Source organism: Bradyrhizobium sp. Kon56 (assembly GCF_055807635.1).
Genome location: NZ_JBVVOU010000004.1, coordinates 114115 through 171785, shown reverse-complemented (window position 1 = coordinate 171785; position 57671 = coordinate 114115). Strand labels below are relative to the sequence as shown.

Here is a 57671-nt window from a genome sequence, read left to right as displayed (position 1 = left end):
GACGTCCCAGTTGCCGTTCGATGCCGCGTCAGTGATCTGCCCTGAATTCTGATACACGACATATTCAACGGGCACGCCGAGTTGCCCGGCCATCTCCCTGCCGAGATCGACCGGCACGCCGGCATAGCCGTCTCCGGTCTTGGTGGACCAGAACGCGCCGCCAGCCAGGCTGATCGCGATCGCGACCCGCAGCTTGCCGGTCGGTGCGATCTCGTCCTTAAGTCCATCGCCTAGCGCGGGCATGACGACCGCCGCGGCGAGAATGAGGCCGGCAAGGACCGACTTAAGGACCGACGTGGGCATGTCATGATCTCCCGACCTTTTCTTCTTGTATTCTTCTCTTGTTCGTCCCGACCGCTTCGCGCGCCGTCGCTCGGCCTGTGACATAATTCTGGTCGATCGGGTGCGCGATAAAAAGCGGTTTGTGATGGCAAAACTGCCAAAGGCCACAGCGCGGTCCGCAGCGCAAGGCCGACGACTGCCATGGCTATGGTGTTCCACGTCCGGGCATTTGTTGGTAGCCTCCCGCCTCGACAGACAGCAACCGGGGGCCACCGAATGACCTGCGCGAATCCCGCATCTCCCGCACGGCGCAACGAAGCGTGGAGACATGTCGGGCAGGCACTGGCCGCCGCGATGGCCGTGGCCGCGCTCGCCGGCTGCGAGGACAAGAACAGTTTCGTCGCTCCGCCGCCGCCCAAGGTGGACGTCGCCGCGCCCGTGCAGCGCCCGGTGACCCGTTATGTCGAGGCCACCGGCAACACCGCGCCGATCAAGAATGTCGATCTCGTCGCGCGCGTGCAGGGATTCCTGCAATCGATCGACTACCAGGACGGCGCCTTCGTCAAGCAGGGCACCCAGCTGTTCACGATCGAGCCCGAGACCTACAAGCTCAAGCTCGACCAGGCGCGGGCGGCCGAGGCCGGCGCGCAGGCCTCAGTCCGGCAGGCGGAAGCCGACTACAAACGGCAGGCTGAGCTGGTGCAGCGCCAGGCCGTCTCGCAGGCCACGCTCGACACCTCGACATCGACGCGCGATAACGCGCAGGCCAATCTCCAGCAGGCCGAGGCCAACACCAAGCTCGCCCAGGTCAACTACGGCTACACCAACGTGACCGCGCCTTTCGACGGCATCGTCAGCGCTCACATGGTCTCGGTCGGCGAACTCGTCGGCGTCTCCTCTCCAACTCAACTCGCGTCCATCGTCGCGATGGACCCGATCTATGTGAATTTCACCGTCAACGAGCAGGACGTGCTGCGCATCCGTGCCGAGGCCGTCCGCCGCGGGCTCACCGCCGCAGACATGAAGCAATTTCCGATTCAAGTCGGTTTGCAGACCGAGGCCGGTTATCCGCATGAGGGCAAGCTTGACTATGTCGCCCCGACCCTCACCCAGTCGACGGGCACGCTCGCAGTGCGGGGCCTTGTCCCCAACGACAAGCGGGTGCTGCTGCCCGGCTATTTCGTCCGCGTTCGCGTGCCCTTCACTCAGGAGAAGGACGCCCTGCTCGTGCCCGACACCGCGCTCGGCAGCGATCAGGGCGGCCGCTATCTCCTCGTCGTCAATGGCGACAACGTTGTCGAGCAGCGCAAGGTGCAGATCGGTCCCGTGGACAACGGCTTGCGCGTGATCGAAAGCGGCTTGAAGCCGGAGGACCGCGTGGTGACCGCGGGACTGCTGCGGGTGATTCCGGGCCAGAAGATCGACCCGCAGGTGACGAAGATCGAGCAGCCGCAGGCGTCTGCCAAGTAAGATCTGCAAGTAGGAGCGCCGGCCATGATCTCAAAATTCTTCATCGAGCGGCCGGTCCTCTCGAACGTCATCGCGCTGCTGATGATCCTGATCGGCGGCGTCGCGCTGTTCAACCTCGCGATCGCGCAATATCCCGACGTGGTGCCGCCGACGGTGCAGGTCACCACACGCTATCCCGGCGCCAGCGCCAAGACCGTGATCGACACAGTTGCCTTGCCGATCGAACAACAGGTCAACGGCGTCGAGGACATGCTCTACATGCAGTCCTACAGCGGCTCCGACGGCACCTACACGCTGACCGTGACCTTCAAGATCGGCACCGACCTGAACTTCGCGCAAGTGCTGGTGCAGAACCGCGTCTCCAGCGCGCTGTCGCAATTGCCCCAGTCGGTGCAGAACCAGGGCGTCACCGTACAGAAGCGGTCGACGTCGATCCTGCTGTTCGTGACGCTGACCTCGCCCGACAAGACGTTCGACAGCCTTTATTTGAGCAACTACGCCACCATCAACCTCCGCGACGAACTCTCGCGCCTGCCCGGCGTCGGCAACGTCACCGTGTTCGGCGCCGGCCAGTATTCGATGCGGGTGTGGCTCGATCCGAACAAGCTGCAGGTCCGGGGCCTGGTGCCGCAGGACGTGATCCAGGCGATCCAGCAGCAGAGCCAGCAGGTCTCCGCCGGCCAGGTCGGCGCACCGCCGACGCCGCCGGGTCAGGCGTTCCAGTACACCCTCAACGTCAACGGCAGGCTCGACGATACCACCGAGTTCGAGAACATCATTGTCAAATCAGGCACCAGCGGCGACGTCACGCGGGTGCGCGACGTCGGCTGGGTCGAATTGGGCGCGCAGACCTACAGCCAGATCTTCTCGCTTAACAAGCAGCCGGCCACCGGCATCGGCGTGTTCCAGTCGCCCGGCGCCAATGCACTCCAGGTCGAGCAGGCCGTTGAGAAGAAGATGGCGGAGCTTGCCAAGGCCTTCCCGCAGGGCATGAAGTACGACACGCCGTTCGACACCACCAAATTCGTGCAGGCCTCGGTGCACGAGGTCTACATGACGCTGATCGAGGCCGGCCTGCTGGTGCTGGTCGTGATCCTGGTGTTCCTGCAGGACTGGCGCGCGATGCTGGTGCCGGCGACCACTGTGCCGGTGACCATCATCGGCGCCTTCGCCGCCATGGCCGCGCTCGGCTTCACCATCAACATGTCGACGCTGTTCGCGATCGTGCTAGCGATCGGCATCGTCGTCGACGATGCCATCGTCGTGGTGGAAGGCGCGGCCCACAACATCGAGCAGGGCATGAACGGCCATGACGCCGCGATCAAGGCGATGGACCAGCTGTTCGCGCCGATCGTCGGCATCACGCTGGTGTTGATCTCGGTGTTTTTGCCAGCGTCGTTCCTCGCCGGGCTCACCGGCCGCATCTATTCGCAATTTGCGCTGGTGATCGCGGCGACCGCGCTTCTGTCCGCCATCAACGCGGCGACGCTGAAGCCGACGCAATGCGCTCTCTGGCTGCGGCCGACGGTGCCGCCGGAGCAGCGCAACTTCTTCTATCGCGGCTTCAACGCGGTCTACAACCGCGTCGAGCGCGGCTACATCCGACTGATCGGCGTGCTGTGCAGGAACAGCACGATCTCGGTCGCGATCGCGCTGGTGCTGATCGGGATCGGCGGCTACGGGCTGTCCCGGGTACCGACCGGCTTCCTGCCGATCGAGGACCAGGGCTACCTGATCGCCGCCGTGCAACTGCCTGACGGTGCCGCGCTGGAACGGACCCAGAAGGTGCTCGACAGAGCGAGCGAGCTGATCAAGGACACGCCCGGAGTCCAGCAAGTCATCACCATCGCCGGCATCTCCGCGCTGGACAACAGCGCCAGCCTTGCCAATGCCGGCGTCGCCTACATCATCCTGAAGGACTGGGACGCGCGCAAAGGCCCCGGCGAGGATTTGCGTTCGCTGGTGTACGGGCTGAACGACAAGCTCGCGGCCATCATGGAAGCGCGCACGCTGGTGCTGCCGCCGCCGCCGATCCAGGGCATCGGCAACGCCGCCGGCTTCTCGATGCAGGTCGAACTGCGTGACGGCAACAGCGATTTTGCCAAGCTCCAGGCCATCACCGGCGCCATGGTCTCCAACGGCCAGAGCCAGAGCGCCCTGCAGCGCGTCCAGTCCTCGTTCCGCTCCTCGGTTCCGCAATTCAACGTCGAGATCGACCGCATCAAGACCCAGACGCTGCACGTGACGACGGACCAGGTGTTCGCGGCGCTCTCGACCTATCTCGGCTCGTCCTATGTCAACCAGTTCAACAAGTTCGGCCGCGTGTTCCAGGTCTACACCCAAGCCGATCCCGCCTTCCGCGTCACCGAACGCGACATCGCCAACATGATGGTGCGCAACTCGAACGGCGACATGATCCCGATCGGCACGGTTGCCACGATCACCCCCGCCACCGGCCCGTCGCTGATCAGCCTCTACAATCTCTATCCATCGTCGACCGTGATCGGCCTGCCGGCGCAGGGCTACTCCTCTGGCCAGTCGCTGAAGCTGATGGAGGAGATCGCGGACAAGACGCTGCCGCCGGGCACCGGCTTCGAATGGACCGCGATGTCCTATCAGGAGAAGGCCGTCTCCAACCAGATCTACTGGGTGTTCGGGCTCGCCATGCTGCTGGTCTATCTCGTGCTCGCCGGCCAGTACGAAAGCTGGTACGCGCCGATCTCGGTAATCCTGGCGGTGCCGCTGTCGTTGCTCGGCCCCATGCTGATCCTCAACGCACTGAAGATCGACAACAACCTCTATTGCCAGATCGGCCTGATCCTGCTGATCGCGCTGTCGGCCAAGAACGCCATCCTGATCGTCGAGGTGGGGCTCGAGCTGCACGGCCGCGATGGCAAGCCGGTGCTGGAATCCGCGATCGAAGCTGCTCGCGCCCGCTTCCGCCCGATCCTGATGACGTCGTTCGCCTTCATCCTCGGCGTGGTGCCGCTGGTGATCGCGACCGGCGCCGGCGCCAGCGCGCGCAAGTCGATCGGCATCACAGTGTTCTCGGGCATGCTGGCCTCGACCTGCCTCGCGGTGCTGTTCGTGCCGGCGTTCTTCGTGGTGGTGCAGCGCTTCGAGAACTGGCGTGCGTCGAAGAAGACGCCGAAGGCGGTGGCAGTGGCCGAAGTGAAGTCCTAGGCTTTCTCCGTGGACGTCGGACGCGCCTCCCCGCTCGAGACCAGGAGCACCGAGACCTTCGCTTGCCTGAGCACGGCGTCGGCGACGCCGCCGAAGGAGAGGTGATCGGCCTGGATGCGATCGACCCCCATCACCACGAGATCGACGGCGGTGGTCTCGATCTCGCGCAGGATCGCCGCTTCAGGCGCCCGGTTCGCGCGCAAGGTCGTGGTGATGTCGACCTCGTAACGGGCGGCGAGATCGCTGGCGTCCTTCAGGATGCCGGCCTCATGGTTCAGACCACGCGAGGCGCCGCGCTGCGCGCCCTTGTCGCGCGTCGTCGCGACATAGATCACCCGGAGCGAGCCTGATCCCGCCTGCGCCAGCGCGACCGCGACCTCGGCGCCGCGCTTGGAGACGCCGCTGCCGGAGACCGGAACGAGGATGTTGAGCGCCTCGGGCGTCGGCTGCTTCAGGTGCTTGCCCTTGGCCGCCAGGATCGCGAGCGGTCCCTCGAACTTCGCTGCGATGTCCTCGATCCTCCGATCGAAGCGGTCCTTGGCGGCAGCAACCTTGTCGACGCCGATGACCAGAAGATCGAAGCCCTTGCGCGCTTCGTCGGCAATGGACTCGCCGAGCTCCGCACGCCTTGCCCGGGTGACGACGTCGACGCTGCCGACATCGCCTTCGCCATGGGCCGATACGATCTCGGCGGCCTTCTTCACCACGGTTTCGGGGCTTTCCTCTTCATCGCGGCCCTTCTCCTGATCCTTGGCGCGCTTGCCGATGTGCAGCACGGTGATTGGCAAGCCGCGCATGCCGGCGATCAGGCCGGCGATGTGGGCAGCGAAGGTGGCGTTGACGCTCTCGTCCACTGCGAGCAAGGGACGTTCGAGATTGGCGACGAAGCCGCGCTTCTCGAATTCTTCCCGCTCCAGGCGCTCTTGCTCGTCCTTGTTCATCGGCAGCTTTGCCAGCGCGGCGCGCAGCATCGGCGGCATCGCCATCGTGGTCACGATCGCCATGGTCACAATCATCGTGAACAGGTTCTGGCTGAGCACGCCGATCGAAAGACCGATGGTGGCGATGATCACCTCGGTCGAGCCGCGCGCGTTCATCCCGCTTGCGAGGGCCAGCGACTCCCTTGTGTTCAGCCCGCCCACGGTTCCGCCGACGAAGGCGCCGCCGAACTTGCCGACGCTGGCGATCACGACCAGCAGGCCGGTGAGCATCAGCAGATGGGGATCGCGCAGCACCGTGAGGTCGGCGCTCAGGCCGGCCAAACCGAAGAACACCGGCATGAAGAAGCTCGAGATCAGCCCGCGCAGCCGCTCGTCGATCTGCCGCGTCAGGATCGGGGACTCCCCGACCAGAATGCCGGCGACGAAGGCACCGAGCACGGTGTGCACGCCGATCAGATGCGTGACCAGCGCCATGGCGCACATCAGCAGCAGGATCACCGTGATGACCGGCGCGGTGCTGACGAGATTGTCGTTGGCCCATCGAATGAGCTGGAACACGATGCGGCGGCCGATGGTGAAGCTAATCGCGAGGAAGGCCAGCGTGCCCAGCACAGCTTTCGCCACCGAGGCGATATCCAGCGCGCCGTGCGAGGCGAGGCTGAAGATGACGGCGATGATGATCCAGCCGATGGTGTCGTCGATGACGGCGGTGGCGACGATGATCTGGCCGACATTGCGGCGCATGAAGTTCATCTCGCGCACAACCACCGCGACGATCTTCACCGAGGAGATTGACAGCGCCGTACCCATGAACAGCGACGCAACCAGGCGGGCTTGCGGATTCGGCAACAGCGCATCTGGCAGGAATTCGCCGAGCGCAAAACCGCAGGCAAAGGGCACGAGGATGCCGGCAATCGAGATCGCGATCGCGGCCTTGCCGACCTTCCTGACCAGCTTGAGGTCGGTCTCCATGCCGGTCAGCAGCAACAGCAGCAGGATGCCGAACTGCGCGATGCCGTCGATCATCGCTTTCTGCTCGGGCGTTTTGGGGAAGATTGCCTGCTGTGCGTCAGGCCAGACCCAACCGAACAGCGAGGGACCGAGCAGGATGCCGGCGAGCAATTCGCCGATCACCGAGGGCTGGCCGAGGCGCTGCATGATCTCGCCGAGACCGCGGCCGACCGCGATCAACAGCACGATCTGGGCCACCAGCAGGAATTCCGAGGGACCGGCCGATTTGCCGCCCTCGGCGCTGGCCGCAACGGTGGTGAGGACAAGCGCCGCGGGGACAAGGCCGACCGGTCGGAGCAGGCTCCACTGCATGCAGGAATTTTACCCCTTCATCTGCCCCGGCGAGGTGCCGGGATGACGGGGATAGAACCCGCGGCAGGCAACGGGAGTTCCTTGACTTCGCGGCGGGTAAGGGGCCTCAACAAAAAAAACGCGAAAACAACCCCATGCACAGTAGAGATGAGGTTGAAAAGACTGGAGAAAATTTCGTCTTTGCCGAAATCTGATTTCGCTTTGCCGAAAATGCTTGCCCCGTCGGGCAAAACACTGGCATGATGGCATCATCGGCAGACTACGCGAGCCGCCGCCACTCCCACGTCATTGCGGGCGCGGCGACTTGACAGCCGAACCTTTAGCGAAGGCGGAAGCAATCCAGAATCCTCCGCGGAAAGATTCTGGATTGCTTCGTCGCTACGCTCCTCGCAATGACGGGATTGAAACGGGCGCGCGCCTCACGCCGATCCCTCACGCCGCCTGCGGTGTCCTGATCTCGCGCGGCAGAATGATCGCGGCTGCGATCGCGAGCAGGCAGAGCGCGGCGAAAGCATGCAGCATGGTGACGAAGCCGCCCTGCTCGTAGAGCCAGGCGACCAGGCCGACCGAGGCGCCGGCGGCGGTGAAGCCGATGAAATAGCGCACGGCATAGGCGCGCGAGCGCCATTCCTCGCTGGTGTATTTGCCGACCATGGCGTCGTTGACCGTGACCTGCCCGAACGCGCCCATGACGATGCCGATCGAGACCAGGATCAGCGGCAGATTGGACAGGCTCGCGGCCAGATACAGGAACGGCGCCAGCATGAAGGACAGCGGCAGCGCCACCGTCTTCAGCGAATAGCGGTCGAGCAGCCGGCCGATCGTGTACTGCGTCATCGCGCCGAACACGTAGACGCAGGCTGCGATGACGCCGAGCAGCGCCGGGCTTTTGGTGAGATCGGCAAGCCGCTCCGCGAACAGCTTTGGCAGCGCCACGGTGACGGCATTGAACGTCGTGGAGATCGCGATCACCACGATCAACAGCGACAGGATCACGCGCCACATGTCCTGCTTGGCGACCCGCGCCTGAGCTGCCGCCTGCTTCGAGCCCTTGCGGTCCTCGTGCACGACCATCATCGCAAACGCGATGCCGATCAGGATGGTGACGATGCCGGGGACGATGAAGGCGAAGCGCCAGCCGAGATACTGGCCGATCACGCCGGTGACCAGCGCCGACGATGCGACGCCGAGATTGCCCCAGACGCCGTTGATGCCCATCTCGCGGCCGAGCCTGTCAGCGTAGGAGACGATCATGGCGGTGCCGACCGGGTGATAGATCGAGGCAAAAATGCCGATTGCGAACAGCGCCGCGCCGAGTTGCGCCGGGGTCTGCACGCAGCCGACCGAGATCATGGAAGCGCCGATGCCGACGAAGAAGATCAGCATCATGTGGCGGCGGCTCCAGCGGTCGCCGAGCCAGCCGGTAAGCAGCGAGCCCGCGCCGAAGGCGACGAAGCCCGGCGTCGCGTAAGGCAGGAGTTCCGAATAGGCCATGCCGAGCGCCGGTCCCATGATGATCACCGCGGCGGCGAAAATCAGCATCGCGTAATGGTCGATGAAATGGCCCGCGTTGACGAAACTGATCACCCGGCTGGGGCTGTTCATGGGAATCCTCTCCTGCTCCGAAATGAATTATATGTCTTGGGCATGACGGGATGCTGCCAATGACTGTCGTCGAGACGCCAATCCTCCGGGCGGTCCGGAGCAATCATCGCTCGCCTGCGGGCGTGCATCTGGTCGCACGCGACTACCCCAAGGGCATGCGGATCGATCCGCATATGCACCGCGAGGCACAGCTGATCTATGCCGCCAGGGGCACCATGCAGGTGACGACGCCCGGAGGGCGCTGGCTGGTGCCGCCGGACCGCGCGGTCTGGGTCCCCGCCGGGCTCCAGCACGCCATCGATCTGCTCGCCGACATCGAGATGCGGACGCTCTATTTCGACTTGGCCTGGCTGAAGCGCGAGCAGCGCCATGAGGGACTGACCAAGGAATTCGTGGTGCGGGTGTCGCCGCTGCTGAACCAGGCGATCCTCGCGCTGTTCGACGCGCAAAATACGGAGGAGCGGACCGATCTGCTGGTTCGCCTGGTGATGCTGGAGCTGGTCCGGGCCGAGGACTCCGCGACCTTCGTGCCGCTGCCGCACGAGCCGCGCTGCCGGCGCGCGGCCATGATCGTGCTCGACGATCCCACCGGCCTGTACGACATCGACGCGCTGGCGCGCGAGGTCGGAACCTCCGCGCGCACGCTGTCGCGGCTGTTTTCGACAGAGACGCAGCTGAGCTTCAAGAGCTGGTGCCAGCGTGCGAGGATTGCGGCGGCGATCCAGCGGCTGTCCACCGATGCCAATGTCTCCGTGAAGCAGCTCGCGACCCAGCTCGGCTATGCCAGCGTGCCGGCGTTTTCGGCGGCGTTCCGTCAGGTGACGGGACGGACGCCGACGGAGTTTGCGGGGAAGGGGTAAGCGCAGAGGCGGGCTGCCGATCGTCCTGCGGGGCCGGTTCGCCAGAATAACGCGATGGCCGGCGGCCCCTTTGGCCTCGACGAGCCGCGCAACATCTATTCTTCAGGAAGACCTGCCTTGCGTAACCCCACGGCGATACGAGCTCGCTGCGCAAGACAGGTTGGATGATCCGTTGGCGAACTGGCGTGGAATTGGGCGATGCTGAAGTCCGGAGCGAGCGTCAGCCCCGCCTGCATATGAGTCCGCGCTTCCTTGATCTCACCGAGATGCGCCTGCTCGGCGGCAAGATAAAAATGGACAAAGGGTGCAATATTACGGTTGGTCTCGATCGATCGCTTGAACCAGCGAACGGCAGCCTCATCGGCGCCGAGATATGATTGCGCGACTCCTGCCGTATTCATCCAGGAAGAGGCCTTGTTATCGCGGGGAGAGAGTCGGAAAGCCTCCATGACGTGCGCTTCGGTCTCCTCGGCTCGGCCCAGATTGCACTTGCCAAGTCCGATCCACGCATGGGCCGTGGCAAGATTCCGGTCCAGCACCAACGCCCGCTCACACTCGGCGATGCCTTGGGCGGCGCGGTTCGTGAAAATCTGGACGACGCCCATCAGGCAATGTGCCCTCGCGTGATTGGGCGTGTGGCCAAGTATCCTGGTCAAGGACGCTTCGACCACTTGCAGAGGCGCCGTGCGGTCGATCAGCATGGAGGTCGCCCGCATCGTATCGACGTCTGTGATTCCCACCATAGCTTCAACGTTTGAAGCGTCCAGCAGGAGCGCTTGTTCGAAGAACGGGCTAGCCTGCGACAGGCTCGTGGGATCCGTCCCGCGATTCAGATACGCCATGCCCTGGAAATAAAGGTCGGTCGAATCTGGATGTGGCGCACGCGCAGCGCGCCGTGCCTCTACCCTGACGAGCTCGGTTCCCAATTGATTGGCAAGACGCGCACCGATTTCGTCCTGCATGTCGAAAAGATCTGCTACCTGCTTGTCGAAACGGTCGCCCCACAAATGATTTCCGGTCTCGGCATCGATGAGCTGGACGATGATGCGCATCCGGCTGCCGGCCCGTTGCACGGAGCCCTCGAGCACGTAGCGAACGCCGAGTTCGCGGCCGAGCTGCTTCAGATCGACATGCACGCCCTTGTAGGTGAAGGCGGTGTTGCGGCCGATCACGAAGATACCGGCCATTCGCGACAGATCCGTGGTCAGGCTCTCGGTCACGCCGTCGACGAAATAGTCCTGGGCGGGATCGGGGCTCAGATTGGCAAAAGGCAGAACCACGAGCGACGGCTTGCCTGCGGCGGGCCTCGGCAAGCGCGCGACAGTCGCAGTTGTAGGCACTTCGCGCACCTCCGCGACGAAGCGGACGCCCTTGCGCGGAAATGTCTTGATCAAGCGCTGCGCGTCCCCGGAATCGCCGATCGCCTTGCGCGCCGCATTAAGCCGCGTGGTCAGGGCGACGTCGGAGACGACGCGACCATGCCAGATGGCGCGGATCAGGTCGTCCTTGCTGACCACGCGCTCGCGGTTGCCGATCAGATAACGAAGCAGGTCGAACACCTGCGGCGCGATGGCGACGACCTCCGGCCCGCGACAAAGCTCGCGCCGCTCAGTGTCGAGTGAAAAATCGTTGAAGAAATAGCGCAAGCGACTTCCCCGAGACCGCCGTCCGTCGTCAAAATCCGTGCGATGCGTAAGAGTAAGCTGCCGGTAAGGAAAATGTAAGCCGGCGACCAAGCCCGTTCGTCCCTCATGTGATACATCCGCCGGTAGAACCCGCTCTGAGCGCCAAATGGATCAGGGAGACAGGGAATGATCACGCGTCGTAGCGTATTGGCCGCATCTGCGGCCTGTGTGGCGAGCTCCGCCTCGCACCGCGTGTCGCGCGCGCTCGCACAGCCGCTCTCCAAAACCGCGCACATTTTGACGGGCTTCTCGCCCGGACTGCAGGACGCCATGGCGCGGCTCGTGGCCGGACAGATGAGCGGCTATGCGGAGACCATCGTGGTCGAGAATCGGCCAGGAGCAGGCGGCCGTATCGCGGTGGAGGCGGTGAAGAACGCCGATGCCGACGGATCGGCCATGCTGTTCTCGCCGCTCGGCTTCATGATGTTTTTTCCGCACGTCTACAAGACGCTGAGGTACCAGCCGCGCGATTTCACGCCGGTGTCGACCGTCGCCTCGACCCCGACATTGCTGACAGTCGGCCCGGCGGTTCCGGCCGACGTCAGGACACTGGCGGATTTCGTTGTTTGGTGCCGAGCCAATCCGAAGCTTGCCACCTTTGGCACGCCGGGCGCCGGAACCACGCTGCATTTTCTCGGTACGATGCTGGGCCGCAGCGCAGGCTTCGATTTTCTCCACGTGCCCTATCAGGGCGGTGGCGCGATTCAGGATCTGGTCAAGGGCGTGATTGCAGCGACCGTCATGCCGATCGGCAGCTCGCTCGGACTTGTCCAATCCGGAGATCTTCGTGCGCTGGCGACCACTGGACCGCGCCGCAGCCCGTTCGTTCCGGCGGTACCGACGGTGCGGGAGGCGGGATACCCCTCGCTCGAGGACCTCACATGGTTTGCGTTTTTCGTTCCAGCGAAGACGCCGGCGCCGATTGTCGATAAGCTCAGCGCCGCGATCCAGACGGCCGTTCGCACCGACGAGGTCAGGGCCGGTATGGCAAAGCTGGCCGTCGAGCCGGACGTGATCGCGATGGACGATTTCGCCCGGCTGATCGCATCCGAATCCGACCGGTGGAAGGCGATCGTGCATGAAACGGGGTTTGTCCCGACCGATTGATCGCAGCAACGGAGGCAACAGATGAGCCGGCCAGCGTCCGTCCTTGATCTCGTGCAGTCGCATCGCATCACCGCGGTGATCTATGCTGCGGCGAAGCTTAGTCTCGCGGAGGCCGTCGGAGACGAGGCGAAATCCGTGGCTGAGCTTGCCCGGCTGGTGTCCGCCGACGAAAGGGCTCTGCGCAGACTGCTCGTTGGTCTGACCACACTTGGTCTTTGTAGGCAGGCAGACCACGACCGGTTTGCTATGACCGATCTCGGCCTGCAGCTCGGCGAGACGGCCGACCCATCCTTCAAGGACTGGGTTCTCTTTGAGGGCGAGATGCTCACGCAATCCTGGAGCGGACTGGTCGATTCGGTTCGCACCGGAAAGACCGCGACCCAGCTGCGCGGAGAAGGCGACGACCGTTATGCGGCCACAGGCAATACGCCGGAATCAAACCGCCGGTTCAACGCTGCGATGGTCAGCCTCACGCGGTCCATCGTTCCGAAGATCGTTACGGCCCACGACTTCGCCGCAGCGCGCCTCGTCATGGATATCGGCGGCGGCACCGGCGAATTGATCGGCGCCATAGTTCAGCACAACCCTCACCTTGAGGGCATCGTCTTCGATCTCGCGCGTTGCGAGACAGATGCGCGCACACATTTCGATCGTCTCGGGATCGCCGGCCGCAGTCGCTTCGTCACCGGCAGCTTCTTTGAAGATATTCCGAGCGGCGCCGACACGATTGTGATGAAGAGCATTCTCCATAATTGGAACGACGACCGTTGCCGGATCATCTTGCGCAATTGCCGGAACGCGCTGCCGTCCGACGGGACGTTGATCGTGATCGAGCGGATCATGCCGGAGCGCGCAACGACGGCGCCCGAGGATCGTTCCTGCGTCATGAGCGACCTCAACATGCTGCGAGGACCGGGCGGTTGCGAGCGGACCGAAGCCGAGTATCGCAAGCTGGCGGACTCGGCCGGCTTCGCTTTCGTCCGGACGACCGGTATCGGCTCGTTCAGCCTGGTCCAATTCAGGAAATCCGGTCACTGAGCAGGCTGTCTCCTTGCGCTGGCAGGAGGGGCCCGGATCAGGGACGCCCTGGCTGCCACCCGCGGCACGCAGGCCGTGGCGTACTGGATGTCCCTCCTTCGCCGGGCATGACGGCATTCTGGAAATCCACACCCCCCGCTAAACTTGCCAAAATCCCCCGCTTGATTGTGATCGGATTCCGCCCAAATCCCGTGTAAGATTCCCGCACCGCACAAACCCGACACGAAAGCCCCGATGGCCAACGCCTTCTTCTCCGACTTACTTACTACCATCTCCGAGCGCGGCCGCACGCTGCTTCGCCGCGGGGATTCTGCCGACACCAAGCCGGACGCCGATGGGCTGATCGAGCTCTGTGGCGCGCTGCTGTCGGGCCGGGGTGAAGCTTCCGGCACCGCCATGGCGCGTGAGGTGCTCGACATCTACCAGGACCTGGATGCGGCGGGACGTCGCGCCTTTTTCGAAGCCCTGGTGCGCGATTTCGGCCCGGATCGGGAACGCCTGTCCAAGGCGATCGAGACATGGCGCGCCAAGCCGGCCGACGAGGATGCCAGCGCCCTGCACTTCGCCTCCGAGCCGCGCCGGCAGGAGTTGATCCGCCGCCTCAACCGCGCACCCGGCGGCACCGGCGATCTCGTCAAGATGCGCGCCGACCTGCTCGACATGATGAACAGGCACGCCGATCTCGCCGCACTCGATCGCGACGTTTCGCATCTTCTCTCGTCATGGTTCAACAGGGGGTTTCTCGTGCTGCGCAGGATCGACTGGTCGACCCCGGCCAACATCCTCGAAAAGATCATCCGTTATGAGGCCGTGCACGAGATCAGCGACTGGGACGATCTGCGCCGCCGCATCGATCCGGTCGACCGCCGCTGCTACGCCTTCTTCCATCCCGCGATGGTGGACGAGCCCCTGATCTTCGTCGAGGTCGCGTTGACCGAGACGATCCCCGGCGCGATCGCGCCGCTGCTCGCGGTCGATCGCCCATCCGTCCCGATCGAGCGCGCCCGTACCGCCGTGTTCTACTCGATCTCCAACACCCAGCGCGGTCTGGGCGGCATCTCCTTCGGCAGCTTCCTGATCAAGCAGGTGGTGGAGGAGCTGCGCCGCGAATTGCCCAAGCTCGACAATTTCGTGACGCTGTCGCCGGTGCCGGGCTTCATGCCATGGGTGAAGCAGGACAAGGATTTGCCGCTGTCGGACGAGGACCGCGAGATCCTGAAGCGCCTCGACGATCCCAAATGGTTCGAGAACCCCGAGACCACGACACTGCTACGTGGCGTGATCGAACCGCTCGCGGCGCACTATTTCCTGAAGGCGCGCACACCCAAAGGCAAGCTGATCGACTCCGTCGCGCGCTTCCATCTCGGCAACGGCGCCCGCCTCGAGCGCATCAATTGGTTAGGCGATCTCTCGCCGAAGGGCGTGCGCGAGTCCGCCGGCGTGATGGTCAACTACCTCTACCGCCTCGACGACATCGAGAAGAACCACGAAGCCTACGCCAATGACGGCGAGGTCGTGGCCTCGAGCGCGGTGAAGAAGCTCTTGAAGGGCGAAGGGCGGCGGCTGTTGGATATGCGACTGTCGTAAGGGACGACCTCGGCTGATTGCGTTGGTTCGTCCACAATCTCGGTGTCACCGCCCGGCTTGACCGGGCGATCCAGTATTCCAGAGGCCTCCGTTGAAGCGCTCGCTCTCGCCACATTCGCCACGGCGTACTGGATGCCCCGGTTAAGCCGGGGCATGACAGCGGAAAGCATGGCGTGGCCGTCGCGCCCCCTACTCCGCCAGCGCCTTCATCTCCTTGTAGAGATCCGACTTGCCTTCGAAGCCGATGCCTGACAGCTCCGGCATGGTGATGTGGCCGTTCTCGACGCGGACGCCGTCGGGGAAGCCACCATAGGGCTGGAACAGGTCGGGGTAGCTCTCGTTGCCGCCAAGGCCTAAGCCGGCTGCGATGTTGAGCGACATCTGGTGGCCGCCGTGGGGGATGCAGCGGCTCGGCGACCAGCCATGAGTTTTCAGCACCTCCATCGTGCGCTGGTATTCGCACAGGCCGTAGGACAGCGCGCAATCGAATTGCAGCCAGTCGCGGTCGGGGCGCATGCCGCCGTAGCGAATCAAATTGCGGGCATCCTGGTGGCTGAACAGGTTTTCGCCTGTTGCCATCGGGCCCGGATAGAATTCGGCGAGGGCTGCCTGCAGCGCGTAGTCGAGGGGGTCGCCAACTTCCTCGTACCAGAACAAGGGATAATCCCGCAGCATCTTGGCATAGGCGATGCCGGTCTCGAGATCGAAGCGGCCGTTGGCGTCGACGGCGAGCTGCGCGTCCTTGCCGATTTCCTTCAGCACCGCTTCGATGCGGGTGCGGTCGTCCTCGATATCAGCGCCGCCGATCTTCATCTTCACGACGTTGTAGCCGCGATCGAGATAGCCTCGCATCTCGCCGCGCAGCATCGAGAGGTCCTTGCCGGGATAGTAGTAGCCGCCGGCAGCGTAGACGAACACGCGCGGATTGGCTTTGACGCCGTGACGCTCAGCCAGCAGGCGAAACAGCGGCTGGCCCGCAATCTTCGCGACCGCATCCCACACCGCCATGTCGATGGTGCCGACCGCGACCGAGCGCTCGCCGTGACCGCCCGGCTTCTCGTTGGTCATCATCGCGGCCCAGACCTTGTCGGGGTCGAGATTGTCGCCGGCCGCGTTCAGCAGCGATTTCGGATCGGCCTCCAGGATGCGCGAGGCAAAACGCTCGCGGATCAGGCCGCCCTGCCCGTAGCGGCCGTTGGAGTTGAAGCCGTAGCCGACGACGCGCTTGCCGTCGCGAACGACGTCGGTGACGACGGCCACCAGGCTCGTCGTCATCTTGGTGAAATCGATATAGGCGTTGCGGATCGGCGAAGAGATCGGCTTCGTGATCTCGCGGACGTCGACGATGCGGACGGACATGGGGTTTGGCTTTCTGCGGGCTCCCTCCTCTCGTCATGGCCGGGCTTGTCCCGGCCATCCACGTCTTAGCCGCTCGAAGAACGTGGATGCCCGGGACAAGCCCGGGCATGACGGCGTGCCCCAAGCACGCTTCGCATTCCAAAACTACTTCTTATCCCTGAAATACGGCTCGACCGGGCCGTGCACCTTGATGGTCAGCGGGTTGCCGTGGCGGTCCTTGGCGTTGCCTGCGGTGACGCGGACCCAGCCTTCGCTGATGCAGTATTCCTCGACATTGGTCTTCTCGACACCCTTGAAGCGGATGCCGACGTCGCGCGCCAGAATGTCCGCATTGTAAAAGGGGCTGTTCGGATCGACCGAGAGGCGGTCCGGAAATTCGTCGCTCATGATTGTCTCGCTCATAACAGGGTCTCGATTTGCTGCCGCAATCCTTCGGGCCGCGCGGTCGGCGCATAGCGCGAAACCACCTTGCCGGCGCGGTCCACCAGGAATTTCGTGAAATTCCATTTGATGGAGGCGCCCAGCAGGCCGGATTGCTGGCGTTTCAGGTACTCATACAACGGATGGGCATTGCTGCCGTTGACGTCGATCTTCTCGAACAGGGGAAAGGTGACGTCGTAATTGGTCGAGCAGAACGCCTGGATCTCGCTCGCCTGCCCTGGCTCCTGCGCACCGAACTGGTTGCAGGGAAAGCCGAGCACCGAGAAGCCGCGCGGGGACAGGTCGCGATGCAGATCCTCCAGCCCGCGATATTGCGGCGTGAAGCCGCATTTGCTCGCGGTGTTGACGATCAGCAGCACCTGCCCCTCGAAGCTGCGCATCGGCACTTCTTCGCCGAGAAGCGAGTTGGCCTTGAAGTCGTAGATCGCGGACATCGCTAACCTACGGGATCGATCGGCGACGGCGGCACGCCGCCCGCCTCGATCGCCTCGCCTGCGAGCAGGCAGAGATCCTCGCGATAGCGGCCCGACACGATGTGCACGCCGACCGGCGCCTTGCCGACGAGGCCCGTGGAGACCACGAGGCCCGGCAGGCCCATGAAGGGAATGGCGATCTGCGGCAACTGCGCTTCCCAGACGCGTTTGAAGGAAGAGTCGTCCTTGCGGTCGAGATGATCGGGGAACGGCAGTTCGCCGGAGACCGGCGTCAGCAGCACGGCATAGGTCTCGAAGAACAGCATCCAGTCGCGGGTCAGCCTGGCGCGGCGGGTCAATGCCTTGGCGTAATTGGCCTGGTCCATCGGCGTGACCCTGGCACGGTTGCCACGCAGGCACGCCAGCGCGCCGGGATCGCCTTCACGCTCGGCCATCTCGAGCTGCGCCTCATAGCCGTCGCCGAGCCAGAGCTTGATCTGCCACTCGACCGCTTCGCGCATCGGCGGGGTGTTCTCGATTGTCTCGACGGTCCAGCCGGCCCGTTCGAGCCGCTTGCCGGCGTCGATGACGGCGGCCTTCACCTCGGGCGCGGTGGCCAGGCCGTCCGGGTCGAGACAGAGCGCGGCGCGCTTCGGCCGCGCGGGGCCTTCCAGCGGCACCGGCACAAACCAGGGATCGCGGATGTCGCGGGCCGACATGGCCGCGAGCGAAATCCTGATGTCGTTGACGGTGCGCGCCAGCGGCCCCGACACCGCCATGATCTGCGGCCCGATCGGGCGCTCCGGCAGGGCCGGATTGAAGGCCGGGATGCGGCCCAAGGTCGGGCGCAAGCCATGCACGCCGCAGGCATAGGCGGGATAGCGGATCGAGCCGGCAATGTCGGTGCCATGGGCGATATGGCCGATGCCGGCCGCGACCGCCGAGCCCGCGCCGCCGGACGAGCCGCCCGGCGTCAGCGAGGCGTCGCGGGGGTTCTTGGTGTCGCCGTGGACCAGGTTGGTGGTGAACCAGCGATAGGAGAAGGCCGGGCAATTGGTGCGCCCAAGCAGAACGGCGCCGGCTTTGCGGAAATTGGCGACCACCGGATTGTCCTCGCGCGCGATCAGGTCGCGCTGGAGCTTGAGGCCGTTGGTGGTGGCAAAGCCCTCCTGGTCGACATTGGCCTTGATGGTCACGGGCACTCCGGCCAGCATGCCGGGGTCCTCGCCCCTGGCGATGGCGGCATCGACGGCGTCGGCCTGCTTGAGCACGTCCTCGGGCCGGTGGTCGATCACGGCGTTGAGGCTCGGATTGACGGCGTCGAGCCGGGCGAGGCCGGCCTGCGCGGCCTCCCTGGCGGAGACCTTTTTGGTTTTGACGAGATTGGCGAGGTCGGCCGCCGACAGGCGCCAGAGATCTTGCATGACTTGCTCCGTGTAACCGGCGTCTTTTAGCCCCGGGAACGCGGCAAAGCCATGCGGATTTCGCAGGGATTCCTCCGCCATTGCGACGGTGGCGAGAGCAAGCCTTAATGCCGGGTGGCGGACTGGTCCGGAATGTCCAGGAGTGCCTCGGTGAAGGGGAATTCGAGCACGATCTCGCCTTCGCGGTCGGTGACCTCGATGACGGCCTCAAGCAGGGCCGGCTGGGTGCCTTCCGATCTCAGCACCTCCAGAATCATCTGGCGGGCAACCTCCCAGGCGCGATCGGGATTGCGCAAATCCTCTCCCTCAGGATCCACGATCAGTTCGTCGCCGATACGGGTGTTGAAGAAATATCTGGGCATCACGAAGTTCCAGTTGGGTCGCCTGTACCGGATTGAAAGCTGCACTGCACTCACAACCGCTTTATCAGGACAGGGTTCGCGACCGAATGCGCCGGGCGCAAGGCAGCATCACCAGCAAGTATCGTTCCGGCAGCATTTTTCGCGCCGCAACATGGCTTTCTCGGGAAAATTTCACTGGCGAACTTTTCCACCCGCACTAACTTAAGGGTTGGGCGGATACGTCCGAATTCTCGAAAATGGAGAGCCGAAAATGGCCTGGAAAGCCCCGAAGATCGTCGAAGTGCCCTGTGGCATGGAAATCAACATGTATGTGAGCGCCACCCGCAAGTAAGCGGTTGGTGAGTTCGCGTTCTGCGCAGGTGGATCTTTCGGTCACGATGCATGTCCGGAAGACAGGATTTGTGTTTGCGTGAGGTCCACCTCGCGACATTGCCTCCAGGAGACGGATCATGCTTCGCGTCGTCGTCCTGGGCGCCGCAGCCGGCGGCGGAGTGCCGCAATGGAATTGCGGCTGCGAGGGCTGCCGGACGGCCCGTGATAACGGCCAAGAGCTGCAACGGACCCAAGCCTCGGTCGCCTTCAGCGGCGACGGCGAGCACTGGTTCTTGATCAACGCCTCCCCCGACCTCCGCCAGCAATTGAATGCGACGCCACAGCTGCATCCGAAGGCAGGCGCGCTGCGCCATACGCCGATCGCAGGCGTGATCCTGACCAACAGCGAGGTGGACGCAGTGGCCGGCCTGCTGTCGATGCGCGAGGGTTCGCCCTTCACGGTCTATGCGCACGAGAAGGTGCTGGCGATCCTGAAGGCGAACAGCATCTTCAATGTGCTGAACGAGAAAAACGTGCAGCGCCTGCCGGTCGACATCAATGAGCCGTTCGAGCCGCGGCTGCCGGACGGGGCGCGCTCAGGACTTGAGGTGCTGCCCTTCGCGGTCTCGGGCAAATCGGCCTGGTACCTGGAAGGCAAGACGCATCCGGGCGGCGACAGCGGCGAAGGCGATACGCTGGGGCTGAAGATCACCGACAAAGCAACCGGCAAATGCTTCTACTTCATCGCCGCCTGCGCCGAGGTCACCGACGCGCTCAAGGCCGAGATCGACGGCGCTGCGCTGGTGTTCTTCGACGGCACGGTGTGGCAGGACGACGAGATGATCAAGGCCGGGCTTAGCCACAAGACCGGCAAAAGCATGGGCCACGTCGCGATGTCCGGCGACCACGGCGCCATCGCGCGGCTCGCCGACCTCACACTCGACAGGAAGATATTTCTGCATATCAATAATTCGAATCCGGCGCTGCTGCCCGCTTCCCCGGAGCGCAAGGCCGCTGAAGCGGCGGGCTGGCAGATACCCGCGGACGGAACGGAGATCGTGCTGTGAATGCCGCGTCACTGACTGGAATGACCGCGCTCTCGATCGGCAAGGACATCAGGCTCACTTGCGCCGAGGAGCTGGAGGCGACGCTGCGTCACATCGGTGCGACGCGCTATCACAGCCTGCATCCGTTCCATAGACTGCTGCATGGCGGCAAGCTCAACAAGGGCCAGGTGCAGGCCTGGGCGCTGAACCGCTACTATTACCAGAGCACCATCCCGATCAAGGACGCGGTGGTGATCTCGCGCTTCCGCGACCGCGCCACGCGGCTGGAATGGCGCCACCGCATCGAGGATCATGACGGCGACATCGGCTCCGAAGGCGGTATCGAGCGCTGGCTGAAGCTGACCGAAGGCCTCGGGTTGGACACAGCTTACGTGGAATCGACCGAAGGCATCCTGCCGGCGACGCGCTTTGCGGTGGAAGCCTATGTGCATTATTGCCGCGAGAAGTCGCCGCTGGAGGCGATCGCGTCCTCGCTCACCGAATTGTTCGCGCCGAACCTGCACGAAGAGCGCATCTCCGGGATGCTGGAGCACTACGACTTCGTCAATCCTGATATCATGAGCTACTTCAACCGCCGGTTGGCGCAGGCGCCGCGCGACGCCGGGTTTGCGCTCGACTATGTCAAGGCGCATGCCACCACGCCCGAGCAACGCGCGTCCGTCTGCAATGCGCTGATCTTCAAGACCAACGTGCTATGGGTGCAGCTCGACGCACTCCAGCACGCCTATGTCGAGGGCCACATTCCGCCGGGCGCGTTCGTGCCCCAAGAACACCAAAAGGCGAGCTAAGGAACGAGCGATGGCCGAGCCGCGTCACATCAGCGTCAGCGAGACCAGCCGGCCGGTTCTGCCGCGGCACGCCAAGCTGAAATATGACGAGACGCGAAAAGTCTGGGTGATCCTGGCGCCCGAACGCGTGCTGGCGCCGGACGAGATCGCGGTCGAGGTCTTGCAGCTCTGCGACGGCGAGCGCAATGTCGGCGAAATGTCCGACCAACTCGCGGCAAAATACGCCGCGCCGCGCGAGGCGATCCTGGCCGACGTCATTGTCATGCTGCAGGATCTCGCCGACAAGGGCTTTCTCACGGAGGCCCGGGAGAAGACGTCATGAGCGATGTGCTCGGCAATCCCACCATCCCGCCCGACGCCAGCGACAGCCTCGCGGTGCTGGAGAAGAGCCGCTCGACGGCAGAGACATTCGGCATTCCGCTCGCCGTGCTGCTCGAGATCACCCATCGCTGCCCGCTGCAATGTCCCTACTGCTCCAACCCGGTCGAGCTCGACCGCTCGGGCAAGGAGCTGACCACCGAGGAATGGACGAAGGTATTGAGCGAGCTCGCCGAGATCGGCGTGCTGCAGGTGCATTTCTCCGGCGGCGAGCCGACGGCGCGCAAAGACCTGGTCGAACTGGTCAAGCATGCGAGCGACGTCGGGCTCTACACCAACCTCATCACCTCGGCGGTGCTGCTGACGCGCGAGCGGCTGAGCGAACTTGCCGATGCCGGGCTCTGCCACGTCCAGATCAGTTTTCAGGGCGTTGAAGAAGCCCTCGCCGACCGCGTCGGCGGCTACAAAAACGGGCACCGCAAGAAGCTCGAAGTCGCAAAATGGACGCGCGAGCTCGATTTGCCGCTCACCGTGAATGCGGTGATGCATCGGCAAAACCTGCACCAGCTGTCTGATATCATCCAGATGTCGGTGGACCTCGACGCCGACCGGCTCGAGGTCGCCAATGTCCAATATTACGGCTGGGCGCTAAAGAACCGCGCCGCGCTGATGCCGACGGTGGCGCAGCTCGACGAGTGCACCCGCATCGTCGAGGAGGCGCGCGAGCGGCTGAAGGGCCGGCTCACGATCGACTATGTCGTGCCCGATTATTACGCGCTGCGGCCGAAGAAGTGCATGGGCGGCTGGGGTCGGCAGTTCTTCAACATTTCGCCGGCCGGCAAGGTGCTGCCCTGCCACGCCGCCGAGAGCATCACCGGGCTCGACTTCGAATCCGTGCGCTCCAACCATTCGATCGCCTGGATCTGGCAGAACTCGGACGCCTTCAACCGCTACCGCGGCACCGGCTGGATGAAGGAGCCGTGCAAGAGTTGCGAATTCCGGGAGATCGATTTCGGCGGCTGCCGCTGCCAGGCCTTTGCGCTGACCGGCGACGCCGCCAACACCGATCCCGCCTGCGCGCTGTCGCCGCTGCACGAGACCATCTTCAAGCAGGCCGAGCGCGAGGCTGAGGGCGAAACCAACCGCTTCCTCTATCGCAATTTCGCCGGCGGCACCCTGGAATCCGAGAATGGTGCCTGACGCCGACGCGGCCAGCTCAGTCAAGCGCGCCGATCCCTTTGCACCGCTGACCTCCGAAATGCTCGACGTCGGCGGCGGCCACGAGCTCTATGTCGAGAGCGTCGGCCGCACCGACGGAATCCCGGCGGTCTATCTGCATGGCGGCCCCGGCAGCGGCTGCCAGCCCGACCACCGCCGGCTGTTTGATCCCGACCGTTTTCATGCCGTGCTGTTCGACCAGCGCGGCTGCGGTCGCAGCCGGCCGAAGGGATCGCGCGCACACAACACCACGCAGCATCTGATCGCGGACATGGAAAAGATCCGCGAGAAATTCGGCGTCGCGCGCTGGATGGTGGTCGGCGGCTCCTGGGGCGCGACGCTGGCGCTGGCTTATGCGCAGGCGCATCCCGAGCGCGTCTCCGGAATTGCGCTGCGCGCGACCTTTCTCGGCACGCGTGCTGAAGTCGAGATCGCCTTCACCTCGCGCCTGTCGCAATTCTACCCCGCGCTCTACGACGATTTTCTGAGCGTGCTGCCGGTAGAGGAGCGCGCGCAACCGGTGGAAGCCTACTATCGCCGCATCCTCGATCCCGATCCGGCGGTGCATGGCCCGGCCTCGCGCGCCTGGCACGATACCGAACGCGCCTTGTCGGAGCACAAGGCGGCAAAGACACGGCTGGATCTGGCGTCGCTGAACGTGTGGCGCACATTGCCGGCGACGCCGTTCATGGAGGCGCATTATTTCGTCCAAGACAGCTTCATGACGGAGAACGAGTTGTTGCGGAACGCCGGCAAGCTCAACGGCATTCCCGGCATCATCGTCCAGGGCCGCTACGATCTGTTGTGCCCTCCCGAGACATCGCAGGCGCTCGCGAAAGTGTGGCCGGGTTCCGAGATTCGCATCGTGGAAGAAGCCGGCCATTCGCTCTATGATACCGGCGTGCGGGACGCGGTCATGAAGTCGATCGCAGATATCGCTTCGAAGATTTCGCGATAGCGGGACAAGAAAATGCCACTCGCCGGGAAGGGCATGTTGCTCACGTCGATGAATATCGACGTTCCAAATGAACCCGATTTCAACCGCTGGTACGATCGCGAGCATCTGGAAGAGCGCGTTGCGATCGAGGGCTTTCTCGAAGCGCGGCGCTATGTCGCGCACTCCGCCAATCCCAAATATCTCTCGCTGTATTCAACCGCGACGCTCGACGTGCTCGACAGTCCCGCCTACCGGGCGAGGCTCGCTAGTCAGACCGAATGGTCGCGGCGGAGCATGGCGCATTTCAAGGACATGCTCCGCGTGGTCGCCCGCATCACGATCAGCAACGGTACCGGACGCGGCGCGGCGCTCGGCCTCGTGCGGCTGCGGCCGACGGCGGACAATGCAGTCGCGTGGCGTGACGCACTGCAAGAACGGCTGGCGCCGGAAAAACACGACGGCATCATCTCCATGCATCTGCTCGAAAGCGAGCCGGAACTATCAGGCGCGACCGCGGATATTCCGGCGGTGCGCAACGAAGGCGCGCGCGACTGGTTCGTGCTGATCGACGGCACGCATGTCGGCGCGGTCTCGTCCGTGATCGCCGAGCGCTTCACCGGCCCTGCCGCCTCGCCATTCCCGCTTCCCGTGTCGGTCGGCTCCTACTGCCTGATGTGGGACCTCGCGAAGAGCGACATCGCGCGCAACTAAGCCATTGGACGCATCGCAACATGCTGCACCGCCACATACTGCGCACGGCCGTTAATCTGTGCGCGCGTAGCTCCCATGAAAGAGGGGAAGCGCGAAATTTGCCGTTGTACTTCGGAGCGGTTCTAATAAGCTAACCCAATGACGTCATTCAGAAACCAGATCGCCGCGCGTTAGCGTTCGCAAGCTCAAGAAAAGGCCGCGGGGTCTTTGAGCCTGCGCGGACAGGGTAGGAATGAAACCGACCGATATTGCGGCCCCCGACTACTTTCACAAAGTGGTCGATTGCCAATGGGCCTGTCCTGCGCACACTCCCGTTCCCGAATACATCCGACTGATCGCCCAAGGCCGCTACAGCGACGCCTATATGATCAATTGGAAATCGAACGTGTTTCCAGGAATTCTGGGACGGACCTGCGATCGTCCATGCGAGCCGGCGTGCCGCCGCGGACGCGTCGAGGAGACGCCGGTCGCGATCTGCCGCCTGAAGCGCGTCGCCGCCGACTTCAAGGACGACATCACGCAGCGCTTGCCGCGCCCCTCGGCCAAGAACGGCAAGCGCGTTGCATTCGTGGGCGGTGGTCCCGCTTCGCTGACGGTCGCCCGCGATCTCGCGCCGCTCGGCTATCACTGCACCGTGTTCGACGCCGATGCCCAAGCCGGCGGCATGATGCGCTCGCAGATCCCGAAATTCCGCCTGCCGGATTCGGTCATCGACGAGGAGACCGGCTACATCCTGGGTCTCGGCGTCGACTTCAAGGGCGGCCATCGCATCGAGAGCATGAAGGCGCTGCTCGCGGAGAAGTACGACGCAATCTTCGTCGGCTCCGGCGCACCGCGCGGCCGCGAGCTCGACATCCCCGGACGCAAGGAAGCAGCCGCCAACGTCCATATCGGCATCGACTGGCTGTCCTCGGTCTCGTTCGGTCATACCGACAAGATCGGCAAGCGCGTCATCGTGCTCGGCGGCGGCAACACCGCGATGGATTGCTGCCGCACTGCGCGTCGCCTCGGCGGCGAAGAGGTGAAGGTCGTCGTACGCTCCGGCTTCGAGGAAATGAAGGCCTCGCCCTGGGAGAAGGAAGATGCGCTCCACGAGGACATCCCGATCCTCAACTTCCTCGTGCCCACAGCCTTCGTCCACGACAACGGCAAGCTCACCGGCATCACTTTCCAGAAGGTGAAGGCCGAATATGACGCCAAGGGCCGCCGCAACCTCGTGCCCTCGGGCGAGCCGGACCAGACCATCGAATGCGACGACGTGCTGGTCGCGGTCGGCCAGGAGAACGCCTTCCCCTGGATCGAGCAGGACTGCGGCATCGAGTTCGATAAATGGCACATGCCCAAGGTCGATCCGCAAACCTTCGTCTCGACCAACCCGAAGGTGTTCTTCGGCGGCGACGCCGCGTTCGGGCCGAAAAACATCATCTGGGCGGTGGCGCAGGGCCATGACGCCGCGCTGTCGATCCACAAAATGCTCTCGGGCGAGGACATCACCGAGCGGCCATTGCCCGACGTGTACATCTCCTCGCAGAAGATGGGCATCCACGAATGGAGCTATGACAACGACATCTCCAACGACAAGCGCTACAAGGTGCCGCATCGCGACAAGGTGATCGCGCTGAAGGACATCCGCACCGAGGTCGAGCTCGGCTATGACGTCAAGCTGGCGCTGGGCGAAGCTCATCGCTGCCTGAACTGCGACGTCCAGACCGTGTTCTCGACCTCGCTCTGCATCGAGTGCGATGCCTGCGTCGACATCTGTCCGATGGATTGCATCACCTTCACGGACAACGGCGAGGAAGGCGATCTCCGTCAGCGCCTGAAAGCACCCTCGCTGCATCCGGACCAGGATCTCTATGTGTCCAGCGACCTCAAGACCGGGCGGGTGATGGTGAAGGACGAGGATGTCTGCCTGCATTGCGGGCTGTGCGCCGAGCGCTGCCCCACCGGCGCCTGGGACATGCAGAAATATTTGATCGAGATGACTCACGCAGGTTCAGCATGTCCGACAAAAAGCCGATCAGCAGCGTAAACGACTTCGTCGTCCGCTTCGCCAACGTCAACGGATCCGGCTCGGCCAGCGCCAACGAGATGTTTGCGCGCGCGATCCTGCGCCACGGCGTTCCGGTGAGCCCCCGCAACATCTTCCCCTCCAACATTCAGGGCCTGCCGACCTGGTACGAGGTGCGGGTGACCGAAGACGGCCATCTCGGCGCCCGCGGCGGCGTCGACATGATGGTCGCCATGAACCCGCAGACCTGGGACAAGGACGTCGCCGGCATCGAGCCCGGCGGCTACCTGTTCTATGATTCCACCAAGCCGATGCCGTCGACCAAATTCCGCGACGACATCACCGTGATCGGCGTCCCCCTGACCGCGATCACCAACTCGACCTATACCGATCCGCGCCAGCGCCAGCTGTTCAAGAACATCATCTATCTCGGGGCGCTCTCGGCGCTGCTCGACATGGATCCGAAGCTGATCGAGCAGCTGATCGGCGAGCAGTACAAGGGCAAGGAGAAGCTGCTCTCGTCCAACGTCCACGCGCTGCATCTCGGCCGCGACTGGGCGCTGCAAAACCTGAAATGCCCGACCGGGCTGCGGGTGAAGAAGTCCGACAAGGTCGGCGACCGCATCTTCATCGAAGGCAACAGCGCCGCCGCGCTCGGCGCCGTCTATGGCGGCGCCACGGTGTGCGCGTGGTATCCGATCACGCCGTCCTCGTCGGTGGCAGAAGCTTTCACCGCGCACTGCAAGAAGTACCGGCACGACCCGGAGACCGGAAAGGCGAAATACGCCATCGTGCAGGGCGAGGACGAGCTCGCTTCGATCGGCATCGTGATCGGCGCCTCCTGGAACGGCGCGCGCGCCTTCACCGCGACCTCCGGCCCCGGCATCTCGCTGATGACCGAGTTCATCGGGCTGTCGTATTTCGCCGAAATCCCGGCCGTGATCATGAACATCCAGCGCGCCGGTCCCTCGACCGGCATGCCGACCCGCACCCAGCAATGCGACATCATCGCCTGCGCCTATGCTTCGCATGGCGACACCAAGCATGTGCTGCTGTTCCCCGAAGATCCCGCCGAAGCGTTCGAGTTCGCGGCCGCGGCTTTCGATCTCGCCGAGCGGCTTCAGACCACCATCTTCCTGATGCTCGACCTCGACATCGGCATGAACCACCGGCTCTGCCGTCCGCTGAAATGGGACGACGCCAAGCAATATGACCGCGGCAAGGTGATGACCGCGGAGATGCTGGACGAAGGCCGCGATTTCGGCCGCTATCTCGACGTCGACGGCGACGGCATCCCCTACCGAACCTATCCCGGCACGCATCCGACCAAGGGCTCCTATTTTACCCGCGGCACGTCGCGCGACCGCTATGCGCGTTACTCCGAAGAGGGCTCGGTCTACGCCGACAACATGCAGCGCCTGATGCGCAAGTTCGAGACCGCGCAGGATCTGGTGCCGCGGCCGCTCCAGGCCAATGCGGAACGGCCAACCAAATACGGCGTGATCTATTTCGGCTCGACCACGCCGGCGATGGACGAGGCGATCGGATTGCTGGAAGCGCGCGGGCATCAGCTCGACCGCCTGCGCATCCGCGCCTTCCCGTTCCACTCCAGCGTGGCGAGCTTCCTCGCCGAGCACGATTTCGTCTATGTGGTCGAGCAGAATCGCGACAGCCAGCTGCGCCAGCTCATCGTCAACGAAAACGGCATCGACCCGGTGCGGCTGGTGCCGATCGTGCATTACGACGGCTCGCCGATCACCGCCCGCTTCATCGCAAAAGCCATTGGCGACCACCAGGATCACATCAAGGTGACCCCGCTCCGCAAGGCCGTGTCATGACCTACATTGCAAAGCCGAAATTCCACCATCCCGGGCTGAAGAAGAACGAGCTCGGCTACACCCATCGCGATTACGAGGGCAAGATCTCGACGCTGTGCGCCGGCTGTGGCCATGACTCTATCACGGCCTCCATCATCGAGGCCTGCTATGAGCTTTCGATCGAGCCGCACCGGGTCGCCAAGATTTCGGGTATCGGCTGCTCGTCGAAGACGCCGGACTATTTTCTCGGCAATTCGCACGGCTTCAACTCCGTGCACGGCCGCATGCCCAGCGTCCTGACCGGCGCCAATCTCGCCAATCGCGACCTGATCTATCTCGGCGTCTCCGGCGACGGCGATTCCGCCTCGATCGGCTTCGGCCAGTTCGCGCATTCGATCCGGCGCGGCGTCAACATGACCTATATCGTCGAGAACAACGGCGTCTACGGTTTGACCAAGGGCCAGTTCTCGGCGACCGCCGACCGCGGCTCGAAGTCCAAGAAGGGCGTCACCAACACCGACAACGCCATCGACCTCGTCGCGATCGCGCTGCAGTTGGGGGCGACTTTCGTCGCACGCTCGTTCTCCGGCGACAAGACCCAGCTCGTGCCGCTGATCGCGGCCGCGATCCGCCACAAGGGCGCGTCGTTCATCGACGTCATCAGCCCCTGCATCGCCTTCAACAACCATGCCGGCTCGACCAAGAGCTTCGACTATGTCCGCGAGCACAATGACGCGGTGAACCGGCTCGATGTGCTGGTCGGCCGCGATCCGATTGCGGTGGATTACGCACCGGGCACCGTGCAAATGGTCGAGCAGCATGACGGCAGCAGGATCGCGCTGCGCAAGATCGACGCCGACTACGATCCGCACGACCGGCTCGGCGCCCAGACCTTCCTGCAAAAGCACGCCGCCAAGGGACAGATCGTCACCGGCCTGCTCTATGTCGATCCCGACGCGGAAGACCTGCACGAGCATCTCAACACGGTCGAAACGCCGCTCAACACGCTGGAAGCCGACACGCTCTGCCCGGGCTCGGCGGCGCTGGACAAGTTCAACGCCAGCCTGCGGTGATTGCCTATCGCGCCGCGGCCGGCTGCCGGACGCGTATGGTGATCTTCTCCGACACGATGGGCGGCTCGAACGGATAGTGCTTGGCATCGCCCAGCACGAGTTGAAGCGTGTGCGTCCCGGGCGGAAGCTCGAGCAGCGTTTCGGTCTGCCCTGCCCCGAAATGCAGATGCGACTTGTCCTGCAGGATCGGCTCCTTGGGATCGATGGGGTCGTTGACGTCGATCAGCAGATGATGGTGACCGGCGTTCTGGTACTCGTCGCCGGCATGGGTCACTCCCATGTTGCGCAAGCCGAACCGGACCCAGAATCCGCCGCGCACCTTCTGCCCGTCACGCGGGGTGATGAAATAGAGCTTTGCGTCCTTGGGCGCTGCCTTGCCCTGCGAAAAGGCTGCCCCCGGAAGCAATGCGAGCGCCGCCGCCAGCGCGACGCAACGAAGGATCTGCATCAAACCAACTCCACCACTTACGGACTGAGCGCCACGCGGAATCCGTGCGTGGGGTAACGAACATTGGTGTCGTAGCCATCGCGGTTGGACGGCCGCACATATCTCGAATCGTTCTTCCAGGAGCCCGAGCGCAGGACATGAGCGCTGCAGTCCCCGCTGCTCCATGCCGAGCCGTCGGTGGGCGCGCCCTGATAGGTCTTGTGCCAGCAGTCCTCGACCCACTGATCGACGCCGCCGCCCATGTCGTGGAGCCCGAACGGGTTCGGCTTGAAGCTGCCGACTTTCGCTGGCTGCTCGGCCGCGAGATCACCGCAATCCTTGCAACCGGCCATGCCCGGCTGCAGCTTGTCGCCCCACCAATATCTGGTCTGCGTTCCGCCCCGCGCGGCATATTCCCATTCGGCTTCGCTCGGAAGCCGATACGTCTTCTTCGTCGCCTTGGCGAGATAGGCCGCATATTGCTGCGCGTCGGTCCAGCTCACATTGCTGACCGGCGCATCGTCCTTGCCGATGGCGGTGAAGCTGCACGCCTTTGCAGCGGCGCACTCGTTCCATTCCTGCACGGTCACCGGATATTTGCCGATCGAGAACGGCTTGACGGTCACCTGATGGACGGGACGCTCGGTCGGGTCGTCGTTGCTTCCCATCGCAAAGCTGCCGCCGCGAATGGCGACCATCTCGGGTTCGCGGACGGGAATGGGCGATTGACTTGCCGATTGACTGGTCGATTGACTTGGCGACGGAGCGGGCGATGGAGATGATGAAGCCGACGAGGGAGAAGGCTGCGGCGTCTGCGTCGCCGCTTCGCGCGGCGGAGGCTGCGGGCTCGGTGATGCGGCAGGAGAAGCGGGAGTGACGGCGGCCTGCTCGCCCACCCTGCCCGGCGCCTGAGCCAGAAGATACCACAGCACGCCGGCGGCCATCACCGACAGCGTGATACCCAGGAGAAAGATCAGGGCATTCTCGCGCCGCCCCCGCGTCCTGCCGACCGCGTCTGCATCCGGCAGCACTTTATAAACGCGCACGGGATCGGTGATGTTCTTGACTTTGCGGTCCCCGAGCGACTCGTAACCGCACACGACCTTGTGCTTGATCTGCTCGTAGATCGCGCCGGAGATAAAGACCTGGCCTGGCTCGGCGATGCCCTCGATACGCGTGGCGATATTGACGCCGTCGCCGTAGACGTCGTCAGGCTCCACGATGACGTCACCGAGATTGACGCCAATCCGGTACTCGATCCGGGTGTTCTTCGGAAGCGAGGCGTTGCGGCCGATGAGATTCTGCTGGATGACGATGCTGCATCGGACGGCCTCGACCGGACTGTCGAAAATCGCGATGAAGCCATCGCCCGTCGTCTTCACCAGACTTCCGTTGTGCTCGACGATGCTGGGCTGGATGAGATCCCGCTCGATCCGCTTGACGCGGACGTGCGTGCCCTCTTCGTCGGCCTGCATCAGGCGGCTGTAGGAAGCGATGTCACCGACAATGATGGCCGCGAGGCGACGAGGCATAGGGCCGTGCGAAGGCGGCTCGTCATTCCCGGATCTGAAGTTGCGAATTTCGCCCATTGCGGGGACTCCACAAACTTGCAAAGGCAGACCCCAGCCTACGACTGCCAAAGGCGATCGTCTGTGAAGGCTATCACATCGATGGAATCGGGCAATGTCCGTGGAATCGCAGGCGCCGAGTTCCGAAAGGCGAAGGCGTCACGTCGAATGAACCTTCAGGACCCCACCGACGACTAATGCCCGGCGTGGAACTAATCACCTCGCTCCGCCCTGCGATGATGCTGTCAGCTGTGCGGACGTTGAACGCGTCGCACCGGGGCTGCGTCTACAGCGTACAGCTCAGCTGCTGCACGCGAGGCCATCATGAAGTCTTTTCTCGTTGCCGCCGTCTTCCTTGCCGCGCTCGGCGGCGCCGCTCACGCCGAGGAGGCCGACGATATCCGTGAGGCCATCAAGGCCGAAGCCGAAACCTTCAACGCGCGCATGTATGCCGGCGAACCCGGCAACAAGGCCTATGCCTGCTTCGTGCGCCGCTACGATGCCGAGCATCTGGCGCACCATCCGAAGCAGAAGGTCGCCTCGATGAAGCTGCTGATCTCGGCGGAGATGGACACCGAAGACAAGCAGTTCCACAACTCCTTCCGCCTCGGCTTCAGATATCGTCACCGCTCCGGCGATTTCGATTCCAGCGGCTCCTGTCATCACGCTGTGTTCACCAAGGACGGCACCGAAATCCGCCTCGGTTGCGGCGTCGACTGCGAGGGCGGCGGCATCGGCGTCGCGCTCTCGAAGGACGACAAATCGGCGATCGTGCGGCTGGCGCGGGTCAGGGTCTGGCAGAACAACAAGCCGGACGACGATGCCGAACTGTCACTGGTCGCCGGGGCCGACGACGGGATTTTCCGCCTAGATCGAACGGACAATAAGGAATGCGCCTCGCTCGTGACCGACCGCAAGGAACTCGCCGCGCTCCGCCACAAATGATATGTGTCCGGCACAATCGAGGGGAGATCGTCATGAACCGCCGGAACATCTTGTGGAGCGCCGTCTCAGGCCTGGGCGCGGCACTTGGCGCCTCCAGCGCGAAGGCCGCGACCGAGGCCGGCACGGGCAACAAGCTGAAGGTGGTCTATCACCTGAGCGATGCCGAGAAGGTCAACTTCGTCCTCGGCAACATCCAGAACCACATCGATGGCGTCGGCGGCCCCGACCATGTGACGATCGCGCTGGTGATCCACGGCCCGGCACTGAAGGCGTTTCACTCGGCGCAGGCCAACCCTGACATTAGCAAGCGCGTCGGCGATTTTTCCAAGGATGGCGTCGAGCTTGCCGCCTGCGGCAACACGATGAAGGCGCAGAACGTCACGCTCACGGATCTCCTGCCGGGCTTCGTCAGCGCGGAGAAGGGTGGCGTCGTCCGTTTGGCCGAGCTCCAGTCGCAGGGTTATCTCTATCTGCGGCCGTAGGAGCGCGCGCTCGACATCCCCCTTGACGTACCCATAACCCCAGGGTTATGAATATATCCATAACTTGCAGGTTATGGATTTTATGCCCGCCATCGCCCACGACCTTCTGTTCAGGACGCTCGCCGACCCCACTCGTCGGGCGATCTTCGAGCGATTGTGCCGCGAGGGCGAACAGACGGTCGGAGCCCTGACAGCAGTGTCGGGCGTTTCCCAGCCCGCAGTCTCAAAACATCTCGGCGCGCTGAAGCAGGCTGGTCTGGTGCGCGACCGGCATCAAGGGCGGCAGACGCATTACAGCGCCCAGCCCGGCGCGCTCAATCCGCTGATCGATTGGACCAGCCAGATGACCGGATTCTGGCAGAACCGGCTCGATGCGCTCGACGATCTCCTGAAGAGGATGGACCAATGAACGAATCCCCCACCGAAACCCGATCTGTCGTCGTCGAGCGCGAATATGCCTTTCCGGCAGAGCGGATCTGGCGCGCGCTGACGCAGCCGCATCTGATCGAGGAATGGCTGATGAAGAACGACTTCAAGCCGACCGTGGGCCACCGCTTCAACCTTCGCGGCGAGTGGGGCGGCGTGCTGGACTGCGAGGTCCTCACCATCGAGCCGCAGAAGACACTCGCCTACACCTGGAATTTCTCGCATGACGACGCGGCGTTCGATCTCAAGAGCGTCGTGACCTTCACGCTGACGCCGGCGGGCGCAGGCACGCATCTGCGCGTCGAGCAAGCGGGCTTCAGCCCGACGCAGAAGCAGGCTTTTGGCGGCGCGCATGCCGGCTGGAAGCAGTTTCTCGCCAAGCTGGACGAGCTGCTGGCAAGGGCAGACTAGCTTGGCCGCCGGCCTTCATTCGATCATCTCAAGAGGAGGTTTCATTGACCGGAAATATGTGGATTCGGCAGATCCATCGCTGGCTGTCGATCGCCTTCACGCTTGCCGTCATCGCCAACATCGTCGCCCTGACGCTGCAAGTCCAGGCGACGTGGATCGGCTTGCTCGCCTTCGTCCCGTTGATCCCATTGCTTGCGACCGGGCTCTACATGTTCGCGCTGCCCTATCTCGGCCGCCGCCGCGGCGCCCGACAAGAGGCGTGAACATGAAGAAGGCCGTGACCGCGAAAAACAGCAGCGCGACGAAGACGGATGGCGCTTCGCCGTCCAGGATGATCGACGGCAGGATCAAGGAGCTCGGCGACTGGCGCGGCGAGATGCTCGAGCGAATCCGCAGCCTGATCAAGGACGCCGACCCTGATGTCGTCGAGGAATGGAAGTGGCGCGGCGTTCCCGTGTGGGAGCACGACGGCATCATCTGCACCGGCGAGACCTACAAGGCCGTGGTGAAGATGACCTTTGCCAAGGGCGCCGCGCTGGACGATCCCGCCGGCCTATTCAATTCCAGCCTCGAGGGCAACGTGCGGCGTGCGATCGATATTCGCGAAGGCGAGAAGATCAACGAGAAAGCGTTGAAGGCACTGATCCGCGCAGCGGTGGCGCTGAATGCGTCCAAAGCCAAGAAGAAGCCGGCGAAACGTTCCGGATAGAACAGCCGTTGTGGAGCCACGAACGCTTTCCTTCTCCCCTTGTGGGTGAAGGTGGCGCGAAGCGCCGGATGAGGGGTCTCTATCGACACGGGAAATGTTGAGAGATACCCCTCACCGCAGGGAGCTTGTGTCTTCCAGCGTCGCCGCCCTCTCCCATAAGGGGCGAGGGCGCATCAACGCGCATCTCGCCGTATTGCTCCGCATAGTCAGCAGCGTCAGGCCACCGCCGAGATCGGGCGCGGGCTCACGACATATTCGCGCAGCACCTTGTCACTGGCGTCGACCTCGATCAGTGCGACGTCGTAGGTCCAGAGATCGGCTAGATGCTGGAGCACGCGCTTGGCGTCGGTCTCGTTGAGCTGCGCGCCCTTGATGACATGGTGATGCAGGATCAGCCGCCGGTCGCCGGAGAGATCGACGTCGACCACCTCGATATTCGCGTCGATGTAGCCGACATCGTGCTGCCGTGCCAGCTCGCGCCGGACACGGCGGAAGCCCCGCTCGTCGTGAATGGCGTCGACCCGGATGCCGGCGCGTTCCTCGGGGTCATCATGCAGGTGGAACATGCGGAGGTGCCGCATCAGCTTCGGACTCAGGAACTGGGCGATGAAACTCTCGTCGCGGTAGTTGGCCCAGACGTCGCGCAGCACGCCCATCACGTCGTTCTTGCCGGCGATGTCCGGGAACCATTCGCGGTCCTCGTCTTCCGGCCTGGTGACGATGCGCTCGATGTCCTGCATCATGGCGAAGCCGAGCGCATAGGGATTAAAGCCGGAAAAGCGCTGGTCATCGAATTCGGGCTGGAACACGACATTGGTGTGCGACTGCAGGAATTCGAGGAAATTGCCGTCGCTGATGCGGCCCTGCTGATGCAGCTTGGTCATGATGCGATAGTGGACGTAGGTCGCCGTCCCCTCGTTCATCACCTTGGTCTGGCTCTGCGGATAGAAATATTGCGCGATGTGGCGGACGATGCGCAACAGCTCGCGCTGCCAGGGCGCCAGCCGCGGCGCGCTCTTCTCGAGGAAATACAGCAGGTTCTCCTGCGGCAGGCCGAGCAGCTTGCGGCGGCGTTCGATGCTGAGCGCGGACCGGGTCTTGCTCTTTCCCGCCGGCACGGTGCGCCAGAGGTCGTTGAAGACCTCCTCCTCGTGCTGGCGGCGGCGCCCTGCCCGCTTCTCTTCGGCGCGGAGGTCGAGCTTCTTCTTGCCGGGATAGCGGTCGATCCCATGCGACATCAACGCATGCGCGGCATCGAGGGTGCGCTCGACCTCCACCCGGCCGTAGCGATCCTCGCATTGCATGACGTAGTTCTTGGCGAAATCCAGATAGTCCAGGATGCCGTCGGCGTCGGTCCACTGCTTGAACAGATAGTTGTTCTTGAAGAAGTGATTGTGGCCGAAGGCGGCGTGCGCGATCACCAGGGTCTGCATCGTCGCCGTGTTCTCTTCCATCAGGTAGGAGATGCAGGGCGAGGAGTTGATCACGATCTCATAGGCGAGGCCCATGAGGCCCTTGCGGTATGAGGCCTCGTGATACGCAAAGTGCTTTCCGAACGACCAGTGCTTGTAGAACAGCGGCATGCCGACCGACGAATAGGCGTCCAGCATCTGCTCGGCGGTGATGACTTCGATCTGGTTCGGATAGACGTCGAGCCCGAGATCTTTCGTCGCCACCTCCTCGCAGGCATCCGTGATGCGCTGCAAGGTGTGAAAATCCCAATCGGCGCCTTCGAACAAGCGTTCCGTCATGGAGCGGCTTTCTCCTGGGCAGTGTCGCGGCGCTGAAACAGATCGTGGAACACCGGAAAAATTTCGCTGCGCTCGCTGACCTTGCGCATCGAGAGCGGTGCGCCGCTGTTGCGCAAGCGCTCGTAGAGGGTCCAGAGCGAGGAGTCGGACAGATCGAAGGCGCTGCCGCCGGACTCGCCGACCTCGAGATAGGCGAAGAACTGGCAGACCGGCAGGATTTTGTCGGTCAGCAGCATGCCCGCGAGCTCGCCGTCGGAATAGGAATTGTCGCCGTCGGAAGCTTGCGCAGCGTAGATATTCCAGTCCGACGGGCTGAAGCGTTCGCGCACGATCTCGTGCATGGCCTGCAGCGCGCTGGAGACCAGCGTGCCGCCGGAAGCCGGGCCATAGAAGAAGGTCTGCTCATCCACCTCCTCGGCGCGATCGGTGTGGCGGATGAAGACGATGTCGACATGCTTGTAGCGGCGCTTCAGAAATACGTAGAGCAGCATGTAGAAGCGCTTGGCGAGATCCTTCATGTGCTCGGACATCGAGCCCGACACGTCCATCAGGCAGAACATCACAGCCTGGGCAACGGGCTTTGGAACCGTCTCGAAGCGGCGGTAGCGGATGTCGAGCGGATCGATGAAGGGAATGCGCTTGGATTTCGCCTTCAGTTTTTCGAGCTGGGCTAGCAGCAGCAGACGCTCGTCCTCATCTGCGCAGGCAGCGATGGCGGATTCAAGCTCTTCGATCTCCTCCTTGCTGGGACGCTTGAGCGCGATACGGCGCGCCATTGCGCGCCGAACCGTCCGGCTCACCGAGATGTTGGATGGCGAGCCCGACGTGGTGTAGCCGGCGCGCTGGATGCCCTCGCTCTCGGTCTGCGCGATCTTGCGCTTGGCGAGATCAGGAAGTTCGAGGTCATCGAGGAAGAGATCGACGAATTCGTCGCGGCTGAGCACGAAGCGGAAGGCGTCCTCGCTGTCGCCTTCGCCCGGACCGGAATCCTTGGCACTGCCCTGGCCGGAGCGCTGGAGATAGTCGCCCTCGATGAACTTCTTGTTTCCGGGCAACACCATGTCGCGCGTTCCGCCGTCGCGGCGGAAACGCGGCTCGTGCATGCCGTCGAGCGGAATGGTGACCTCGCCACCCTCCAGGACGTCCTTGATGTCGCGTTCCTGCGAGGTCTTCTTGACGGCGCCCTGCACCAGGGATTTGGCCCGACGCAAGAACCGCTGCCGGTTCTCGAGACTCTTGCCGCCTGGATTCAGGCGCCTGTCAATAATGTGAATCGGCACTTTTCCATCCGCCTCAACCGGCCTGCTTCACGCGCATGTACCATTCGACGAGCCGGCGAACCTGACGCTCGGTGTAGCCGCGCTCCACCATGCGTGCGACGAACTCGCCGTGCTTCTTCTCCGTCTCGCCGTCCTTCTTCGACCCGAAGGAGATGACCGGAAGCAGGTCCTCAACCTGGGAGAATATCCGCTTTTCGATCACATCGCGAATCTTCTCGTAGGAGATCCAGGTCGGATTCTTGCCGCCGTTCTGGGCGCGCGACCGTAACGAGAATTTGACCACCTCGTTGCGGAAATCCTTCGGGTTGGCGATGCCCGCCGGCTTCTCGATTTTGGTCAGCTCCTGGTTCAAAAGCTCACGATCCAGCAGCTGGCCGGTGTCGGCGTCCTTGAAATCCTGGTCCTCGATCCAGGCATCGGCGTAGTCGACGTAGCGGTCGAACAGGTTCTGGCCGTAATCCGAGTAGGATTCGAGATAAGCCTTCTGGATCTCGTTGCCGATGAACTCGGCATAACGCGGCGCAAGGTCGGCCTTGATGAATTCGAGGTAGCGCTTCTCGACTTCCTCGGGCAGTTGCTCGCGCTTGATCGATTGCTCCAGCGCGTACATCAGATGCACGGCGTCGGCGGCGACTTCCTGCGGATCGTGGTTGAAGGTCGCAGCCAGGATCTTGAAGGCAAAGCGGGTGGAAACACCGTCCATGCCCTCGTCGACGCCGGCGGCATCGCGATATTCCTGGACGCTGCGCGCCTTCGGATCGGTCTCCTTCAGGCTCTCACCGTCGTAAACCCTCATCTTGGCGTAGATCGTGGAATTTTCGTGCTTGCGCAGGCGCGACATCACCGAGAACCGCGCCAGCGTTTCCAGCGTCGCGGGCGCGCAAGGCGCGGCCGCGAGCTCGGAGCCCTGGATCAGCTTCTCGTAGATCTTCTGCTCCTCCGTGATCCGCAGGCAGTACGGCACCTTGATCACGCAGATGCGGTCGATGAAGGCCTCGTTGTTCTTGTTGGCCTTGAAGCTCGACCACTCGGCTTCATTGGAGTGCGCGAGGATGACGCCGGTGAACGGGATCGCGCCGATGTTCTCGGTGCCGATATAGTTGCCTTCCTGCGTCGCGGTGAGCAGCGGGTGCAGCATCTTGATCGGCGCCTTGAACATCTCGACGAATTCGAGCACGCCCTGGTTGGCGCGGTTGAGGCCGCCGGAATAGCTGTAGGCGTCGGGATCGTTCTGCGCGTAGGTTTCGAGCTTGCGGATGTCGACCTTGCCGACCAGCGAGGAGATGTCCTGGTTGTTCTCGTCACCCGGCTCGGTCTTGGCGATCCCGATCTGGCGCAGCCGCGACGGCTGGATCTTTGCAACCCGAAACTGGGAAATGTCGCCGCCGAAGGCTTCCAGCCGCTTGTAGCACCACGGGCTCATCAGGCCGGTGAGACGGCGGCGCGGAATGCCGTATTTCTCTTCCAGCATCGGGCCGAGCTGATCCGGATCGAACAGGCTGAGCGGGCTTTCGAACACGGGCGAGAGCTCGTCGCCGGCCTTGAGCACGTAGATCGGATGCACTTCCATCAGCGACTTGAGCCGCTCAGCGAGCGAGGATTTGCCGCCGCCGACCGGACCGAGCAGATACAGGATCTGCTTGCGCTCTTCGAGGCCCTGCGCCGCGTGACGGAAGAAACCGACGATGCGCTCGATGGTTTCTTCCATGCCGTAGAAACCGGCGAAGGCCGGATAGGTACGGATCGTGCGGTTCAAAAAAATACGGCCAAGGCGTGGGTCCTTGGCCGTGTCAATCGTCTGGGGCTCACCGATCGCTGCTAGCAGTCGTTCGGCCGCGTTTGCGTATTTCATGGGATCGCTTCGACACGATTCCAGATATTCCGCCATCGACATGTCGTGTTGGCTTCTCGCCTCGAACGACTTAGCGAAAGCGTTGAATAGAGAATCGTTGTACATGATCCCTCTCCGCGTGAGTTCCGCTACACAATTGAACGAAAGCAGCGACCGGACCGTTCCTTAGCGCCACTCTCGAATCAGCGTGAGCACATGACGATCATTCGACACCCGGGCGCCTTCTCGGCGCAACGCACAACGTAGGCACAGGGTGAGTTACGAACAGGCACCTGCCTGATATTTGAGCGAATCTTTGTCTATATTGGCTCATTTCCAGAAAATGTCACTCGCTCGCAACATCCGGGCATTACCGGGGATGCGTTCATCCGGCGCCGCATCATAGCCGTCTGCGAACGGCGATCTTATGACGCTTGTGCGGCGAAGCCTTGCGTGGCGCGTTCATCTTCCTGCTGCAATGCGGTGCGTGGACCGCCGGCGGCGTGACAGTCGCGGCAAACGCGCAGCAGTGTATCAAAATCGGTCGCCAGGCCCTCCGACCGGATGACGATGCGATCGTCCGTCGCACCGCGGGCCAAGCCGCGGATGCTGCAGAGCTGCCTCTGCAAGGCCGGCGTCGGCGTCAGCACGATCACCTTGCGCCCGCGGCGTTCTTCAGCCGAAATCTCCGCGATCGAGTCCCACAGCAGAAATTCATTGCCGATGCGAAGGTCGCGAATGCCATAGGGGGTGACGATCACCACCGATGCCCGCTCGGCGGGGAGCATCCAGATCAGCCGGCCGGTCATCGCGGCGAACGCCACCACGCCGGCATAGCCGACCGTCGTGTCGTAATCGCCAAAAGCATTCCACCAGCCCAAGGCGAGCGTTGCGCTGAGCAGCGTCATGGCGAAACCCGCAACGATCAGCAACCGCAGTTGGGTCGTACATGGACCGATTTCGAGATCGTGGGACGCATCGACGCATCCGGTCGACGTGACCGACTGGGGGCTGTCTGTGACAGCGAGCGCCAGACGGTCATGATGTGCTTGCATGCTTTCCCCCAGCATGGCCATTCGCGACCGAGCCACGATGCATCAGGCGGACCGGAATCCGCTGATGAGTACTCCGCGCAGCCACTGGCGGCGAGGCGAGGCAGCTGGCGTTACACAACAAGGGCGTAGCCGATTCCTCACGGCCAACGACCTTTTACGCAACTCGGCTCCCTCTACGCGGATCGCCATGATCGCGACGGAGTTACACTGGAGGATATGACGCCCATACCCTTGATTGGTTCCCTCAAGGAAGCATGTACGCTAGAGGATAGCGCGTCAGGACCGGCGCGGAAACCCCTCGCCCGCAGGCTTGGAGATAAATTAGCATCATGAATCCCGTCAAAGAACTGGAAAAGCACGGACAAGCCGTCTGGCTGGACTTCCTGGCCCGCGGCTTCATCGCCAAGGGCGACCTGAAGCGGCTGATCGACACCGACGGCGTCAAAGGCGTCACCTCCAACCCCTCGATCTTCGAGAAAGCGATCGGCAGCTCGGACGAGTACGACGCGCCGATCGGCAAGGCATTGAAGCGCGGCGATCGGTCGGTCGCCGACCTGTTCGAGGCCGTCGCGGTCGAGGACATCCAGAACGCCGCCGACGTGCTGCGCCCGGTCTACGACCGCCTCAAGGGGGGCGACGGCTATGTCAGCCTGGAAGTCTCGCCCTATCTGGCGATGGACACGGGTGAAACGGTCACAGAGGCGCGGCGGCTCTGGAAGGACGTCAACCGCAAGAACCTGATGGTGAAGGTGCCGGCAACGCCGGAGGGCCTGCCGGCGATCGAGACCCTCATCGGCGACGGCATCAGCATCAACATCACGCTGCTGTTCTCCAGGGACGTCTATCTGCAGGTTGCCGAGGCCTATCTCGCCGGTCTGGAGACATACGTCGCAGGTGGCGGCGATCCCTCGCACGTGGCGAGCGTGGCGAGCTTTTTCGTCAGCCGCATCGACTCGGTGGTCGACAAGCAGCTCGACGAGAAGATTGCCCGCGCCAACGACCCGAGCGAGAAGGAACGGCTCGCCGCGCTGAAGGGCAAGGTCGCGATCGCCAATGCGAAGGTCGCCTACCAGGATTACAAGCGCCTGTTCTCAGGTCCGCGCTGGGACAAGCTCGCGGCCAAGGGCGCCAAGCCGCAGCGCATGCTGTGGGCCTCGACCGGCACCAAGAACAAGGACTACAGCGACGTCCTCTATGTCGAGGAATTGATCGGTCCCGACACCATCAACACCGTGCCGCCGGCGACATTGGATGCGTTCCGCGACCACGGCACGCCGCGGGACAGCCTGGAAGAGAATGTCGACGACGCCAGGCGCGTGCTGGAAGAACTGGAGCGCTCCGGCGTCTCGCTCGATGCTATCACCGAGGAACTCGTCAAGGACGGCGTCAAGCAGTTCGCCGACGCCGCCGACAAGCTCTATGGCGCTGTCGCCCACAAGCGCGCCACCGTGCTCGGGCCTGCGATCGACCGCCAGCTTCTCTCGCTCGGCGACGGCCTCGGCAAGGCCGTGGCCAAGAGCACCGAGGAATGGCGCGCGTCGGCAAAGATCCGCAGGCTGTGGCAACGGGACAAATCGGTCTGGACCGGCACCGACGAGGACAAATGGCTCGGCTGGCTCGACAGCGCCGCCAAGGCCGACGTCGCCGATTATGAGGATTATGCCAGCCGCGTGAAAGGCCAGAAATTCTCCGACGCCGTCGTGCTCGGCATGGGCGGGTCAAGCCTCGGGCCGGAGGTGCTGGCCGAGACCTTCGGCAAGAAGCCCGGGTTCCCGAAGCTGCACGTGCTGGATTCCACCGATCCGGCGCAGGTGCGGGCAATGGAGGCCAGGATCGACATCGCCAACACCGTGTTCATCGTCTCCAGCAAGTCCGGCGGCACCACCGAACCGAATGCGATGAAGGATTATTTCCACCAGCGCGTCGCGCAGGCGGTCGGACCGAAGGTCAAGACCGGCCATCGCTTCATTGCGGTCACTGATCCCGGATCGTCGCTGGAGACGGCGGCGAAGACGCTAAGCTATGCGCGCATCTTCCACGGCGAGCCCTCCATCGGCGGACGCTACTCGGTGCTCTCGCCATTCGGCCTGGTGCCGGCGGCAACCGCGGGCGTCGATATCAAGACCTTCATCAAGCACGCGCTTGCGATGGCCCGCTCCTGCGGACCGGACGTGCCGCCGGCCGAGAACCCCGGCGTGCAGCTCGGCCTTGCCATGGGCCATGCAGCGCTCGAAGGCCGCGACAAGGTGACGATCCTGTCGTCGAAGAAGATTGCCGATTTCGGCGCCTGGGCCGAGCAGCTCATCGCGGAATCGACCGGCAAGGACGGCAAGGGCCTGATCCCGATCGACGGCGAGCCGCTGGGCGAGCCGGCGGTCTACGGCAATGACCGGCTCTTCATCGACATCCGTATCGAGGGCGAAGCGGACGCCGCCCATGACTCGCAGCTTGCTGCGATCGAAGCGGCCGGCCATCCCGTCGTGCGCATCGTGATGAAGTCGATCGACCATCTCGGCCAGGAGTTTTTCCGCTTCGAGATGGCAACGGCGGTCGCGGGCAGCATCCTCGGCATCAACCCGTTCGACCAGCCGGACGTGGAAGCGGCCAAGATCAAGACCCGAGAGCTCACCGCCTCGTTCGAAAAGACCGGCGCACTGCCGGCCGAGCAGCCGGTGGTCAGCACCACCGAGGCCGATCTCTACACCGACGAGACCAATGCCGCAGCCCTGCGCGCTGCCGGCGCCAACGGCGACCTCACCTCCTGGCTGAAGGCGCATCTGTCGCGCTCCAATCATGGCGACTATGTCGCCCTGCTCGGCTACATCGCCCGCGACAAGGCGACGATCGACGCGCTCCAGGCCATGCGGCTCGAGGTGCGTGAGAAACGACACGTTGCGACCTGCGCCGAGTTCGGCCCCCGCTTCCTGCACTCGACAGGACAGGCCTACAAGGGCGGCCCCGACAGCGGTGTGTTCCTCCAGATCACCGCCGACGATGCCAGGGACCTGCCGGTGCCGGGCCAGAAGGCCAGCTTCGGCGTGATCAAGGCCGCGCAGGCACGCGGCGACTTCGACGTGCTTACCGAGCGCGGCCGGCGCGCGCTGCGGGTCCACTTGAAGGGCGGGCTCAAGAAGGGTCTCGCGGCGCTCAATGCGGCGCTTAACGACGCACTGAACTAAGGGAATTCCTCAAATGCAACTCGGCATGATCGGCCTCGGCCGGATGGGCGGCAACATCGTTCGCCGCCTGATGCGCCACGGACATTCGACCGTGGTCTACGACAAGGACGCCAAGGCCGTCGCCGGCCTTGCGGCAGACGGCGCGGTCGGCTCGGCGACGCTCGAAGAGTTCATTGCGAAACTGGAGCGGCCGCGCACGGCCTGGGTGATGCTGCCGGCCGGCCACATCACCGAGACCACGATCGACACGATCGCGGGCGCGATGCAGGAAGGCGACGTCATCATCGACGGCGGCAACACGTTCTGGCAGGACGACGTCCGCCGCGGCAAGGCGCTGAAGGAGCGCGGCATCCACTATGTCGACGTCGGCACCTCCGGCGGCGTCTGGGGCCTCGACCGCGGCTATTGCATGATGATCGGCGGCGAGAAACAGGTCGTCGATCGGCTCGATCCGATCTTCGCCGCGCTCGCGCCCGGCGCCGGCGACATTCCGCGCACGGAGGGACGTGAGGGGCGCGATCCCCGCATCGAGCAGGGCTACATCCATGCCGGCCCCGTCGGCGCCGGTCATTTCGTCAAGATGATCCACAACGGTATCGAATACGGCCTGATGCAGGCCTACGCCGAAGGTTTTGACATCCTCAAGAACGCCAACATCGAGGCCTTGCCGGCGGATCATCGTTACGATTTCGATCTCGCCGATATCGCCGAGGTGTGGCGGCGTGGCAGCGTGATCCCGTCCTGGCTGCTCGACCTTACCTCGACCGCGCTCGCGGATAGCCCTGCACTGGCGGAGTATTCGGGTTTCGTGGAGGATTCCGGCGAAGGACGCTGGACCGTGAACGCGGCGATCGACGAGGCCGTGCCGGCCGAAGTCCTGACCGCGGCGCTGTTCGCACGTTTCCGTTCCCGCAAGGAACACACTTTCGCCGAGAAAATTCTCTCAGCGATGCGAGCCGGTTTTGGCGGCCACAAGGAGCCGAAGCAGCCGGCTGCTTCGAAGCCGAAATAGCAATTAGCAGAACGAAGGCCAATAGTTCGTGACAAAAGACCCGCAAGCCAAGCGCAAGCCGGAAAATTGCGCCTTCGTCATCTTTGGTGTCACCGGCGACCTCACCCATCGGCTGGTGATGCCATCGCTCTACAATCTGGCGGCCGAGCATCTGTTACCCGAAAAGTTCTGCGTGGTCGGCGTCGCCCGCCGGGGCCAGTCGGACAACGAGCTGCGCGACAGCCTGTTGAAGGGCTTGCGCCAGTTCGCGACCCGGCCGGTGGACGACGACATTGCCAAGAAGCTGCTGGAATGCGTGACCTTCGTCGAAGCCGACGCAAAGGATCCGCCATCCTTTGATCGCCTGCGTGAGCATCTGGATTCCCTGGAATGCGCGCAGGATACCGGCGGCAACCGGCTGTTCTATCTCGCGACCCCGCCGGCTGCGTTCGCGCCGACCGCGCGCGAGCTCGGCCGCACCGGCATGATGAAGGAGAACGGGGCGTGGCGGCGCCTGGTGATCGAAAAGCCGTTCGGCACCGACCTCGCCTCGGCGCGCGCGCTGAATGGCGAGCTGCTGAAGATCATGGACGAGCACCAGATCTACCGGATCGATCACTATCTCGGCAAGGAGACGGTGCAGAACATCCTGGTGCTGCGCTTTGCCAACGGCATGTTCGAGCCGATCTGGAATCGCAACCATATCGATCACATCCAGATCACGGTGGAGGAAAAGCTCGGCGTCGGCCATCGCGGCGGCTTCTACGACGCCACCGGCGCGCTACGCGACATGGTGCCGAACCACCTGTTCCAGCTGATGTCGCTGGTCGCGATGGAGCCGCCGGCGCGTTTCGACGCCCATTCCGTGCGCTCCGAGAAGGCCGAGATTCTGACCTCGATTCAGCGCCCGAGCGAAGAGGAAGCGCTGAAGAGCTCGGTGCGCGCCCAATATCTCGCAGGGCGCATCGGCGACGATGAGATCCCGGACTATCGCAAGACCGAGGACGTCAAACCCGGCAGCACTACCGAGACCTATGTCGCGCTGAAGCTGATGATCGACAATTGGCGCTGGGCCGGCGTGCCGTTCTATTTGCGCACCGGCAAGGCGCTCGGCCACAAGCGCACCGAGGTCGCGATCAAGTTCAAGCAGGCGCCGCTGTCGATGTTCTCAGGCACGGCTGTCGATCGTCTCTCTCAGAACTTCCTCACGATCGGCATCGCACCGACCGAGACCATCGAGCTCCAGTTCAACGCCAAGATCCCGGGGCCGAGCGTCACCATCGACGGCGTCGAGATGAAGTTCCGCTATGGCGACTATTTCCGGGCCGATCCCTCGACCGGCTACGAGACGCTGATCTACGACTGCATGATCGGCGACAACATCCTGTTCCAGCGTGCCGACGGCATCGAAGCCGGATGGGAGGCGGTGCAGCCGTTCCTTGACGCCTGGAAGAACGCGGGCAGCAACGGCATCGAGACCTATCAAGCCGGCAGCGACGGCCCCGCCTGCGCCGATGAATTGCTCCGCCGCGACGGCCGAAGCTGGCGTAAATTTTCGTGACCGCGACGGCCGGACAGCCGAAGCTGATCGTCGAGGCCGACGCCGAGGCTCTCGCGCGGACCGCGGCCGGACGGGTGATGGCGCGAATCGCGGCCAATCCCGGGCGCACTGCGATCTGCCTGACCGGCGGCTCCAGCCCAAAGAGGCTCTACCAGCTGCTGGGCAGCGAGGCCTGGCGCGAAAAAATCCCGTGGGAGCGCGTGCACTGGTTCATCGGTGACGAGCGCTTCGTGCCCGAAAGCGATCCCCTCAACAACATGGCGGTCGCGCGCGCGACCTTTCTCGATCGCAACGCGCCCTCCGGCCATGTTCACCCGATCCCGACGACGGCTGACGACCCTGATCAGAGCGCCGAGGCCTATGCGCGCGAGCTGCAGTCTTTCTACGGCGCGGAAAGCCTGGATCCGGCACGGCCGCTGTTCGACATGGTCTTGATGGGCGCGGGGCCGGACGGCCACACGGCTTCGCTCTTCCCGGGCTACCCCGCGATCGAGGAGACGGGACGCTGGGTGGTCGGCGTCCCCAAGGCCAATGTTGCCCCCTTCGTGCCGCGGGTCTCGCTCACCCTGCCCGCACTGGCGTCCTGCCGCGAAATGCTGTTCGAGATAGCGGGGCACGACAAGCAGCCGATCTTGACGCGCCTGCTCAATGGCGAGACTCTGCCGGCTGTACGCGCGCGCTCGAATGGCGAGACCGTCTGGCTGGTCGACCAGGCCGCGCTTCCGGAGGGAATTCGTGGCCGGCGTTGAAGCACCTTGTGCATTGATCGTGATGGGCGTGTCGGGCTCGGGCAAGAGCACGGTTGCAAAAGCGCTCGGCGAGCGCCTCGGCTGGCGTTTCGAGGACGGCGACAGCTTTCATCCCGCCAGCAATGTCGAGAAGATGCGGGCCGGCCATCCCCTCACCGACGAGGACCGCTGGCCCTGGCTCAACGCCATTGCCGACGAGATCGCGAGGGTCTGTGACAAGGGCGAGCACGTCATCATCGCCTGCTCGGCGCTGAAGCATACTTATCGGGACGTGCTCCTGCGCGGACGCGACGACGTCCGCTTCATCTTCCTGAGGGGGACGAAGGAGCTGATCGCCGCTCGCCTCGCGCAACGTAAGGGGCACTTCATGCCGCCCGGCCTGCTGACGAGCCAGTTCAACACGCTGGAGCCGCCGGAGGCTGGCGAGCACGTGATCACAGTCTCGATCGACGAATCCGTGGAAGCGATCGTAGACGGCGCGGTGCGGCAGTTGAAACTGGGCGGCGCGAAACGCTGAGGCCAAACACCCAAGAAACACCCAAGGGACCGTCATGACAAAAATCTCGCTCGTCGTCTCCGACGTCGACGGTACGCTGCTGACCAAGGACAAGACGCTGACCGACCGCGCGAGGTCCGCGGTTCAGCGTCTGCACCAGGCCGGCATCGGCTTCACGATTACGTCGAGCCGCCCCGCGATCGGCATGCGTTTCCTGATCGAACCGCTGGCGCTCTGGCTGCCGGTCGGCCCGTTCAACGGCTCCTCGATCGTCGACCCCGAGATGAATCCGGTCGAACAGCATCTCATCCCCGCCGCGGCGGCCGAGCGAAGCTTGCAAATTCTGCGGGACTTCGGCGCCGACATCTGGCTGTTCACCACCGACAAATGGCTGATCGACAAGCCTGATGGCCAATACGTGGCACATGAGCAGCACACCATCCGCTCCGACCCGACCATCGTGACGGATTTCTCGCCGTATCTCGCGAGCGCCTGCAAGATCGTCGGGGCCAGCGCCGATGCAGCCGGCCTCGAAGCTTGCGAGAAGGCGATGCAGAAGGCGCTCGGCAGCGAGGCGATGGCGGTGCGCTCGCAGACCTATTACCTCGACATCACCCCGCCCGGCTTCGACAAGGGCACATTCGTGCAAGCCATGGCCAAGCGCCTCGGCATTTCAACGGACGCGGTCGCCACGATCGGCGACATGCAGAACGACCTCGCGATGTTTCGCGTCAGCGGCGTTTCGATCGCAATGGGCAATGCGGCCGACAACGTCAAGGACCAAGCCACCCACGTCACCGCGACCAACGAGCACGACGGTTTTGCGGAAGCGATGGAGATGATTTTGAAGCGGAACGAGGTCGCCTAGGTCACTGCTTCGACCGCTGCATCGCAGGCTTCTTGCTGCCCTGCCTTGCGGCCGACAGGTTATGCGCGGTGTTGACCAGCGCGATATGAGTCAGCGCCTGCGGGAAATTGCCGGTCTGACGCCTGGCGCCTGAATCATATTCCTCGGCTAGCAGTCCCACATCATTCGCGACACCGACCACGCGATCGAACAAGGCTTGCGCCTTGTCGAGATCGCCCGCCAGTACATGGGCATCGGCCAGCCACAGGCTGCAGGCGAGGAAGGCGCCCTCGATCGGCTGCTTCTCCTCGGACACTTCGCGCGGATCGTGCCGCAGCACAAAGCCGTCAGGCATCATGTGCTTTTCCATCGCCGCGATGGTGCCGCGAATGCGCGGATCCGACGCTTCCAGGAAGCCAACGGACGGCAGCAGCAGCACGCTGGCATCGAGCAGCTTCGAGCCGTAGGACTCCACGAAGGCATTCTCCTCCGCGTCGAAGCCGCGGTTGCAGACGTCGCGATGAATGGCGTCGCGCAAGGTGCGCCAGTGCAGCAGCGGCGCCTTGAAGCCGAAGGTCTCGGCGCTCTTGATGCCGCGGTCGAAGGCGACCCAGGTCATCACCTTGGAGAAGACATAGTGCTTCGGCTGCCCGCGCCGCTCCCAGATGCCGTGATCGGGCTGGTCCCAGACTTCGGCGAGATGCTTGAGCACGGCGCATTCCAGCGCCCAGCTCTCGTCGTCGAGCTTGAGCTTGGCCATCCGCGATTGGTGGAAGGCGTCGATCAGTTCGCCGTAGACGTCGAGCTGGAGCTGCGCATGCGCGGCATTGCCGACGCGCACCGGCTGTGCGCCCTCGTAGCCATCGAGCCAACCGGCCTCCCATTCCAGCAGCCGCCGCTGGCCCCAGATGCCGTACATGATCTGCATGTTCGCCGGTGAGCCTGCCGCCGCACGCAACAGCCAATTGTGCCAGGCCGAGGCTTCCTCGGTGTAACCCGAGTTCATCAGCGCCAGCAGCGTGAAGGTGGCATCGCGCAGCCAGCAGAAGCGGTAGTCCCAATTCCTGGCGCCGCCGAGCTTCTCCGGCAACGAGGTGGTCGGCGCCGCGACGATGCCGCCGGTCGGAGCGAAGGTCAGCGCCTTGAGTGTGATCAGCGAGCGCACGATCAGGTCGCGATAGTCGCCATCGCGATTGCAGTGGCTGCACCAGTCCTGCCAGAATTTCTCGGTCTCCTTGAGTGCGACCTCCGGATCGATTGGCGCGGGCGGCTCGAGATGCGAGGGGCCGTAGGTCAGCACGAACGGCACGGTCTCGCCGGCCTTCACCTCGAAATCGGAAACCGTGGTCAGATCCTCGCCTCGGGTCTTGGCCGGTGTCCGCAGCACGGTCATGTCCTGCCCGGCGACCGCCAGCAGGGAATGGTCGATCCGCCGCACCCACGGGATGTCGACGCCGAAGCCGAAGCGGATGACGAGTTCCATCCGCATCTTCACCGTGCCGCTGACACCGCGGACCAGCCGCACGATGTCGGAGGCCTTGCCGCGCGGCGGCATGAAGTCGATCAGCGCAACGGTGCCGCCGTCAGTCTCAAAGCGCGTTTCGAGGATGAGGGTGTCGCCGAGATAGCGGCGCGACGTCGCGGTGACGTCCTCGCTCGGCGCGATCAGCCAGCGGCCGTTCTTGTGCGTGCCGAGGAGCGCGGCAAAGCAGGCATCGGAATCGAAGGCCGGCCAGCACAGCCAGTCGATCGAGCCGTTGCGGCCGACCAGCGCCGCGGTCTCGCAGTCGCCGATCAGCGCATAATCTTCAATCCTCTGAGACAATGTCGTGCGAGCCTCGAAAACGACGTCCGGAGACCCCGGCGATCAACGCCCGCCGGGTAACGAGCGTTCCCGTGTCGCGGCCTTCAAGGCTGCGACATCGACCTTCGAAATGATCTTGTCGAGCGTCACAGGCAGGCGCTGGCGCCAGTTCGGATGCTCGTCAATCGTACCGGGAATGTTGGGCTGGTCGATCACGCCGAGCAGATCCTCCAGCGACACCGCAAGCAGCCGCGACGGCGTGCGCGACAGGAAGGCGAGCACCGAATAGACATCATTGGCACGGATGCCGTTGGCACGCAGGATCTCGTCGAGCAGGCCGAGCGCATCCCAGCGGGCCTGATCGTTCTCGCCGGGATCGAGCCCGAGCGAGCGCTTCATCCTGAGATCGCTGAAAGAGCGCCAGCCGGCATAGGTCGACAGATCATGCGTGTTCAACGTCACCAGCGCGTTGGGCCGGTAGTGATCGACGGGCCGGAAGTGACCGGCATCGTCGCGCTCGAACATCATGACGAGGTAGGACCAGATGCCGAAATCCTGCATGGTCTCGCGAAAACCTTCCGGCACCGTGCCGAGGTCCTCGCCGATGACGATGCACTTATGGGCCGCGCTCTCCCGCGCCACGGTCGCCAGCAGCGCCTCGAACGGCATCTGCACATAGGCGCCGTTGTCGGGCTTGAAGCCGCGCGGCACCAGATACAGCCGCTTCAAGCCGAGCACGTGATCGAGACGGATGGCTCCGGAATGGCGCATCGAAGCCGCGAGCATATCGGCGAATGGCACGAAGGATTGCGCCTCCAGGCCGCCGGCATTGAAGCCGGCCAAGCCCCAATCCTGGCCAATGGTATTGAGCACGTCCGGCGGCGCGCCGACGGCGAGATGACGAGAAATCGCCCCCTGCTCGTTCCAAGCATCGAAGCCGTTCGACTGCACGCCGACGGCAACGTCAAGATAGAGCCCGACCCGCATGCCGAGCTGGCCGGCCAGCTCCTTGGCCGCATGCAACTGGCTATCGGCGGTCCATTGCACGAATTCGACGAACTCGACCTCGTGCTTGTCCGGGCCGTTGCGCAGCTCGGCGCATTTCGTCTCATCCGGCTTTTGCCATTCCTGCGGCCATTCCCACCACGGCGCCGCAAAGCGATGGCGTAGCACCTCGAAGCAGGCAAAACGGGACAACAGCGGCGCGCGAGCCGCCCGGAAGGCGTCGAACTGGTTGCGGCGGACGCCGCTCGCGGTTTTCACGAAGCTGTCGAAGGCGGCACGCAAGGCCAACCATTTCAAGGCCGCCATGTCCGGATAGGGCACACGATCACCGTCGCGGAGCCGCGCGGCGGTCGCGGCCGCATCGGGGACGAGGTCGGGGGAAAATTCCGGGATCGCCTCGACGTCGATATAGAGCGGATTGAGAAACAGCCGGCTGTTCGGCGAATAGGGGCTGCAATCGGCCGGATGGTCATCGAACAACACATGCAGGGGATTGAGCCCGACGCCGTCGGCGCCCAACTGCTTCGCGAGCCGGACCAGACCGGCGAGGTCGGTGAAATCGCCGATGCCCCAATTGCGGTCCGAGCGGACGCTGTAGAGCTGCACGGCAAGCAGCCAGCCCCGGTCGAAATCGCCGCCGAAGGCCCGCTCCGGCGCCACGATCATCGGCACCTCTTCCGTCACGCCTCCGGCATCCGTCAGCGTCAGCCGGTGATAGCCGAGCGGCAGGCCGGCCGGCCAGGCAATCACGGGCTCGCGCGTCTCACCTTGCGCGATCAAATTGCCGTTGCCGGTCATCTTCCATTTGAGCGGCGGCGCACCGATCGTCACCAATTCGGTGCGCGGATGGCCCAAGGCGCGTACCACCACAGGCCCGCTGACGAAGCGGTAAACCCGCTTTTCCGGCAAGGCGTCGAGGATGGATTTGAGGGCCACGGGATCGGTGACCCGCAGCTTTCCGAGGGCATCGACGAATTCGGATTGAACGCCCTTGATCCGGGCTTGAGCTAAAAGATCCATTCGGCACGCAGCTTGCAGGCCATTTTGTGGCCGGGGGCATCGATTTTAACGAGGTCGCGGAAGAGGTTAGTCAGGGTTAACTCGCGAGCCGCGCCTGCCGTTCCCCAGGGAACCAATGACACACAAGCGGCTTTCTATAGTGGTATCAAGCGTAGGTTCCCGGCAAGGGAAACGGGCTCCTGCTTTCTTGTCAATGGCATCACCGTGAACAAGACAATTCAAACTGTCGAGAGTGCCGCAGCCGGCAGCACTTTCCTCATCGAGGACGTCTATCCCCTGATCGACGGCGGGCGCTTCCCCGTGAAGCGGATCGCGCGCGAACCGGTCGAGGTCTGGGCCGACATCTACCGGGACGGCGACGCCGTGATCGGCGCAGCGCTGATCTGGCGACAGGAGCAGGACCGCGAATGGCAGAGCGAGCCGATGATCCCTCACGGCAATGACCGCTGGTCCGGCGCGTTCACACCCGTCGAGCCCGGCAAATATGTCTATGCGATCGAAGCTTGGACCGACGAATTCGCCACCTGGTCGCACGCGTTCGCGCGCAAGCAGCGCTCCGGTGCCGACGTCACGCTTGATGCGATCGAGGGCGCCGGCCTTTTGACCAAGGCGCATGGCGCGCAGCAGGACGCCGCCGCCGTCATCGTCAGGCGATGCGAGGACTATCTTCTGACCGGCGACGTTGCCCCGCTGCTGGCAACCGAGCTCGGCGCAGCCATGGCCGAGAGCCAGTTGCGGCCTGATCTCACGCGCTCGGCGCTATTCCCACTGTTCGTCGACCGCGACAAGGCACGCTTCGGCGCCTGGTATCAGATGATGCCGCGCAGCCAGAGCGTGGTGCCAGGACAGCATGGCACGCTCCGCGACTGCATCGCGCGCGTGCCCGACATCGCCGCGATGGGCTTTGACGTGCTGTACTTCACGCCGATCCATCCCATTGGCCGCACCCGGCGCAAGGGCCGCAACAACATGCCGGTGGCGGGCGACGGCGATCCCGGCTCGCCTTATGCGATCGGCGCCATCGAGGGCGGGCACGACGCGCTGCACCCCGAACTCGGCACGATCGAGGATTTTCGCGCGCTGGTCGCGACCTGCCTGGAATACGGCCTCGAACTCGCGCTCGACTTCGCCGTGCAATGCTCGCCGGACCACCCGTGGCTGACGCAGCATCCGGAATGGTTCAAATGGCGCCCGGATCGGTCGGTGCGGACGGCTGACGGGCCCTATTCCGATATCGTCATCCCCGATTTCGCGTCCGTCGACCGGGCTGGACTATGGAACGCGTTTCGCGACGCCATGCTGTTCTGGATCGACCACGGCGTCACCATCTTCGCCATCGACAATCACGACACCGCGCCGCTCGCCTTCTGGGAGTGGCTGATCCGTGACATCCGCCGCCGGCATCCCGAGGTGATCCTGTTTTCCAAGACGTTCGCGCGCCCGAAGCTGATGAAGGGCCTCGCCAAGCTCGGCTTTGCGCAATCGTTCAGCTATTTCCCCTGGCGCACGGCGAAGTGGGAGCTGGAGCAATATCTCGGCGAGCTGACGCGCTATCCCGAACGTGACTTCTATCGGCCGAACCTGTTCGTGAATACGCCCGATCTTTTGCCCTATCATCTCCAGGGCGGCGAGACATGGGCGTTCAAATCGCGCGTCGCGCTGGCGGCGACGCTGTCCAGCAATTATGGCGTCTACAGCGGGTTCGAGCTGCTGGAGCACGAGGCGATCCCCGGCCGCGAGGAATATCTCGACTCCGAGAAATACCAGATCAAGCAGCGCGACTGGAACAAGCCCGGCAACATCAAGGCCTACATCACGGAGCTCAATCGCATCCGCAGCGAGAATGCTGCGCTTCAGCGGACGGCGAACCTGCGCTTCCTTGGCATCGAAGACGGCGAGACGATCGCCTTCGTCAAGGAAGCGACCGACCCGGCCAACATCGTCGTGGCCGTGGTTGCGCTCTCGTGCCACGTGCGCGAATTCTGGTTGCCGCTCGGCGACGTCACGGTTGACGCCGGCGGGCAGCGACACCATGTGTCGGCACTCGAAAACCTCCTCACCGGCGAACAGGCCCGCATCGAATGGGGCGGGATCAAATTGCGTATCGATCCCGAGCGCGATCCCGCGCTGCTGTTCCGCTGCCTGGCGTAAGGGCGCACGCCATGAATGTATTGTCTTCCGTCGACACCAAGAAAGCCGAGGCTGCCGAGATCGTGGACGAGCTCTGGTACAAGGACGCCATTATCTATCAGCTTCACGTCAAGGCGTTTGCCGATAGCAACAATGACGGCATCGGCGACTTCGCCGGGCTGACCGAGAAGCTGCCCTATCTCCAGGAGCTCGGCGTCACCGCGCTCTGGCTGCTGCCGTTCTATCCCTCGCCCGGCCGCGACGACGGCTACGACATCGCCGACTACGGTTCGGTCAATCCCGATTTCGGGACGATGAAGGATTTCAAGCGCTTCATCCAGGAGGCCCAGAAGCGAGGCTTGCGCGTCATCACCGAGCTCGTCGTCAACCACACCTCGGACCAGCACAATTGGTTCAAGCGTGCTCGCCGCAGCCCGGCAGGCTCGAGCGCCCGCAACTGGTATGTCTGGAGCGACACCGACCAGAAATACCAGGGCACCCGTATCATCTTCACCGACACGGAGAAGTCGAACTGGACCTGGGATCACGAGGCCGGCGCGTTCTACTGGCACCGCTTCTTCTCGCACCAGCCGGATCTCAATTTCGACAATCCGCGCGTCGTCAGCGCGCTGATCCAGGTGATGAAGCGCTGGCTGGACGCCGGCGTCGACGGCTTCCGTCTGGACGCCATTCCCTATCTCTGCGAGCGCGAAGGTACCTCGAACGAGAACCTCCCCGAGACGCATGCCATCATCAAGCGGCTCCGCCACGAGCTGGATTCCTACTCCAAGGGCAAGCTGCTGCTGGCCGAGGCCAATCAATGGCCGGAGGACGTGCAGGAATATTTCGGCCGCGGCGACGAGTGCCACATGGCCTATCACTTCCCGCTGATGCCGCGCATCTACATGGCGATCGCGCAGGAGGACCGTTTCCCGATCACCGACATTCTGCGCCAGACGCCGGATATTCCGGCGAGCTGCCAATGGGCGCTGTTCCTGCGCAACCATGACGAGCTGACGCTGGAGATGGTGACCGACGTCGAGCGCGACTATCTGTGGACCACCTACGCCAACGATCCGCGCGCCCGCATCAATGTCGGCATCCGCCGGCGCCTCGCGCCGCTGATGGACAACGACCGGCGCAAGATCGAGCTGATGAACTCGCTGCTGCTGTCCTTCCCCGGCACGCCGATCATCTACTACGGCGACGAGATCGGGATGGGCGACAACATCTATCTCGGCGACCGCAACGGCGTGCGCACGCCGATGCAGTGGAGCCCGGACCGCAACGGCGGCTTCTCGCGCTGCGACCCGGCCCGCCTCTACGCGCCGCTGATCATGGATCCGGTCTACGGCTATGAATCGGTGAACGTGGAGGCGCAGTCGCGCAGCCTATCCTCGCTGCTCAGCGCGACCAAGCGTCTGATCTCGGTGCGCAAATCGACGCTCGCCTTCGGCCGCGGCACCATGACCTTCATCCGCCCGGCCAACCGCGCCGTGCTGGCCTATGTCCGGCAGTACCGCGACGAGGTGATCCTCTGCGTCGCCAATCTGTCGCGCGCGGCCCAGGCGACCGAGCTCGATCTGTCGCCCTGGAAGGACCGCATCCCGCAGGAGATGCTCGGCCGCACGCGTTTTCCGGCGATCGGCGAACTGCCCTACATGGTCACGCTGGGGCCCTATGGCTTCTACTGGTTCCAGCTCACCGAGCGCGACAAGTCCGAGCCGGTGACGCCGCGCGCAGTGCCCGAATTCGAGACGCTGGTGGTGCCGGTGAACTCGACCTGGGTGTCGCTGGCGCGCGAGCGCGGCGTGTTCGAGCACGAGGTGCTGCCGGGATTCCTGTCGCGCACGCGCTGGTATCCGGAGCACAATCCCAAGCACATCAAGCCGACGCTGACCTCGGCGGTGCCGTTCTGCGACATCGGCGACAACAGGCCCTGGATCGCGTTCTTCGAGGCGGCGCAGGGCGACGTCACCACGCGCTACGTGCTGCCGATGCAGATCGAATGGGTGCGCTTCGACCGCGAACGCTTCAATCCCAGGGCGCTCGCCGCCGTGCGTCAGGGGGCCCGCGAAGGGACGCTGCTGGACGTGGCAACCGAGCAGATCTTCATCGGCCTGTTCCTGCGCAATCTGTCGCAGAACCTGGTGGTGGAAGAAAACAATCTGCGGCTGGAGTTCAAGGCGACCAGCCGGTTTGCCGAGTACACCATCAAGGAGCCCGAACGCATCCGCACGATCGAGCAGTCGAACAGCACCGCGCTGGTCGACAACCAGTATGTCGCCAAGATCTATCGTCAGCTCGAAGCCGGCATCAATCCCGAGATCGAGATCGGCTCCTACCTCACCGAGATCGCCCGCTTTGCCAATACGCCGGCACTGCTCGGCAGCGTCGAGCTGGTCGAAGACGACCGTCGCAGCGCAGTCGGCGTGCTGCACGCCTATGTCGAGAACCAGGGCGACGGCTGGGGCGTCACCGCGGGCTATCTCGACCGCTATATCGACGAGCAACGGGTGCTGCCACCGGGCGAGATGCCCCGCGAGACCCAGGAGCAAGCGCCCTATCTGCACTTCATTACGCAGATCGGCCGACGGCTCGCCGAGCTGCATGTGGCTCTGGCCGCTGCAAAGCCCGGAGATCTCGCGCCGGAGCCCATTGGCTCCGCACACGTCAAGCGCTGGTCATCCGAGCTCGAGACACGGGCCGAGCGGGTTTTCGAGCGGCTGGCCGCCAGCACCGACCGCCTGCGGGAGGTGGACCGACCGCTGATCAATCAGCTCGCCGCGGAGCGCGCGACCCTGTCCGGCCGGCTCAACGCGCTCTTACCTTCCGAGCTCGGCGGGTTGAACATCCGTCATCATGGCGATTTCCGCCTCGGGCAAACTCTGATTGTGAAGGACGATATCTTCATCATCGACTTCGACGGAGATCCGCGTTTGCCGCTGGCCGACAAGCGGCGCAAGCTGCCTGCGGCGCGTGACGTTGCCGGCCTGATCCGCTCGATTGATCTTTCGGTTAACGCGGCGCTTCACCGCGCGCTCACGGGCGCCTCCGACGAACAGGGCCGTCTCACGGCTGCGCTCGACGAATGGCGCGAGCGCACCACCGCGACGTTCCTCACCGCCTACCGCGAAGCCATGACCGATCGGCGGCTGTGGCCGGAAGATCCGCAATCTGCGGCTGGCCTGTTAAGGTTTTTCCTGCTTGATCAAGCGTTCGAGGAAGTAGAGTACGAGCTGTCCCACCGGCCTGAGGGGCTCCATGCGCCGCTGTCCGGACTGCTTCGCATTCTGTCCAGTATCGAGAGCGAAGCCCATGCCTAAACTCCCTGCCGAGGCCTATGCGATCATCGAGGGTCGCCACTCCGATCCGTTCCACTATCTCGGGCTGCATCCCGAGGGCGACAAGAGCGTGGTGCGCGCGTTTCTTCCCGATGCTTCCAACGTCGAGGCGGTGGGCGAGCACGGCGAGGTGGCGAAGCTCGATCGCGTCCATGATGCCGGCCTGTTCATCGGCGCTCTGCCGAACGGCGCGAAGCACTACCAGCTCCGCGCGAAGTTCGGCGACAACGTCATCGAATTCGAGGACACCTATCGCTTTCCGCCGATCCTGACCGATTTCGACCTCTATCTGCTCGGCGAAGGCACCCACCAGCGCCTTTACGACAAG

The 57671-nt window shown here is 63.8% G+C and carries 48 protein-coding genes (2 of these 48 only partly in view); 31 read left to right on the top strand and 17 right to left on the bottom strand.

The window, feature by feature from the left end; all coding sequences use genetic code 11:
• Positions 1-303, bottom strand: partial view of an ABC transporter substrate-binding protein gene (locus AC0L3B_RS08520; protein ID WP_018454093.1) — the 5' portion only. The gene continues 492 nt to the left of window position 1, outside the view; 303 of the gene's 795 nt are visible here — the first part of the coding sequence; its start codon is at positions 301-303; its stop codon lies off the left edge, out of view.
• A 255-nt stretch (positions 304-558) separates the two neighbouring features.
• On the opposite strand from AC0L3B_RS08520, the gene AC0L3B_RS08515 reads away from it, so the two are divergent.
• Positions 559-1752, top strand: coding sequence for an efflux RND transporter periplasmic adaptor subunit (locus tag AC0L3B_RS08515; RefSeq protein ID WP_377829465.1), 1194 nt, complete (start codon positions 559-561; stop codon positions 1750-1752).
• A gap of 24 nt (positions 1753-1776) precedes the next feature.
• A complete protein-coding gene (locus tag AC0L3B_RS08510; protein ID WP_473380288.1) occupies positions 1777-4935 on the top strand; it encodes an efflux RND transporter permease subunit in 3159 nt (1052 codons plus the stop codon).
• Here AC0L3B_RS08510 and AC0L3B_RS08505 read toward each other — a convergent pair.
• Positions 4932-7199: a cation:proton antiporter domain-containing protein gene (locus AC0L3B_RS08505; protein ID WP_473380287.1), complete on the bottom strand. Its 2268-nt coding sequence runs from the start codon at positions 7197-7199 to the stop codon at positions 4932-4934. The two genes, AC0L3B_RS08510 and AC0L3B_RS08505, sit on opposite strands and share 4 nt — an antisense overlap.
• 432 nt (positions 7200-7631) lie before the next feature.
• The gene (locus tag AC0L3B_RS08500) at positions 7632-8804 is read right to left on the bottom strand and encodes an MFS transporter (protein WP_085385342.1); all 1173 of its coding nucleotides are present in this window, start codon (positions 8802-8804) and stop codon (positions 7632-7634) included.
• A 59-nt stretch (positions 8805-8863) separates the two neighbouring features.
• On the opposite strand from AC0L3B_RS08500, the gene AC0L3B_RS08495 reads away from it, so the two are divergent.
• Complete coding sequence (locus tag AC0L3B_RS08495) at positions 8864-9664, top strand: AraC family transcriptional regulator (RefSeq protein WP_085385422.1); 801 nt, start codon at positions 8864-8866, stop codon at positions 9662-9664.
• A gap of 95 nt (positions 9665-9759) precedes the next feature.
• On the opposite strand, the gene AC0L3B_RS08490 is transcribed toward AC0L3B_RS08495, so the two are convergent.
• Positions 9760-11310 (bottom strand): winged helix-turn-helix domain-containing tetratricopeptide repeat protein, encoded by a 1551-nt coding sequence (locus AC0L3B_RS08490; RefSeq protein WP_473380286.1) that lies wholly within the window; start codon positions 11308-11310, stop codon positions 9760-9762.
• 165 nt (positions 11311-11475) lie between these two features.
• Here AC0L3B_RS08490 and AC0L3B_RS08485 point away from each other — a divergent pair, with 165 nt between their 5' ends.
• The 3 genes from AC0L3B_RS08485 (at position 11476) to AC0L3B_RS08475 (ending at position 15081) form a co-directional block, all read left to right on the top strand.
• Positions 11476-12456, top strand: a complete 981-nt coding sequence (locus AC0L3B_RS08485; protein WP_085385340.1) for a Bug family tripartite tricarboxylate transporter substrate binding protein — start codon at positions 11476-11478, stop codon at positions 12454-12456.
• 21 nt (positions 12457-12477) lie between these two features.
• Positions 12478-13494 carry a methyltransferase gene (locus AC0L3B_RS08480; RefSeq protein ID WP_085385339.1) on the top strand — a complete coding sequence of 339 codons (1017 nt, stop codon included), beginning with the start codon at positions 12478-12480 and terminating at the stop codon, positions 13492-13494.
• A 234-nt stretch (positions 13495-13728) separates the two neighbouring features.
• Positions 13729-15081 carry a malonyl-CoA decarboxylase gene (locus AC0L3B_RS08475; protein WP_085351884.1) on the top strand — a complete coding sequence of 451 codons (1353 nt, stop codon included), beginning with the start codon at positions 13729-13731 and terminating at the stop codon, positions 15079-15081.
• A gap of 189 nt (positions 15082-15270) precedes the next feature.
• On the opposite strand, the gene tarD is transcribed toward AC0L3B_RS08475, so the two are convergent.
• From tarD to AC0L3B_RS08450, 5 genes are all read right to left on the bottom strand, one after another.
• Positions 15271-16440: a D(-)-tartrate dehydratase gene (gene tarD, locus AC0L3B_RS08470; protein WP_018454086.1), complete on the bottom strand. Its 1170-nt coding sequence runs from the start codon at positions 16438-16440 to the stop codon at positions 15271-15273.
• 144 nt (positions 16441-16584) lie between these two features.
• Positions 16585-16842, bottom strand: coding sequence for a DUF3297 family protein (locus tag AC0L3B_RS08465; RefSeq protein WP_007613756.1), 258 nt, complete (start codon positions 16840-16842; stop codon positions 16585-16587).
• Entirely contained in the window at positions 16839-17315 is a 477-nt protein-coding gene (locus tag AC0L3B_RS08460) for a glutathione peroxidase (protein WP_018454085.1), read from the bottom strand. The genes AC0L3B_RS08465 and AC0L3B_RS08460 overlap by 4 nt, the downstream gene beginning before the upstream one ends.
• Positions 17316-17317: 2 nt before the next feature.
• On the bottom strand, positions 17318-18718 hold the full coding sequence (locus AC0L3B_RS08455; protein ID WP_026232668.1) for an amidase family protein: 1401 nt from the start codon (positions 18716-18718) through the stop codon (positions 17318-17320).
• Positions 18719-18822: 104 nt separating this feature from the next.
• Positions 18823-19080: a DUF6894 family protein gene (locus AC0L3B_RS08450; RefSeq protein WP_007613759.1), complete on the bottom strand. Its 258-nt coding sequence runs from the start codon at positions 19078-19080 to the stop codon at positions 18823-18825.
• 250 nt (positions 19081-19330) lie between these two features.
• Between AC0L3B_RS08450 and pqqA the strand changes: the two genes are divergently transcribed.
• The 10 genes from pqqA to AC0L3B_RS08400 all read left to right on the top strand — a co-directional run bounded on the left by pqqA (position 19331) and on the right by AC0L3B_RS08400 (position 29332).
• Positions 19331-19411 (top strand): pyrroloquinoline quinone precursor peptide PqqA, encoded by an 81-nt coding sequence (pqqA, locus tag AC0L3B_RS08445; protein ID WP_007595659.1) that lies wholly within the window; start codon positions 19331-19333, stop codon positions 19409-19411.
• Positions 19412-19529: 118 nt separating this feature from the next.
• Positions 19530-20459 carry a pyrroloquinoline quinone biosynthesis protein PqqB gene (gene pqqB / locus AC0L3B_RS08440; RefSeq protein ID WP_085361488.1) on the top strand — a complete coding sequence of 310 codons (930 nt, stop codon included), beginning with the start codon at positions 19530-19532 and terminating at the stop codon, positions 20457-20459.
• A 20-nt stretch (positions 20460-20479) separates the two neighbouring features.
• The gene (pqqC, locus tag AC0L3B_RS08435; protein WP_473380332.1) at positions 20480-21247 is read left to right on the top strand and encodes a pyrroloquinoline-quinone synthase PqqC; all 768 of its coding nucleotides are present in this window, start codon (positions 20480-20482) and stop codon (positions 21245-21247) included.
• Positions 21248-21257: 10 nt separating this feature from the next.
• Positions 21258-21569, top strand: coding sequence for a pyrroloquinoline quinone biosynthesis peptide chaperone PqqD (gene pqqD / locus AC0L3B_RS08430; protein WP_247295006.1), 312 nt, complete (start codon positions 21258-21260; stop codon positions 21567-21569).
• Entirely contained in the window at positions 21566-22765 is a 1200-nt protein-coding gene (gene pqqE / locus AC0L3B_RS08425) for a pyrroloquinoline quinone biosynthesis protein PqqE (RefSeq protein ID WP_473380285.1), read from the top strand. Before pqqD ends, pqqE begins: the two co-directional genes overlap by 4 nt.
• Positions 22755-23741 carry a prolyl aminopeptidase gene (gene pip, locus AC0L3B_RS08420; protein ID WP_018454080.1) on the top strand — a complete coding sequence of 329 codons (987 nt, stop codon included), beginning with the start codon at positions 22755-22757 and terminating at the stop codon, positions 23739-23741. Before pqqE ends, pip begins: the two co-directional genes overlap by 11 nt.
• Positions 23742-23753: 12 nt before the next feature.
• Complete coding sequence (locus AC0L3B_RS08415; protein WP_473380284.1) at positions 23754-24431, top strand: hypothetical protein; 678 nt, start codon at positions 23754-23756, stop codon at positions 24429-24431.
• Between the two features lie 232 nt (positions 24432-24663).
• Positions 24664-26463 carry an FAD-dependent oxidoreductase gene (locus AC0L3B_RS08410; protein WP_473380283.1) on the top strand — a complete coding sequence of 600 codons (1800 nt, stop codon included), beginning with the start codon at positions 24664-24666 and terminating at the stop codon, positions 26461-26463.
• Positions 26433-28280: a 2-oxoacid:acceptor oxidoreductase subunit alpha gene (locus AC0L3B_RS08405; RefSeq protein WP_085385335.1), complete on the top strand. Its 1848-nt coding sequence runs from the start codon at positions 26433-26435 to the stop codon at positions 28278-28280. The genes AC0L3B_RS08410 and AC0L3B_RS08405 overlap by 31 nt, the downstream gene beginning before the upstream one ends.
• Entirely contained in the window at positions 28277-29332 is a 1056-nt protein-coding gene (locus AC0L3B_RS08400; RefSeq protein ID WP_018454076.1) for a 2-oxoacid:ferredoxin oxidoreductase subunit beta, read from the top strand. The genes AC0L3B_RS08405 and AC0L3B_RS08400 overlap by 4 nt, the downstream gene beginning before the upstream one ends.
• 4 nt (positions 29333-29336) lie before the next feature.
• Here AC0L3B_RS08400 and AC0L3B_RS08395 read toward each other — a convergent pair whose 3' ends face one another.
• Both AC0L3B_RS08395 and AC0L3B_RS08390 read right to left on the bottom strand, forming a co-directional pair.
• A complete protein-coding gene (locus AC0L3B_RS08395; protein WP_018454075.1) occupies positions 29337-29780 on the bottom strand; it encodes a DUF4399 domain-containing protein in 444 nt (147 codons plus the stop codon).
• A 17-nt stretch (positions 29781-29797) separates the two neighbouring features.
• Positions 29798-31348, bottom strand: a complete 1551-nt coding sequence (locus tag AC0L3B_RS08390; protein WP_473380282.1) for an SUMF1/EgtB/PvdO family nonheme iron enzyme — start codon at positions 31346-31348, stop codon at positions 29798-29800.
• A 303-nt stretch (positions 31349-31651) separates the two neighbouring features.
• Between AC0L3B_RS08390 and AC0L3B_RS08385 the strand changes: the two genes are divergently transcribed.
• The 6 genes from AC0L3B_RS08385 to AC0L3B_RS08360 all read left to right on the top strand — a co-directional run bounded on the left by AC0L3B_RS08385 (position 31652) and on the right by AC0L3B_RS08360 (position 34300).
• Positions 31652-32272, top strand: a complete 621-nt coding sequence (locus AC0L3B_RS08385) for a hypothetical protein (RefSeq protein WP_018454073.1) — start codon at positions 31652-31654, stop codon at positions 32270-32272.
• A gap of 32 nt (positions 32273-32304) precedes the next feature.
• A complete protein-coding gene (locus AC0L3B_RS08380) occupies positions 32305-32754 on the top strand; it encodes a DsrE family protein (protein WP_085385332.1) in 450 nt (149 codons plus the stop codon).
• Between the two features lie 82 nt (positions 32755-32836).
• Positions 32837-33163 carry an ArsR/SmtB family transcription factor gene (locus tag AC0L3B_RS08375; RefSeq protein ID WP_473380281.1) on the top strand — a complete coding sequence of 109 codons (327 nt, stop codon included), beginning with the start codon at positions 32837-32839 and terminating at the stop codon, positions 33161-33163.
• Positions 33160-33591 carry an SRPBCC family protein gene (locus tag AC0L3B_RS08370; RefSeq protein WP_085361497.1) on the top strand — a complete coding sequence of 144 codons (432 nt, stop codon included), beginning with the start codon at positions 33160-33162 and terminating at the stop codon, positions 33589-33591. The genes AC0L3B_RS08375 and AC0L3B_RS08370 overlap by 4 nt, the downstream gene beginning before the upstream one ends.
• 44 nt (positions 33592-33635) lie before the next feature.
• On the top strand, positions 33636-33854 hold the full coding sequence (locus AC0L3B_RS08365) for a hypothetical protein (RefSeq protein ID WP_027570573.1): 219 nt from the start codon (positions 33636-33638) through the stop codon (positions 33852-33854).
• Positions 33855-33856: 2 nt separating this feature from the next.
• Positions 33857-34300, top strand: a complete 444-nt coding sequence (locus AC0L3B_RS08360; protein ID WP_473380280.1) for a DUF1801 domain-containing protein — start codon at positions 33857-33859, stop codon at positions 34298-34300.
• Between the two features lie 215 nt (positions 34301-34515).
• Here the strand turns inward: AC0L3B_RS08360 and AC0L3B_RS08355 are convergent, their stop codons facing one another.
• The 4 genes from AC0L3B_RS08355 to AC0L3B_RS08340 form a co-directional block, all read right to left on the bottom strand.
• Positions 34516-36051, bottom strand: coding sequence for a SpoVR family protein (locus tag AC0L3B_RS08355; RefSeq protein ID WP_085351898.1), 1536 nt, complete (start codon positions 36049-36051; stop codon positions 34516-34518).
• Positions 36048-37325, bottom strand: coding sequence for a YeaH/YhbH family protein (locus AC0L3B_RS08350; RefSeq protein ID WP_026232663.1), 1278 nt, complete (start codon positions 37323-37325; stop codon positions 36048-36050). Before AC0L3B_RS08350 ends, AC0L3B_RS08355 begins: the two co-directional genes overlap by 4 nt.
• A 19-nt stretch (positions 37326-37344) precedes the next feature.
• Complete coding sequence (locus AC0L3B_RS08345) at positions 37345-39288, bottom strand: PrkA family serine protein kinase (protein ID WP_018454065.1); 1944 nt, start codon at positions 39286-39288, stop codon at positions 37345-37347.
• Between the two features lie 299 nt (positions 39289-39587).
• Positions 39588-40238, bottom strand: a complete 651-nt coding sequence (locus AC0L3B_RS08340; protein WP_446479976.1) for a hypothetical protein — start codon at positions 40236-40238, stop codon at positions 39588-39590.
• Positions 40239-40546: 308 nt separating this feature from the next.
• On the opposite strand from AC0L3B_RS08340, the gene AC0L3B_RS08335 reads away from it, so the two are divergent.
• From AC0L3B_RS08335 to AC0L3B_RS08310, 6 genes are read left to right on the top strand one after another with little or no spacing between them, the layout of a single operon-like run.
• Positions 40547-43396: a bifunctional transaldolase/phosoglucose isomerase gene (locus AC0L3B_RS08335; protein ID WP_473380279.1), complete on the top strand. Its 2850-nt coding sequence runs from the start codon at positions 40547-40549 to the stop codon at positions 43394-43396.
• 13 nt (positions 43397-43409) lie between these two features.
• Positions 43410-44408, top strand: a complete 999-nt coding sequence (gene gnd / locus AC0L3B_RS08330; protein ID WP_085351901.1) for a phosphogluconate dehydrogenase (NAD(+)-dependent, decarboxylating) — start codon at positions 43410-43412, stop codon at positions 44406-44408.
• A 28-nt stretch (positions 44409-44436) separates the two neighbouring features.
• Positions 44437-45948, top strand: a complete 1512-nt coding sequence (zwf, locus tag AC0L3B_RS08325; protein ID WP_018454061.1) for a glucose-6-phosphate dehydrogenase — start codon at positions 44437-44439, stop codon at positions 45946-45948.
• Positions 45945-46697, top strand: a complete 753-nt coding sequence (gene pgl, locus AC0L3B_RS08320) for a 6-phosphogluconolactonase (protein ID WP_473380278.1) — start codon at positions 45945-45947, stop codon at positions 46695-46697. The genes zwf and pgl overlap by 4 nt, the downstream gene beginning before the upstream one ends.
• Positions 46684-47214, top strand: a complete 531-nt coding sequence (locus AC0L3B_RS08315; RefSeq protein ID WP_026232661.1) for a gluconokinase — start codon at positions 46684-46686, stop codon at positions 47212-47214. Before pgl ends, AC0L3B_RS08315 begins: the two co-directional genes overlap by 14 nt.
• A gap of 34 nt (positions 47215-47248) precedes the next feature.
• Complete coding sequence (locus tag AC0L3B_RS08310) at positions 47249-48061, top strand: HAD family hydrolase (protein WP_085351905.1); 813 nt, start codon at positions 47249-47251, stop codon at positions 48059-48061.
• A gap of 1 nt (position 48062) precedes the next feature.
• Here AC0L3B_RS08310 and AC0L3B_RS08305 read toward each other — a convergent pair whose 3' ends face one another.
• Entirely contained in the window at positions 48063-49865 is a 1803-nt protein-coding gene (locus AC0L3B_RS08305) for a glycoside hydrolase family 15 protein (protein WP_018454059.1), read from the bottom strand.
• A 42-nt stretch (positions 49866-49907) separates the two neighbouring features.
• On the bottom strand, positions 49908-51869 hold the full coding sequence (gene malQ, locus AC0L3B_RS08300; RefSeq protein WP_085351907.1) for a 4-alpha-glucanotransferase: 1962 nt from the start codon (positions 51867-51869) through the stop codon (positions 49908-49910).
• 204 nt (positions 51870-52073) lie between these two features.
• On the opposite strand from malQ, the gene AC0L3B_RS08295 reads away from it, so the two are divergent.
• The 3 genes in view from AC0L3B_RS08295 to glgB are tightly spaced (at most 11 nt apart) and all read left to right on the top strand, a layout consistent with a single transcriptional unit that may run on beyond the window.
• Complete coding sequence (locus AC0L3B_RS08295) at positions 52074-54020, top strand: maltotransferase domain-containing protein (protein ID WP_085361504.1); 1947 nt, start codon at positions 52074-52076, stop codon at positions 54018-54020.
• 11 nt (positions 54021-54031) lie between these two features.
• Complete coding sequence (treS, locus tag AC0L3B_RS08290; protein ID WP_085351909.1) at positions 54032-57325, top strand: maltose alpha-D-glucosyltransferase; 3294 nt, start codon at positions 54032-54034, stop codon at positions 57323-57325.
• Positions 57318-57671: the 5' end (the start) of a 1,4-alpha-glucan branching protein GlgB gene (gene glgB, locus AC0L3B_RS08285; protein WP_018454055.1), read on the top strand. Its footprint extends 1785 nt past the window's final position; 354 of the gene's 2139 nt are visible here — the first part of the coding sequence; it begins with the start codon at positions 57318-57320; its stop codon lies beyond the right edge, outside the window. Before treS ends, glgB begins: the two co-directional genes overlap by 8 nt.

Bases quoted from the DNA above. Each gene is read 5' to 3' on its own strand.
- AC0L3B_RS08335 (WP_473380279.1), top strand. From the start codon at position 40,547: ATGAATCCCGTCAAAGAACTGGAAAAGCACGGACAAGCCGTCTGGCTG.
- AC0L3B_RS08385 (WP_018454073.1), top strand. From the start codon at position 31,652: ATGAAGTCTTTTCTCGTTGCCGCCGTCTTCCTTGCCGCGCTCGGCGGC.
- gnd (WP_085351901.1), top strand. From the start codon at position 43,410: ATGCAACTCGGCATGATCGGCCTCGGCCGGATGGGCGGCAACATCGTT.
- AC0L3B_RS08455 (WP_026232668.1), bottom strand. From the start codon at position 18,718: ATGCAAGATCTCTGGCGCCTGTCGGCGGCCGACCTCGCCAATCTCGTC.
- AC0L3B_RS08405 (WP_085385335.1), top strand. From the start codon at position 26,433: ATGTCCGACAAAAAGCCGATCAGCAGCGTAAACGACTTCGTCGTCCGC.
- AC0L3B_RS08410 (WP_473380283.1), top strand. From the start codon at position 24,664: ATGAAACCGACCGATATTGCGGCCCCCGACTACTTTCACAAAGTGGTC.
- AC0L3B_RS08485 (WP_085385340.1), top strand. From the start codon at position 11,476: ATGATCACGCGTCGTAGCGTATTGGCCGCATCTGCGGCCTGTGTGGCG.
- AC0L3B_RS08395 (WP_018454075.1), bottom strand. From the start codon at position 29,780: ATGCAGATCCTTCGTTGCGTCGCGCTGGCGGCGGCGCTCGCATTGCTT.
- tarD (WP_018454086.1), bottom strand. From the start codon at position 16,440: ATGTCCGTCCGCATCGTCGACGTCCGCGAGATCACGAAGCCGATCTCT.
- AC0L3B_RS08345 (WP_018454065.1), bottom strand. From the start codon at position 39,288: ATGTACAACGATTCTCTATTCAACGCTTTCGCTAAGTCGTTCGAGGCG.
- pqqD (WP_247295006.1), top strand. From the start codon at position 21,258: ATGGCCGAGCCGCGTCACATCAGCGTCAGCGAGACCAGCCGGCCGGTT.
- AC0L3B_RS08495 (WP_085385422.1), top strand. From the start codon at position 8,864: ATGACTGTCGTCGAGACGCCAATCCTCCGGGCGGTCCGGAGCAATCAT.
- AC0L3B_RS08390 (WP_473380282.1), bottom strand. From the start codon at position 31,348: ATGGGCGAAATTCGCAACTTCAGATCCGGGAATGACGAGCCGCCTTCG.
- AC0L3B_RS08415 (WP_473380284.1), top strand. From the start codon at position 23,754: ATGCCACTCGCCGGGAAGGGCATGTTGCTCACGTCGATGAATATCGAC.
- AC0L3B_RS08515 (WP_377829465.1), top strand. From the start codon at position 559: ATGACCTGCGCGAATCCCGCATCTCCCGCACGGCGCAACGAAGCGTGG.
- pqqC (WP_473380332.1), top strand. From the start codon at position 20,480: ATGACCGCGCTCTCGATCGGCAAGGACATCAGGCTCACTTGCGCCGAG.
- AC0L3B_RS08400 (WP_018454076.1), top strand. From the start codon at position 28,277: ATGACCTACATTGCAAAGCCGAAATTCCACCATCCCGGGCTGAAGAAG.
- AC0L3B_RS08465 (WP_007613756.1), bottom strand. From the start codon at position 16,842: ATGAGCGAGACAATCATGAGCGACGAATTTCCGGACCGCCTCTCGGTC.
- pqqE (WP_473380285.1), top strand. From the start codon at position 21,566: ATGAGCGATGTGCTCGGCAATCCCACCATCCCGCCCGACGCCAGCGAC.
- pqqA (WP_007595659.1), top strand. From the start codon at position 19,331: ATGGCCTGGAAAGCCCCGAAGATCGTCGAAGTGCCCTGTGGCATGGAA.
- AC0L3B_RS08510 (WP_473380288.1), top strand. From the start codon at position 1,777: ATGATCTCAAAATTCTTCATCGAGCGGCCGGTCCTCTCGAACGTCATC.
- AC0L3B_RS08505 (WP_473380287.1), bottom strand. From the start codon at position 7,199: ATGCAGTGGAGCCTGCTCCGACCGGTCGGCCTTGTCCCCGCGGCGCTT.
- AC0L3B_RS08380 (WP_085385332.1), top strand. From the start codon at position 32,305: ATGAACCGCCGGAACATCTTGTGGAGCGCCGTCTCAGGCCTGGGCGCG.
- AC0L3B_RS08340 (WP_446479976.1), bottom strand. From the start codon at position 40,238: ATGGCCATGCTGGGGGAAAGCATGCAAGCACATCATGACCGTCTGGCG.
- AC0L3B_RS08310 (WP_085351905.1), top strand. From the start codon at position 47,249: ATGACAAAAATCTCGCTCGTCGTCTCCGACGTCGACGGTACGCTGCTG.
- malQ (WP_085351907.1), bottom strand. From the start codon at position 51,869: ATGGATCTTTTAGCTCAAGCCCGGATCAAGGGCGTTCAATCCGAATTC.
- AC0L3B_RS08500 (WP_085385342.1), bottom strand. From the start codon at position 8,804: ATGAACAGCCCCAGCCGGGTGATCAGTTTCGTCAACGCGGGCCATTTC.
- AC0L3B_RS08370 (WP_085361497.1), top strand. From the start codon at position 33,160: ATGAACGAATCCCCCACCGAAACCCGATCTGTCGTCGTCGAGCGCGAA.
- AC0L3B_RS08355 (WP_085351898.1), bottom strand. From the start codon at position 36,051: ATGACGGAACGCTTGTTCGAAGGCGCCGATTGGGATTTTCACACCTTG.
- AC0L3B_RS08450 (WP_007613759.1), bottom strand. From the start codon at position 19,080: ATGCCCAGATATTTCTTCAACACCCGTATCGGCGACGAACTGATCGTG.
- treS (WP_085351909.1), top strand. From the start codon at position 54,032: ATGAATGTATTGTCTTCCGTCGACACCAAGAAAGCCGAGGCTGCCGAG.
- pqqB (WP_085361488.1), top strand. From the start codon at position 19,530: ATGCTTCGCGTCGTCGTCCTGGGCGCCGCAGCCGGCGGCGGAGTGCCG.
- AC0L3B_RS08475 (WP_085351884.1), top strand. From the start codon at position 13,729: ATGGCCAACGCCTTCTTCTCCGACTTACTTACTACCATCTCCGAGCGC.
- AC0L3B_RS08480 (WP_085385339.1), top strand. From the start codon at position 12,478: ATGAGCCGGCCAGCGTCCGTCCTTGATCTCGTGCAGTCGCATCGCATC.
- AC0L3B_RS08460 (WP_018454085.1), bottom strand. From the start codon at position 17,315: ATGTCCGCGATCTACGACTTCAAGGCCAACTCGCTTCTCGGCGAAGAA.
- pip (WP_018454080.1), top strand. From the start codon at position 22,755: ATGGTGCCTGACGCCGACGCGGCCAGCTCAGTCAAGCGCGCCGATCCC.
- AC0L3B_RS08360 (WP_473380280.1), top strand. From the start codon at position 33,857: ATGAAGAAGGCCGTGACCGCGAAAAACAGCAGCGCGACGAAGACGGAT.
- AC0L3B_RS08375 (WP_473380281.1), top strand. From the start codon at position 32,837: ATGCCCGCCATCGCCCACGACCTTCTGTTCAGGACGCTCGCCGACCCC.